Source organism: Acinetobacter sp. YH12076 (assembly GCF_013419525.1).
Classification (GTDB): domain Bacteria; phylum Pseudomonadota; class Gammaproteobacteria; order Pseudomonadales; family Moraxellaceae; genus Acinetobacter; species Acinetobacter amyesii.
The window spans coordinates 173015-223964 of sequence record NZ_VOZY01000007.1 but is presented as its reverse complement, the minus strand read 5'-3'; the positions used below and the strand labels follow the sequence as shown (position 1 = coordinate 223964).

The following is a 50950-nucleotide window of genomic DNA, read 5'->3' as shown; positions in this document are numbered from 1 at the left end:
CAGAAGTGAAACCTCTTAGCGCTGATGGTAGTGTGGGGTTACCCATGTGAGAGTAAGTCATCGCCAGCTCATTATTCGAAACACCCCCTGACTAGTGCAGGGGGTGTTTTTTTATGTGCGGAGAAAAAGGGAAAGTTATCAAAATAGAAAAATAATAAGAGAAGCAAATTCAAAAAATAGGAAAACGAGAGATATTTAAAGAAAATAAAACTAAAATGCTCAATCCATCTATATCATTTTAAAATCTTTTGCTAATGAAAATGTGTAATAAATCAATATAATAAAATCGTTTGTTTCATTAATAATATATAGGGTATTTAAGATGTTTTTAAAAAAATTATTAACTATAGTTTTATTTGCATTTGTTTCTTTCAATACTACAGCCGGTGTGTATCAGGATAAACTAAGTGAATGTTTGGTAAATAAAATTTCAGCAGAAGAGAGTCAGAATTTAACGGCTTGGATTTATTTGGCATTTTCAGCACATCCAGAAATTTCTAAATATAGTAAAGTAACGTCCGCTGAGATGCAAAAGATTGATAAAAATATGGCAAATTTATTTCAAGATTTATTTACTAAACGTTGTAATGCTGAAATCAAAGCTGTTACAGAAAATGAAGGAACAAATGCTTTGGGTAAAGCATTTGAACTATTGGGGAATCGTGCAGCTGAGAACCTGATGAAAAATCCAGTTGTTGAAAAACGTATTGCATCATTTGCACAATATTTTGATGAAGATAAAATGCGTGAATCGATGAAATAAATTGAATTGGACTAGGTGAATGTATTTGACAGTTGATATTCGCTTAGTTCATTACTCACTCTTTTTAAAGAATATAATAATTGCCCTAATAATACATTTTTTGATGTCAAGACAACTAATATCATAGGGTGCTGAGGGTGAGAGATCGCTGTGAGTAATGCTTTACCATTTTCTGCATCTAATGTAATGGTTTGACAACCGACTAAATTAATTTCATTAGTAAAAGCTTGAACCATTGCTAAGATTGAACTGCTTACAGCTGCAAGTTTTCCAGAATTTTCAATATTTTTCTTTTCTATAGATTTTAATTCAAAACCATCAGTTGAACATAACATCATATATTCAACACCGGACACATCAGAAATTAACTCCTTCATGAGTTTATGTGCTTGTTCAATAAGCTGTAGTGGTGCTGAACGTGTTGTACGAATTGCTGTATTCATAATATCTTCATCAGATTGAAAGTTGAACTTCGGCTTTTGCAATAAGTGCTTCTAGAATAAAAAGAATGTCTTTTTTATTTCTAGCATCGATATAAAAAATGGGGTGATGTATCTGTTGTGAATCTTGCCATTCTTTATAAAGTTTGGTGGATTTATACTGAGTACTATCTAAATGTGTAATCGCGATGATGATGTTTTCATTATTTTCAGAAAAATAATTTAAATAATCATTCAGCTGCTGAATTGGATGGTCATGTGTATGATCAATCAAAATAATTGTACCAATCGCGCCGTTACAAATGGTATTCCATATAAAGTTAAATCTTTCTTGGCCCGGTGTACCATATAAACCAAGTTTAGTACCATCGGCGAGAGTAAGTTCACCGTAATCGATTCCAACAGTAGTCAACATTTTTTGATGCGCATTTTGATCAGTATTAAGCGCTTCTGTACTCAGTACAGGAATATCAGAAATACTTTGAATAGCAGTGGTTTTTCCGGCACCCATCGTTCCGGCAAATACGATCTTGTATTGCTGTAAAATCATAATGAAATTTTAGATTCCTAATTTTTTTCGAAGACTACGGAAAAAACTCTGTAGTGGATTTGAAGATTCTTGAGCTGTTTTTTGGCTATGATATACACTCGCCATGGCTGGTATCTCTTCTATGATTTGAGCTATGTGGCATGCAAATAAATAACGATTAATAAAGTTTTGGCTTAAATGTATTTGTTCAGCAATATATTGAGTAGAACTACCTTCCATAAAAAAAGCGGATATTTTCAATAGTGATTGTCGCTCAGCACAATGTATAGGCTGTGGCCAATGCAAAAGTTTATAGTGGCTTGTGTAATTGGGGGGAGTATCATCTACGTAATCCCAAACAAATTGCCATAATCCATGCTGTAAATTTATTGATTCCAACCCATATTTAAAAGTGACAACTGTATTTGTATCTGCTGAAATGAGTGTGATTTCAGAATTTTGTGTGATTTGTATATTTTGTTCTATCCAAAACTCATTGCTTAAGTTATCAATGAGTGCGATTGGTTTTTGATCTAAAAGCAATAGTTGACGTTGATGTTTATTTAAATCTTTAAAAGCCTGTGAGATCTGGAGTGCATTTAATTTAGGTTTTGTGTCTTGAACAACAATAGGATTGGACACATTTACAGGATTAATGTCTCGGAACCTTAACGCAACTGAATGCTCTAACCAATGCTCAAATTGATTGGTATTTGTTAGGGGTAAAAACAGGGTATCGTGTTCGATTTGATTTGCTTTCAATTCATTTTTTTTAAGTTTAAGTATGATTAAAGCTTCGTGCCTTATTTTATTTATATTCGGCAGGTCGATAAAGTCATCATTGATTAATAGGACTTGGAGTTTCGAATCTGCAATGTTTGTCCAATGAATAGTAAAAGTTTCAGATAGCTTATTTGAAATAATAGATTTAATGTCATTGATAACATTTAGATTTAAGCCAAAGATAGAAATATATAATGTGCTATTCACGAAATGGTCCAGAAAAACTGGGTTATTTCTTGTGAAATAACCCAACTTTAAATTAAGAAAAATCTAATTCTTTTTCGAAATGTTTAAGTTCATGGCGAGCCATAGCAAGGTTTGATTTACTACGGTCTAATACGAGGTAAAGAAATAATGCTTCATTTGAGTCGAGTGGGCGGATTAAGTGATATTGTTTACCCAGAGTAATTAGAATGTCTTCAATAGAGTCATTTAAATTCAACGCTTTGGCAACTTTACGCTTTGAGCGGACAACTTCAGTATTACCAGCAGCAGCTAATTCTAAATCGATGTCGTTATTGCCTTGTGTCGCCATAGCAAGGCCACTTTCGCTGTCAACCAAAGCTGCAGCAATAAAACCGTCAATGTCTGTTAAAGCGTTTAAAGATAATTTGGCCATTATTAACCCCAATAAATTATATGTTAATCAGTAATATAGTTTTACTGACCTATATGATATTAGCTAAAAATAATGAATAAACAATGCTAAAAAAATCAGCTGGTTGATTATTGTTAATAATAAATAAAGTAAAAATGATGTTTAAAAGATTCTTGGCGGCTAAAAGTTATAGTATTGTGTAGAATATTTAAACTTTTTATAGAATTGTTGTATATGAAATTCAATTAAGGTTGTTGTTTTATAAGAGTTTTTTTATTAATAGATTTAATGTATTATTTCATTAATTTAATATACAAAAACGATTATATAAGATGAAATAAATATTAAAAATATGTGCTGTTTGTTTGTTTATTGCTCATTAAAATACATCATATAATATTATTCTAGAATCTATATTTGTGATTTAAGTCTATTAAATTCAAGTATTTGTGATATATGTTAAAAGTTCAATCATGGGGTAATAGGATTGAACTTTACTTCTTATAATGCACTTTTTAAATTATTTTGATGTTCTTTAACTTGTTTTGCATAACGTTTGCCTTGTTTTTTCATTTTTCGATTGGTGTTATAAGCAGTAGGTCCGACATTATAGTAGGCTAAAGCTTTTGGCATGCTGCCAGCGGCATTTTTATATTTAGTTAAAATAAATGACCCACAATTAATATTGGTTAATTCGTCATATAAATCCCCAGGGCATGTTGCTTGCCAATAACGTGGCATCACCTGAGTTAAACCGACTGCACCTGCAGGAGAACTGACATAAGGGCGGAAAGTTGATTCTTGGCGAATAACGGCAGCCAGTAGTAAAGGATCTAAGTTGTATTGATCGGCAGTTTGTACAATGTAGGGCGACACTCGGTTTGCAGTTTCAGGATTGACTGAATAGGCCTTTTGGATCCCTGATGAAAGTTTAACTGCACGTTTTTCTACAGAGCCACCACCTAGTGATGAACATCCAGAAATCAGGGTTACAGATATAATAACAGTTGAAAACTTTAAGCTGTGAGCGCTTAGGAGCGACGAAAGACGAGTTGAAAGGCGAGTTTTATTCAGTACATTCTGCATTTATATTCACTTTAAAATAATCATGGCTAAGTGTAATTTCTAAAGCGATATTATGAACTGGAGACTTAGAGGTCAATATTTTCTTAAGATGCTCTGTACAGTGAAATTGTAAGAATTGATGGAAATGTACTCAAATTACATGATTTTTTAAGTGAAGAGAGAAAAAGATCGTGTTAATTGAATCAGTATTTCTCTCTTAACATGGTACTTATTAAGATTATGGGAACATTCAAATCCCGAGAACTTTAGTTATAAAAAACTAGAATATCCATTCATCAAATAACTGTATTTGATAAAGCTGTAAATCTTTCCAGTGAAATTTGTAGAATCTAATTTTATTTAAAGCGTTTTAAGCATCCAAATTTCGCATGCTTGGCTATGACCTGTATTGCCCTTGGGAGCTTGTAAGTGTTGAAATCCTACTTTTTCATAGAGTTTCACCGCTTGCCCAAGTGTATGTGTAGTTTCTAAATAACACGCTTTAAAATTATGATCTTTGGCGAATTGAAAACAAAGTTCTAAAATATCTTTGGCTAAGCCATGACCACGTAATTCAGGCATAAAATACATTTTTTGGATTTCTAAAATGCTTGAGTCTCCAACTAAAGGAGAAAGGCCCCCACCACCTAAAATTGTACCGTGTTGATTTTCAATAACCCAATATTGTGCATTTGCTTGCGTATAGACGTGATATAAATCATCTAAAATTGGATCTGCAACAGCAAATCCTGACTCTGGCGCTAATCCAAATTCTTTGGAAACTGTGCGAATGACATTGGCAATGCTTACATTGTCTTCAAGTTGAAGTGGTCGGATCTGAAACATAATCATCGAAAAACAAAAAGATGGATTGTTTATAGACTGATCCTATAAAAAAATCCATCTCTAAGTTTAAAATTACTCAAGCAAAAAATTACTTTAATTCGCTTGAACTTTTACCCAGTTCACGACGTGCAACGATTAATTGTTGAATTTGCTGTGTGCCTTCAAATATATCGAGGATTTTTGAATCACGTGCCCATTTTTCTAATAATTCATCTTCGCTATAGCCGACAGCCGCTGCGAGTTCTACACACTTTAACGTGATTTCATTACCTACACGGCCTGCTTTTGCTTTAGCGATGGATGCTTCACGTGAGTTTGGTTTTTTGTTGTCGGCCATCCATGCGGCTTTGAGCATGAGGAGACGTGCTGCTTCCCAGTCTGCTTCCATTCGATATATTTGTGCAGCAATATTCGAGCTTTGTAAGATCGGTGTTGAATACTGCTCATCTAATTCATCTTTAAAGATTTCTTTAATTCGCTCTAAAGATGCCTTGGCACAGCCAATAGCCATCGCGGCAACGAGTGGGCGAGTATTATCAAAAGTTTCCATAACCCCAGCAAAACCCTTTGCTACATCAATTTCAGCATTGCCTAATAAGTTTGCAGCAGGGACACGACAATCTACAAAACTAATGGCAGCAGTATCAGAGGCTTTAATACCCAATTTATGTTCTAGGCGTTCTACAGTCATGCCCGGCGTACCTTTTTCAACAACAAAGGATTTAATCGCTGCACGGCCTAATTTTTTATCTAGCGTTGCCCAAACAACTACTGAATCAGCACGTTCGCCTGAGGTGACAAAGATTTTTTCACCATTGAGGATGTATTCATCACCATCTTTCGTCGCTGTTGTCCGAATAGCTGCAGAATCAGAGCCGCAATTTGGTTCTGTAATGGCCATAGCGGCCCAAGTTCCTTTTAAGCGTTCTAGTTGCTCATCATTGGCTACTGCTGCAATAGCCGAGTTTCCAAGCCCTTGGCGAGGCATACTGAGTAACAGGCCTGTATCTCCATAGCACATTTCGATGATACTGAGGGCTGTTGACATATTGACACCGTTTTTATTACCAGTGTCTGTGTCGCCACGTTTATTGACGGCGGCACCTGCATTCATGCCATCACCGCCATCATTCATACCGTCAACGAGGGAAGATAACATGTCTAATTCTTTTGGATAGGCGTGTTCGGCTTTGTCATATTTACGTGAAATAGGGCGTAGAACATTTAAAGCGACTTCATGGGCTTGGTCGATCAGCAATTTAAATTTTTTCGGATTTTGTAAGTTCATGGACATTTCCTTGTTTTTATTTTGCTGAATTATGCATGTAAGCCAGATTGAAGAATCGCTGTGGCACGTAAGTCTCGATACCAACGTTCTACGGGATGTTCTTTGGTAAAGCCGTGACCACCTAATATTTGCACGCCATCGGTCCCAATTTTCATTGACTTTTCAGCACATAGCACGCGGGCTAAATAGGCTTCACGATGAAATGGCTTGCCGGCTTCGGCTAGACTTGCTGCGTTTAGGATGAGCATATGCATGGCATCAATTTCGATTGCCATATCTGCAATCATAAATGCCACACTTTGACGGTGCGAAATTGGCTCTCCAAAAGCTGTACGTTCGTTTGCATATTGAATGCAATATTTTTTGACTGCAGTTGCGGTGCCAACAGCCATGGCACACCACATTAAGTTGCCAAGATCGATAAATGAGGTGTAATTGAAATCTTGATCACCTAAGCGTTGGGCAGGGGTGTGAGTAAATTTTAAAGTTACCGTTTCAGTGGCTTTTAAACCCATAGCTGGTGTTTTTTTAGCGCTAATGCTCTGGTCGCGTTGCACAATAAAAACTTCAGGCTGTCCATTGAGCATGGCACTCACTAACAGCACATCTGCCTGTTCGCCTAGAAGGACTAAGGTTTTCTCCCCACTGATTTTATACTGCTGGCCATCAGCAATCGCGTGAGTTTTAAGTTGATAGGGATTAAATGCCGCCGTGGCCTCTTGTACCGCAAAGCTTGCACGTAGGGCTGAATCATCTGCAAATGCCGCTAAGTAGGTTGCTTGAACAGATTCGGAACCCCATTGGGTAATGGCGTTGATACAGCTAAACGTCGACAGTAAACCTGCTGTTAAACTAAAGTCACCTTCAGCCAATTGTTCAGCAATTAAGATATTGCTAATGATATTTTTTTCTGCCGCGACGCCACCCAAATCTTCAGGTAAGGCATAATAATTTAGACCTAGATCTTGGATATGTTGCCATAACGCTTCAGGAAATCTTTCCTCTTGATCGGCTTGATGAGCAAGGGGATACAAGACTTCTGTGGCAAACTGCTGCATCGCATCAGCAGTCATTTGCTGTTCTTCAGTCAGGTTTAAATCAAATAATGATTTTTGTTGATTTGGCAAACGTTGCTTATGCACATCTTTGTTGGTCTGAAATGCTTTTTGCGTCTGGCTCAGGGTTTTAAAACCAGCTTTTGAGCTCTGATACAAAGATTTTTCAACAAATTTGCGCAGTTTAAACTGATCGAGTACATCACTTCCGGCAATTTTTGTTAAAAGTGAGAGTCCAAATCCTTGTGCCTTGTTTACCATATTGGTCATTGTTGTTTTCCATTTGCGTTGTTCTTATTTAATGCTGACATGCCAAAGATAGAAAAACCATGTCATAAATGACATGCATGATTGTCAAAGATAAACGGCGAGATTAGGTGGGATTCGATAGCTAAATGATTAATTAAGAATAGAAAAGTAAAAAGGCTTAAAAGTATTGTTATTTTAAAATTGACTTGGCTGACATTTGAGTCAGCCAAGTCTTAAGATGTGAATTGAATGTTTATTGATATTTTTGAATCATACGACGAACATTGGTTTTCGCTTCAATGACGGTCATAAAGGTATATGCACCGATAAATTTACGGCTAATAAACATAAACTCTTTAGGTGGAACTGAGAAGTAGCGAGATGCCATCGATTTTGAAGCTTGTTGCATTACACGGCTATGTAATTGGCTTTTTTTCCAGTCATAGCGTTGTTGTTCGTCCATAACACCAGCAGGGATGTCCGGGTTATTTTCAGTGCTACTAAATGCCTCTGTTGCTAACAGAAAGACTTTGGCCATATCGGGTTTAATACTTTGTGGAATACCATCAAAGAACTCATAACCTGTCATCGCTTTGACCATTTGCTCAGAGCTATGGTGATAACCCGCGGTAATCAAATTACGCGCAACGCTTAACAGATGCTCATCGAACTGACGGATCGCACCGAAGTCGAGGAGTACGATTTTATCGGGCACATCCGCACCATTGCCCAAACGGACCAAATAGTTTCCGAAGTTAGGGTCGGTTTGCATTTCACCCCATTCAAAAATTTCACGTACGGCAATCTCAAGTGATGCTTCACCTAAGGCATTACGGCGCTCTTGAGGAAGTGACAGCATCACTGGGCTGTTAATCGGCACACCACGTTCAAAGGTCATACACAGCACTTGAGGTGTTGAATAACCTTCAATGATTTGCGGCACGATATAGCGTGGGTCTTCTTTTAAGCGTGCTGCAAAACGGCGAGTGGTATCTGCTTCGATTTTATAATTTACTTCACGATGCATCATTTCACGAACTTCATCAAACCACTGATCAAATTCACGGGTTTGAGGAACCATTCGTGTCAGTTTGAGCATGTTTTTGAATAGATTCATATCTGAATCGATTGCATCTGCCACACCCGGATACTGGATTTTTAAAACCAGTTCTAAACCATCAGATTTGCGTTTTGCACGGTGAACCTGTGCCAGAGATGCTGTGCCAAGTGGCTCATGATCAATCACGAGATCATCAAGCTTTGAGCCTAGTTGATTTTGTAATTGGACTTTGATGGCTGGCCATGCCAATGCAACTGTTTGATTGTTCAGCGTGTTGAGGGCTTGGGTGATTTCTTCAGGCAGAAAATGTTCACCATACAACGCCATCATTTGCCCAATTTTTACAATCGAACCTTTTAATTTACCAATTTCTGCGACGAGATATTCAGCCTGATCTTTCATGGCTTTTTTACGCTTTTTCTCTTTTTCTTCTTCACTCGAAAAAATAGAAGTAGCGTTTGATGCTGCCCAACGAGTTCCCGCAAGTAGCGATGCCTTTGCGATAGATAAGCGTCGATCCATAGAAGACGTTTTCAAGTGTTTGAGCTTATCGTTCTGATCTGACATGTAAATTAAATCCTTTAATCAGCAATTCGCAGAAAAATACATTGTAGCTAATTTTAACGTTTCTTAACGTATTAAAATAGTTCAACTTACTGAATATGCAGTAAGCATTTGCAAACTTAAGCAAGATGCCGCGTAGACAGGTACATTGGAAAGAAAACTATAAACGATATTTGATTTTTACCGTATCGTTTTGCATCAATGCGGCTTTATGTTCTTCAATATGTTGATGAATAAGATGTTGGACAGATTCGTCTTTAAATCCGGCAGCATAACCTTTGACAATAATAATGCTCGGTAAGCTAAAAAATAGGGTACGTGCGTTTTCTAGACTCGCATCAGGGAAAACTTGATGTTCGATCAGTAGTTGCTGAAAAAATGCCTTTTCAGTTTGCACATTTAAAGACTGAGTGTCTTCCCAATAGCTTTGACGCATAGCCATGAGGTTATTGTGCTTATAGCTCATTGGAGCTCCGCATTTAAAATTTAACTGTTTGTATGGGGATGATTTTAAGAAATTAAAGCTTAGGATCAAGTATAAATTGCTAAACAATTGAGCTTGAATTGGTTTTTATTCGTAATTTTTATCTATTAGGTTTTATAGCATGCTGAAGAAAAGCCTAAAGTACACATTTCATTTCAGCGAATGTATCTGACCTATATATGCAGGTTATGAAATGCTTTCAAGCGGTGAATAATGCCGTATTTTTATTATAAATAGCATCAAAACAAGGTATCATAGGGCGTTTAAAAAATTATGAACTGGAGACGCCTTAAGTGGATCGACCGACTATTAGCCCTGAACATTTACAGGAAGCAGCTGAAAACCTATCTACAATTCGTGATTATATCCGCTTTGGGGTAACAGCTTTACGTCAATATGATGCCCACTTAGGACAAGGTACAGAAGACTATTTTGCTGAAAGTTCAGCATTGGTTTTACAAACGTTATCTCTAGATTGGAATGCAGATGCGGAAATCTTAGATGCGAAATTATTGCCAAGTGAAGTTGCAGAATTTTTAGCATTGTTAGAACGTCGTATTAATGAAAAAGTTCCGACGTCTTATTTACTAAACTTGTCATATTTCTTTGGTAAGCCATTTTATGTCGATGAACGTGTACTGATTCCACGTTCTCCAATTGCAGAGTTAATTGAAAACCGTTTTGCGCCATATTGCTTAGGTGAAAATGGCGAAATGGGTGCTGCGGTTAATAATCTACCTGAAAATGCCAATCCAAAAACTCCTCAGCGCATTTTAGATATGTGTACGGGTTCAGGTTGTATCGCGATTGCTTTAGCTTATGCATTCCCAGATGCTGAAGTTGATGCAACAGATTTATCTAAAGATGCACTTGAAGTGGCGCAAATTAACTGTGAACACCACAATAAACAATATCAAGTGGCTTTACTTGAGTCTGATTTATTCGCCAAAATTCCAGCAGAAAATCAATATGATTTAATCGTGTCGAATCCACCGTATGTGGATGCTGAAGACATGGCAGATTTACCAGAAGAATTCCACCATGAACCTGAAATGGCGCTTGCTGCGGGTCAAGATGGTTTGGATCTTGTACGTAAAATGTTGGCACAAGCTGCAGATTACCTGACTGAAGATGGCTTAATTGTGATCGAAGTGGGTAACTCAGAATGGGCAATGCGTCAAAACTTCAATACCGTTGATTTTTACTGGTTACAGTTCCAAAAAGGCGGTACAGGTATCTTTGCATTGACTGCTGCTCAATGCCGCGAATACCGAGATTTATTCATTCAATCTGTTCAAGCATAAGGAGTCGTTTGACATGGCAGGTAATAGTATAGGGCAACTCTTCCGTGTAACGACTTGTGGTGAATCTCATGGCGTTGGTCTGATGGCCATTGTGGATGGGGTTCCACCGGGTATTAAACTGACTGAAGCCGATTTGCAAAAGGATCTGGATCGTCGTAAGCCGGGCACATCTAAGTTTGCAACTCAGCGTAAAGAACCCGATGAAGTTGAAATTATTTCAGGCGTATTTGAAGGCAAAACGACCGGTACATCAATTGGTCTATTGATCCGTAACACAGATCAAAAATCAAAAGATTATGGCAACATTGCGCAAACCTTCCGTCCGGGTCATGCAGACTATACGTATACACATAAGTATGGTTTCCGTGATTATCGTGGTGGTGGTCGTTCGAGTGCTCGTGAAACTGCGATGCGTGTTGCTGCGGGTGCGATTGCTAAAAAATTCTTGTTTGAGAAATTCGGCATAGAAATTCGTGGTCATGTAACCGAAATTGGTACCGAAAAAGCAGAGAAATTGGACTGGAATGAAGTTCCAAATAACCCATTTTTCTGTGGTGATGCTGATGCCGTCCCACGTTTTGAAGCTCTCGTAACGTCACTTCGTGAACAAGGAACGAGCTGTGGCGCCAAACTGGAAATTATTGCGACGCAAGTACCAGTTGGTTGGGGCGAGCCTGTATTTGATCGTTTAGATGCAGATATTGCACATGCTATGATGTCCATCAATGCCGTAAAAGGTGTGGAAATTGGTGATGGCTTTGGTGTTGCTGAGCAGTTTGGTCATGAAACCCGTGATGAGTTAACTACGGATGGTTTCTTGGCAAACCATGCAGGCGGCATTTTGGGTGGTATTTCGAGTGGTCAAGACATTCGTGTTGCGATCGCCTTGAAACCAACAGCTTCCATTACTACGCCGGGTAAAACCATTACGATTAATCGTGAAGATACAGATGTGTTGACCAAAGGTCGCCATGATCCTTGTGTTGGTGTTCGTGCAACACCAATTGCAGAGGCGATGTTAGCAATTGTGCTCATGGATCACTTCATGCGCAACCGTGCACAAAATGCGGATGTAGTTGCACCATTTGCCCCAATTGAACCCAAGTGAGGAAACAAAGCGCTGCTTTGTTCCGAACGCGGTTTGGTGAGTAGCGTTAGCGAGTCACAGAGGATAAATAACAAAGCGCTGCTTTGTTCCGAACGCGGTTTGGTGAGTAGCGTTAGCGAGTCACAGAGGATAAATAACAAAGCGCCGCTTTGTTCCGAACGCGGTTGGTGAGTAGCGTTAGCAAGTCACAGTGGATAAATAACAAAGCGTTGCTTTGTTCCGAACGCGGTTAGTGAATAGCGTTAGCAAGTCACAGTGGATAAATAACAAAGCGTTGCTTTGTTTCGAACGCGGTTAGTGAATAGCTTTAGCAAGTCACAGTGGATAAATAACAAAGCGCTGCTTTGTTCCGAACGCGATTTGGTGAGTAACGTTAGCGAGTCACAGAGGATAAATAACAAAGCACTGCTTTTTGTTCCGATGCTGTTGGTGAATAGCGTTAGCAAGTCACACTGATGAGCACATTGCTTAAAAAAAACCAGACAATTGTCTGGTTTTTTTATTTCAGTAAAATAGGCCTATGAAAATAAATAGATAAAAAATATGAATATAAGACATGCTTTACTTGATGATATTCAGCAGCTCGAAAGCTTAATGAATACAGCCTATCGAGAGAATCATCCCAAGAGCTGGACCACGGAACATCATATTGTTCGAGGAAATCGAATAAATGTCTCTCAACTCAGTCAACTCTTACAAAAAAAGGATTTTCATCTATATGTGATGGAATCGTAAAATACTCAGATCATGGGGTGTATTGGTATTCAAATGCAGGGTATGAGCTGTGAAATTGGTCATTTTGCAATTCATCCAAATGAGCAACCTTAGGGCTTTGGAAAAAATTATTGCAATTTGCAGAACAACAAGTGATGTTGATGGAACCCAATGTTGAAGAATTTGTGATGTATGTGATTGATCGGCGTTTAGAATTAATAAAATATTATCAACGACGTGGCTATAACATAACAGATGAAAATCAAGCCTATCCTCTTCATCTAGAGGTGGGTCAACCGATATATGAACTGACAATTAAACAATTAATTAAACGAATAAAATAAAGATCATGTGATGTATTTGATCAATTTATAAAGCGAGATGAATAAAAAATCCCAAAAGAAAACATACACTAACTTTTGGTATTTTTATTTTAGACTATTTGAGCTTAAGAATAAGCACGTAAAAATAGTCGATAGGCATCTGAAGATTTTTGGTTTTTTAACATATAGTGTGCGATTTCACCTTGGTTGGTATTCATTATCACAGCAATATTTTTTGCGTCCCGAAATTGTTTAAGCACAGCATCTGGGATCATCACGGTATTAGAAGAATCAATCACATTTGAATTATCTAAGCGACGATAATTTGTTTGAACAATTGCAGGATAAGACAAAACTTTGCCGTCAATCACAAAAGATATTTCACTCATATCAAGCTGCTGTTGATCATAAGAATGCAGTGAAAGTGCATACTCACCTTTGTTTTTTTGCCAATCAATTGCAAGTTCAGGACATTTTTGCCTAGCTTCACATAGTAACTGACCCCGAGTAATGGTTCGTTGGATCACTTTGCTGTTTTCAACGGTATTCACACCTTTTAGCTTCAAGGTTCTTGTTTCAGGTTTATTTTTAGGTACGGTAATACAACCTGTGAGTAGTAGGAGTGTAAATCCTAGAACTAAATAATTTTTCATGTGTTTTTCCATGTTAGCGTTATTTTTATAAGCAATATTTATTTTGGCGCATATTCACACAGAAAAAACAAAAAAGTAAAATACATCACACTTTTCTAGTTTTGTTTGAGCACTGCTTTGATATAAGTGGTCGATATTCAAATAAAAAATATTATTAAGTGATGTAAATCTTATTTCATTGAAATTTAGATAACTTAAGTAAGATCTGTGATTTTGCGCTATCAATCTGCTCGGGATTGGTTTGTCGAGACAATTGGTCACGTGGTTTTTCGCCTAAAAAATATTTGATCCGTTCAGCATTCGCACCCGATGGATGGGGAAGTCCTGCTAAAATCTGCTGATCTTTTAAATAGCCTAAGCTGCTTACATAATTTAAAACCTCATCTACACCTTTGCCTAGCGGTATATAAATTGCGTTCGGAAGCTGTTGAATCATAGGAATAAAATAATCATCAATATGTTGTTTTAATAATTCATTTTTCAACATTGCGGGCGTTGAGCCTGCATAATTTTTTCCATTGACCAAAATACATTGCTGTAAAACCGAACACATTTGCACCATATCTTGATGATTGCTAAATAGCTCTGCAGTGGTCTGTATGCCTAATTGATTCTGTAATCCAATATGATCTAGCAGTTGAGTTAAATTTTTACGAATAGGACCACTAAAAGCACCACTATTCTTGGCAAGTTTAAGTATGTTTTCCTCAGATAATTGCTGCTCTACGCCGTCCTTCGCTGCAATTAATGCATTACGCCATTGTTGTTGGCCTGGGCAGATGCCGACGATGACCACTTTTGCATCATGATTTATGGCCTCGAATGGTGCATAAAAGCTTTGAATAGTTCCCAGAGTTTTAAGACGGAGTAAATCACTTTGAGTTAATTCTTCAATAGAATGTGTTTTGATCACAGATGCAAAGCAAGAGAAAAGGGTAGAATCCGACATAAAACTTCAATCTTTCTAGATATAAATTTCATTCAGTATTTTAAACCTTTATTTTAAAGATGAAGTATTTAGGTATAAAAAAATTGATTTTAAATTTATAACCTAATAACTTAAATCGATATAAAAATATTATTTAACAATATTGACCCAAATAGGACTTGAGATTTGGTACAAATATTGCTCATATCTAACTAAGGCAATACCAAGATGAATGCCGAATAAAAAAACGAATGGATGATTGCAGGAGAGAAGCACAGATCGTGCTCGCCGAAGGAGCAAGTTCCCCCAGGAAACTCTCAGGCAAAAGGACTGTAATCATATAAAAATCTGGAGAGAAGTAGGCTAGACCTACTCACCGAAGGGGAAGGTTCACATTGCTTCGCAAGGAACCAAAGCTCTCAGGTAACAATGACAGATGGGGCGAACATAGGAAATATAATTTCCAAGGAGCCTATATGTGTCATATTGTTGTGATTGGTGCAGGTATTACTGGGGTAACGACAGCTTACGAACTCGGATTACTCGGTTATCGTGTCACTGTGGTCGATAAACATCTTTATCCTGCGATGGAAACGTCGTTTGCCAATGGTGGACAATTATCAGCGTGTAATGCTGAAGTCTGGAACCAAAAAGCAACGGTAGTGAAAGGCATCAAATGGATGTCACAAAAAACCGCGCCATTATTATTAAATCCAAGTTTTAATCTACACAAATATTCATGGCTCTTTGAGTTTATGGGGCATATTAAAGATTACCGTGAAAATACTCACGAGACCGTCCGTCTTGCATTGATGGCACGTCAGCGTTTATTTGAAATTGCTGAGCATGAAAACTTGCAGTTTGATTTAGAAAAACGCGGCATTTTACATTTCTTTCATAATCAACATGATTATGAGGTGGCGACTCAAGTTAATAATATGCTCTGTGAAGGTGGTTTAGAGCGTCATCCTGTGACATTAGCTGAAATCCGTGACATTGAGCCTAGTCTGACAGGTGAATACTATGGAGGCTTTTATTGTCCGGGTGATGCCACTGGAGATATCCATAAATTTACAACGCAGCTTGCCAAAGCAACGGAACGCTTTGATGTGAAATATATGTGGGGTTTTGAGGTGACTGACTTTGAGCATCATACAAAAGGTGTCAATGTTCGATTAAAAGCCAGTGATGAAAATATGGAAAATCCTGATGCAGATAGCATACTTGAGGCAGATGCTGTAGTGGTCTGTGGTGGCGTAGGTAGTTATGAACTTGCACATAAACTCGGTGATCGCGTAAATGTGTATCCAGTCAAAGGATATTCAATCACCATTAATTTAAATGATGAACAAAGTCAGGCCAATGCGCCTTGGGTAAGTCTGTTGGATGAAAGTGCCAAAATTGTGACTTCACGCTTAGGTGCAAATCGACTCCGTGTTGCAGGTACGGCAGAGTTTAATGGCTATAACCGAGATATTCGTGCCGATCGCATTCAGCCTTTAATTGATTGGTCGAATCGTAATTTTAATCTATCAACAGAACATGTGGTGCCGTGGGCGGGTTTACGACCAATGATGCCCAATATGATGCCAGTAGTGCATGCAGGTAAGCGAGATCATATTTTCTATAATACTGGGCATGGTCACCTTGGATGGACCTTATCTGCGGCAACAGCTGCGATGATTAGCCAGCAAGTGCAGCAAACACATCCGATTTAACTGACATATTGTAGACATCAAAAAATTGTAGATATCAAAAAAGCCTCAATGTTGAGGCTTTTTTGTATGTTTCTAAGTCATTTGAAATTGATCTTAATCATATAAGCGATAAATCCCTGCAAAACGTTCACAGCCTTTTTGTTCAGTTTTTACTGAGAGTAAGGCTTTACTGTAATTGAACTGATATTTGCAGTCGTGTTCATTATCTGTGATTTGATTTTTTTGTTCGGGTGTTGTGTAAGCTAAAAATGGAATGGTTTGTGTTTCAACTCGATTGTTCGGATTACGATAGGCAATACCTTCGATTTTGATGCTGTCTTTGCCTAGCTGATGTACCTTTAAATGTACAGGTGATGTCGCAAAATGACCATTTTCAAATTTAAGATAATGCTGTGTTAAACTTTGGTTCATCGAGGTATAAATATTCAAATCTTCATGGCGAAGTTCAAACTGTTGTTTAAAACACTCCAAGTTTTTGCATTGCTGAACTCGGCTGTACCATAATTTTTGCGTATCTATCAGTAAGCGTACAGGGGCATCGGTAATCAACTGCGCTGTTAAAAAAAGCCCATCTAACTTTTCACGCTGTTCTTCAAAACCGTCAGAACAGTAATTTTTTTTTGCCTGAGTATTGGCATGATCACAGTCAATCTTTTCTGCATGCGTAAACGTCGCTAGGCCAGAACCTATTAGCAGAACAAGTCCGAATTTTTTGATGATATTTATTTCAGTTTTCAACAGCATGATCGCTTATACTTTCACTATGTTGCGCTTGCCCACACTATAGCGAAATAGAAAGCGTGAATACAAGATTTCAATCATTATTTTCTCAAGGAACTCAAGCATGATAGCTCAAATTCGTATCGGTCAGGGCATGGATGTGCATGCATTTGAAGAAGGTGACTTTGTAACGCTTGCTGGTGTTCAAATTCCACATACACATGGACTCAAAGCACATTCAGATGGTGATGTGGTACTGCATGCGCTTTGTGATGCATTATTAGGTGCTTTGGCACTTGGAGATATTGGTCAGCATTTTCCAGATACAGATCCAAAATTTAAAGGTGCCGATAGTCGAGTACTTTTAAAACACGTCTACCAAATGATTTTAGATCGTGGATATGTACTTAATAATGCTGATATTACCGTGGCTTGTGAGCGCCCTAAACTAGCAAAACATAATTTAGAAATGCGTCAAAGTATCGCAAATGTTATGGATGTTGAAGTTACACAAATTAGCATCAAAGCGACCACCACCGAAAAATTAGGGTTTACTGGTCGTCAAGAAGGTATTCTTTCTACTGCAACAGTACTGATTTCTCACGCAAAATGATCTGGATGGATCAGCGCATGTTGTAAATCTTGAGTTGCTTTACGGCCTTGAAGTTGTAAGGCAACCGCATGGATTAAACCTGTCCAAGTTTCATTGGGTTCCCAAATTTGATGCATCAAATCTTGAGCCTTTGGCATATCAACATCCATATAGTATTGACGGTATAAATACATCAAACTGCTGACACGGAAGTTTTTCGCACAGTGTAGCCAAACCGTTTGCCCTTGAACCAAATGGTCAATCATATCGAGTACTAAAAGGCATTGATCATCTGAAGGGGTATCCCAAGAGATTGGAACTTGGATATAGTTCAGGCCTAGATCTAGGCAAATGCGGTCTTCATGCTCGATATGATTGGATGCATCAGTCAATGCTAAATTGATAACTGTTGAAACACCATATTCTTTAATCGTTTGAAGCTCAGAAGGAGATGGTTGTCCTGACGTTAATAAGTGTTCATGTATATATTGGAAGTTTTCAATGTGACTTAACGCATTTTCGATTTCATTCATCTGACAAATAATCCTTCAAAGTAAAACGCCATCTCGAAGATGGCGTTTTTCATTCACTTAGCGTGTCGGTAACACGTCTTTAAGTGCTTCATGCATCTCTAACAAGACTTTTTCAGTCGTATCCCAATCGATACAGCCATCAGTCACTGATTTACCATATTCGAGGTCACAGAGGTTGGCAGGAATATCCTGACGACCACCTTTTAAGTGACTTTCTACCATAATACCCACGATTGACTTGTTTCCGTCAAGGATTTGTTCAGTAATATTTTTCAGAACAAGGGGTTGTAGGTACGGGTCTTTGTTTGAGTTTGCATGACTGGTATCAATCATGATTTTGCCACTAACTTTTGCTTTGGCTAATGCCGCCTCTGCATCTGCAACAGAACCTGCGTCGTAGTTTGGTTTACCGTTACCGCCACGGAGTACAACGTGTGCATAAGGGTTACCACTGGTACGAATAACAGAAACTTGACCTTGGTCGCTTAAGCCCAAGAAGCTATGACCATGTTTAACAGATTGCATGGCATTGGTCGCAACGGTTAAACCGCCATCTGTACCATTTTTAAAGCCCACAGGTGAAGAAAGGCCAGAAGACATTTCACGATGTGTTTGGCTTTCAGTGGTACGAGCACCAATCGCTGACCAAGAGATAAGATCTTGGTAGTACTGTGGTGAGTTTGGATCGAGTGCTTCAGTTGCACAAGGCAAACCTTTTTCATTCAATTCAAGTAAAAGTTTACGACCAATACGTAAGCCTTTTTCGATGTTGAAAGAATCGTTCATGTCTGGGTCATTAATCAGACCTTTCCAACCCACCGTGGTACGTGGTTTTTCAAAATACACACGCATCACGACATAAATCGTATCTTGGATTTTGTCACTTAAAACTTTTAAACGGTCAGCATAATCATGTGCAGCGACTGTGTCGTGAATTGAACATGGACCAATGACAACAAAAAGACGTTTGTCATTTCCATCTAAAATATTACGTACAGTTTCACGGCCCTTAAGGACTGTTTGATAGGCAGTTTCAGTCAGAGGTAGCTCTTTTTTTAGTTCTGCAGGAGTAACAAGAGGCTGAATGCTTTTTACATTCACGTCATCAATGTCGTTTTGGGTAATAGAATTTGACTGTAAAGTATTCATTGCCGTCACTGGTTTGATTATACAAAAGGTTGTTTCGTGAGCCGAATATAACATGAATATAGCATTCAAATGTTATAAAAAAGATCAATAAGTCTCTGAAAAAAAAGTGATGAATCGGGCAGTTAATTTAAACCTGCTGACTATTCACCGTCGGTGCGATCAACATTGCAGTTGTTGGTTTTTCGACAGGTTTTGATTTTACTGGATTAATGATGAAATTCATGCCTAAAACAAACAAGGTAATGCCTAAGACTTTACGAATGACTTTTTCAGGTAAACGTGAGCTGATTAAAGTTCCGACCACAATTGCAGGAATAGAACCAACCAATAACCAACCCAATAAATGAAAATCGACATTACCTGAGCTCATATGACCCAAGCCTGCAACCAGTGTAAGAAGCACGGCATGTACGACGTCAGAGCCGATAATACGAATCATCGGTAAGTTCGGGAACATAAGTACCAAAGCCATAATACCGAAGGCACCTGCACCAACAGACGATAGGGTAACGAATACGCCTAAAATAATCCCCATGATGATGATATATGCACGCTTATTTTTAGCTTGGAAATTGATACGTTCAAGATCCGCACTCATATCATCCAACTGATCAGTTTTTCGAAATTTATTAAAGAATTTTTCGATATGACCACGGAAAATAATTGAGATCCCTGTAATCGTCAGCATAAAACCTAAAAACATGGTTAACACGGTTTTGTAATGTGTCGATTGGCTGAGATAGTTTTCCAGTACCCAATGGGTCGCAAAAGACGCAGGGATACTGCCGACTGCAAGCCAAATAACAATGGTCCAAACGATATTCATTTTACGGGCATGGACTAAAGAACCACAAAATTTTGAAATTGCGGCATAAAGCAAGTCCGTACCAATTGCAATGTGAGGCTCAATTTTATATAGGCTAATTAATATTGGGGTCATGAGAGAGCCACCACCAACACCGGTAATACCTACGCAGAAACCTACAATTACACCTGCCAGAATGAACTCTAAAGGACCGACCATCGCTGAATGCCAAATATCAAAAAACGTGCATATCTTATGACTAATTGATATAAGTCGTTGTCTCGATTAGTGATTTGCTTGTGAAAAAAATAGATAAAGAATGATTTTAATTTTGAAATAAATTAATTTTTACTAAGCTAAGTTATTGATTACGGTTTTCTCAAGTAGTTAATAGTTAAAATAGAGATTATGCTGCAGTGAAATCATGTATTAAGAATATAAAGGAGTGACGATCTGAAAATAGATATCCAATGTCTAAAACGCACCGTAGATTTTATATTCCTAATCTTCAATTTGTTATTTATCGATATAGGCGACTGTGAACTTAAAGTCCATTCCTGCAAAATTTAAAAAGATAAGGTTTCGCCATTATTCGAATATGAGTAGAAGGACACTAACTAGACATTTTAAACATGCGTCAGAACTACCTATTGTCACTTGGTCAAATAATTAAAGACTGCGATGTGGGGCTGAATTGCTCGAATTGACAGATTATTCAGTTGATAAACTTGCGGAAAGCACGGGTTTTAAAACCGCAGTACTATTTCGTAAATTGTTTAAGAGTAAATACGGTAAAAATCAGAACCATTGGTATAAAAACTTTTAGTTAGTAGCTAAGTAGCAGTGATGAATATTTCTAAAATGGTGACTTAAAGACGTGCAGCTTTTTTTTGGAAATCTATTAACTTTGCGAAGGACTCGTATAGAATCTATAGCTAAAGAAAATTGAGTTAAAAGGACAGACTTTTGCAAAATCGGAAACTTAAAATTGGCATCGTGGTTGGGGAAGTATCCGGGGATACATTAGGCGCCAAGCTTATCCGTAGTTTTCGAGAGCAAGGGATCGATGCGGAATTTGAAGGCATCGGTGGTCCGCAAATGATTGCAGAAGGCTTTAACAGCTATTATCCGATGGATATTTTATCAGTGATGGGGATCGTTGAAGTCTTAAAAGATATTAAAAAACTCTTTGCTGTACGTGATGGTCTGGTTGAAAAATGGACTGAAAACCCTGTCGATGTTTTTGTAGGGATAGATGCACCGGATTTTAATTTGCGTTTATCTAAGAGCATGAAGCAAAAACTGCTACCAATTAAAACAGTGCAATATGTCAGCCCTTCAGTGTGGGCATGGCGACAAGGCCGTGTGCATGGCATCAAGGCGAGTATCGATTTAGTCCTTTGTTTATTTCCTTTCGAAAAAGCATTTTTTCAAAAATGGCAAGTTCCGGCTGCATTTGTCGGACACCCATTGGCAAGTCAGTTGCCTTTAGATAATCCACTCTTTGCGGCTAAACACGAGTTAGGCTTAGATGAGCATCAAAAACATATTGCATTACTTCCGGGCAGCCGTCGCGGTGAAATTGAGCGTTTGGGGCCTTTGGTACTGTCTGCCGCACAGATTTTGACGGAGCAGCATCCAGACTATGTGTTCCTGATTCCTGCAATTAATGATGCACGTAAACAGCAAATTGAATTGTTGCTCAAGCAGTACCCTGAAGCATTACAAGCCAAAGTTCGCTTGATGGAAAACACCGATACCGAATCTAAAATTGGCCGTCAGGTGATGAACGCATCGAATATTGTCGCTTTGGCTTCGGGTACAGCGACTTTAGAAGCGATGCTTTTACACCGCCCAATGGTGACCTTTTATAAGTTAAATTGGCTGACCTATCATGTGGTGAAATTGCTGATCAAAATTCCGTATTATTCATTGCCAAATATTATTGCGGGCAAAAAGGTGATTCAGGAACTCATCCAACATGATGCAACGCCTGAAAAATTAGCAGCAGAAATTGAAAGCTTGATGGATGTTGAAAAATCGCAAATTCAAGTGATGCAGCACATCACCATGCATAAACAACTGCTTTCAGGTAACAGTGAAAACCCTGTGGAAGCGATTTTAAAGCTTTTAGATTAAACCTTTAAGGTGACTCAGTTTTTGCGAGTTGATGCTGCTGTCGATACTGGCTCGGTGTTAGATCATAAAACTTTTTAAAAGTTTGGCTAAATGCCGTTTCAGATGAGTAACCGATACGATGGGCAATTTGCTGAATAGTCAGTTGCCCCATTTGTAAGTGCTGTGTCGCCAGTCGCAAACGATGTTGCTGCAAATAGGCGAGTGGAGATTCACTGAGCATTTGAGTGAATAAACTGGCAAATTTAGAACGTGACATGCAACATTGTTCTGCCAAGCTTTCGACGGTCCATGCATGCTGTGGTTGTTCGTGAATCGCTGCCAAAGCGTTGGATAATTCAGGATGACTTAAGGCATGCAACCAACTGCTCGAATCTGACAAAGCCGCAATATAATCACGTACACATTCGATAAATAAAATACTCACCAAATGATCCAAAATTTTGTCGCGGCCTGGACGGATCTGATGCGCTTCAACGGCCAGAAAATGTAAGCCAATTTGCAACCATTCAGGTGCGGTACTGCTCATGATATGTGGTGTATGTAACAGCGTGGGGAGTGCATTCACTAAGGGCTTTGCCATAATGCTGTCGACATGCCCACGGATCGCGAGTACAAACAATTCCTCTGCTTCATGAGATTCGGCAGAATTTAATTCAATGGTTTTATTTCGCTGCTCTTGAAATAGTGGCGTGATGTTTATTGATTCGACCAAGACATCAGACTGTATAGATTTGCAGTAGTGGTTTTGCCCGGAAGGAATAAGGCAAAGATCGCCAGTCTCAAGCAAAACCTGCTCTTGATCTATATGCACAACACACTGACCTTGAATCACCACATACGCAACCATGGCATTGTGATCTTGAAAATGAAAAGCCCAAGGATGCTTTGATCTCAAATAAATATATTCAGATCGGTGGAGATGAATATCATCAAAAATTTTACTTAAAGCATCCATATTTCAAATATTTACTCATATTAATTTTCTATTTATAGATGGTCACTATGTGCTTAAAGGTCAACATTTATCCTTAAATGCCAAAGACGATCACATAGTTTTTTTGGACGCTTAAAACTGTTCTGGCTGCCCATATTTTACGAATATAAACACAGAAGAAGTTATTAGGGAAGTCTAGCGCATGAATGCACCAGTAAAACTAAATGAACAGCAGCTCGCTCAGTTAGAAAGCAAAATCGGTAGTGTTTTAGATAAAAAACGTTATGGTTGGCTATTGAGTCCAGGTTTACCAGTCATTGGTATGGGGATCTTGGCGGGTTATCATTTTGGTCCAAAACCGACAAAAAAACTATTTGCCATGGGCGGGCCGCTTCTACTGCATGTCATTATTCCTGCACTGGATGCACTGATCGGTGATGATGCCAATAACCCGACAGATGATGACATCAAAGTTTTAGTGAATGATCCCTATTATGATCGGATCGTCAAATTATTTATTCCACTGCAAATGGCAGCGAACGCTTTTGCAGGCTATGTGGTTACCCGTAAAGATGTTTCATTATTAGATCAAGTTCTACTTGGGATTTCGATGGGTGCCATCAATGGCGTCGGTGTAAATACAGCACATGAACTTTGCCATCGACCACATAAAAAAGACCATTATTGGGCACATGCGACTCTCGCACCATTAGGTTATAGCCATTTCCGCATTGAACATCCTTATGGACACCATAAACGTGCGGCAACGCCTGAAGATCCTGCATCTTCAAAAATGGGCGAAACTTTTTATGAGTTTTGGCCGCGCACTGTATTTGGTGGAATTAAATCGGCGGTGCAGATTGAAAAACAACGCTTAAAACGTAAAGGTTTAAGTTTCTTTTCGAAGGACAATGAACTGTTTCATGGTTGGGTGATGAGTGCAGGTTTTCATGCCTCGATGCTGAAAATGTTTGGTAAAGGTGTGACACCGTATTTAGTTACACAGGCCTTTTATGGAATCAGCCTTTTTGAAATTATTAATTATATTGAACATTATGGCCTGAAGCGTGAGCAAAAACCGGATGGAAGTTATGCGCGAACCATGCCTGAACATAGTTGGAATAACAATAATATTGTGACCAATCTATTTTTGTATCAATTACAGCGACATTCAGACCATCATGCATATCCGACTCGTCCATTTCAGGCTTTAAGACATTTTGATGAAGCGCCAGAGTTGCCTAGCGGCTATGCCACTATGCTAATTCCTGCTTTAGTACCCTCTATTTGGTTTAAGATGATGGATAAACGTGTCTATGATCACTACCAAGGTGATTTAACTAAAGCCAATATTCATCCTAAACGCCGTGCAAGCCTTTTTAAAAAGTTTGCGGTTTCAGACATTTAAATCGAATACCTGATAAGAAGAATCCCAAGCTTGTTTACTTGGGATTTTTTATTGTGCATATTATTAACCGATGCTACGCAGTAACATCAGAAGCGCACGTTGATTCAAATAAAAGAACGATACACGGTAACGTCATCCGAAATTGTTTGAGACAAGACTTATTGTAATCAAAAATGTTTCTGCGATTCTTTGAATAATTTGACGCTAGTGAACGAGTTTTGTTGGTGAGGTGCATTACACCGCAAGATGGTTTCCTTGCGAAGCTTCGCTTCTCATTTTGCCGAATGAGAAACAACGTTTCGTAAGAGTATCTCCAGCCGAAGGCTAATACCTTTATTCAATCTTTAGATGTAAGACACCGTCGCATAGACTTAAAAATCATTTTTAAAATGTGAAATTAATTCTACGTGCGTAACACCATTTAAGATCCCAAATTTTCTGTTTAAAACTTAGTCATTTCTTAAGACCACCAATAGCGCAAAATGTGGAAAAAAATCGGTGCTGAAAAGCAGATGGAATCAATTCGGTCGAGCATGCCACCATGGCCTTGGATAAGTTGTCCCCAATCTTTTACACCACGATCGCGTTTAATGGCTGACATGACAAGACCACCAAAGAAACCGAATATACAAACAATAAAACCAATACATGCAGCCTGTAGATAGCTAAAGGGTGTAAGCCATGACATAGCAACACCTAGTGCAGTGGCTAAAGCAATGCCTCCGATTAAACCCTCAACGGTCTTAGATGGTGAAAGTATCGGTGCGACTTTATGTTTTCCAAATAGCTTGCCACAGACATATTGTAAGACATCGGAGGCTTGTACCACCATGATCAGCCAGATCGCTAGCCAAATTTTTTCACCTTCAAATCCGGGAAGTTTAAGATTTAATAGCGCAGGCACATGCGAAATACAGAATACGCTGATCATCAGCCCCCATTGAATTTTTGAACTGCGCTCTAAAAATCGCGTGGTATCTTCGGCTTTGAGTGTAGCGATAGGGATAAGAAGAAATACATACAGCGGAATAAAAATAGAATATAGCCCGTACCAGTCGATATACACCAAGTAATACTGGTAAGGGATGACAAAATAAAAAGCGATCAGCAACGGAAGATAATCACCGCGACGGGTTGGGAGTAAACTGATAAATTCACGTAAAGCAAAGAGTGAAATCAACGCAAACAGGATCACAAAGGCAATTTTGCCTAATGAAATTGCTACACCAAGTACCAACAACATGACCCACCATGCATTGATCCGCGCATTTAAATTGTCGATGACCGGTGCTGGTGCATAACCCGCTTTAAATTTTAGTATTGAGCCAATGGTTGAGGCAATAATCAAAATAACTGCAAAGATACCAAACAATACATAGGTCATTTGCGCATTGGTGAATTCCATTATTGATACTCCAATGCTTTTAATTTGAGTAATTCTTCCTGAGCGTAGTTTAAAAACTCAGTTTTACTGTGTTCATTATGGGCTTCTAAAGGTTTGCCAAAAATAACGGTAGATAATAGGGGGAGTGGTATAAGCGCGCCTTTAGGCATGACACGTTTTAAATTTGAGATCCATACCGGTACGATTTCAACATCAGGAAATTGATTTTTGAGATGAAATAAGCCGCTTTTAAACTCTAATAATTCAACGTCATCATTTAAATTTCGAGTACCCTCAGGAAAGAAAATAATTGAGTCACCTTGCGCTAAAACGGTTTTGATCGGTTCTAAGGGATCTTGATTTTGCTCTCGATTTCGTTGAATAGTGACGCCAGTAAACGTATCTTGAATGAGAAAACGTCGAAAGCCATCTTTTAGCCAATAATCCGAAGCCGCTACAGGACGCGTCTTCCGTCTGAGATCTGTCGGCAGTGATGACCAAAGCAAAATAAAGTCGATATGGCTATTATGATTTGCATAATAAATACGTTGTTTCATAACCGGTTTGCACCCGACCCATAGACTCCGCGCGCCCGTGAGCAGCCGCGCCCCACGACGAGTGAGAAAGGCAATATAGCGAGCAATTGAACGGCTTAAAAAATTACCTTTCATTGGTGAGGGAGCATTCCCTGAAGTGTCTATTGGATTTGGCATGGCTTCAAATTATTGTAAATTTATCTATACAGTAAAAATATGCAGATGAATGCGATGTATTGCAAGCAAAGGACTACGATTTGCCATTTAAATAAAGCCAGACAACCTAACTCACGTAGTTCCCATGCGCGGCCACATTTATTTGCAGGCATTAACTTTAGGTTAATTAAAATTAAGTCCAGCTCTTTGGTGGTTTGTTCTAGGCTTTGAGTCTTGCTGTATTCAGAGACAGTGGCTAAAAGTGCCGAATCAAATTTGATTCTCAAGCTTAAATAATGCTGTATTCCGAGCAAAACTAGACAAATCAATACATATAGCAAATCGAATAGCATTACATTGCCAAACTGGATGATGAGCCAGAGCGTGAAAATGGCTGCCACATAAGCTGAGATGAGCAATCCAGTGGTGGATTGCAACAACTTTGACAGCACCACAAGTTGTAAATTCATGGTGCAAGTCCTTTAAGTTTTAAACGATAAGTATTTAAATGTTTTATTTGCGGTGCTTTAAGCACGACCCACGGGCGGTTATGGCGAATAATCCGTAAAACATCTTCGACTGAATATTCAGGATGTTGTTTCAATAACAATCCGGCCACTACAGCACTACTTCGTGAATATCCCAAAGCACAGAAGACCAAGATGTTTTGTGCTTCATCACTTTTTTTAGAGTTCAATAATAGTTCTAAAGACTCTACAGCATGATGCAGCTGATTGGCCTGTAAAGGAATCAGGTCTAAACTCAAGTTTTGGGCATATGAGCACTTTGGATAAGTGGGCAATTCTGCGCAACAATCGAGTAAAGCATCATATTGTTGCATGACCTGTTTGGACGGATAGCGACCTAAATAAATATAACTCTGATTGATTTTGATGATTTTAGAATCTTCAGGATGGCGATAAGTCCAGATTCGGCTATTGATCCAAGCAAATATAAAGTAAGGCGCAAACAATATTTTTGCAGCAATGGTCATATCACCATGATTGAGTTTTTGAAAAAAATGGGGTCGATTGAATAAATATGCAAACGAAACTAAAAGCAGACTGCTTGCAGGATAGAGCAGCCGAAGCCACCAACCTTTTGCATGTGCGATTGCGCTACAAAATAAGGCAGCAAACAGATAAAGGATCCCGATTTTAATGTGCTTTAAGCTTAGCCGACTTTGTTTATTTTGAACCCATGGCGCAGAGCCAGCCATCGGGAATAGCCATAAACATAAGGCACCGACTAATAAACCTGTTGGGATATCTATAAAATGGTGCTGCCAAGTGGTTAGAACTGAGAGACCAATCAAAAAAGACCAACCATCTACCAGATATTTTAGCTTACCTGTGCTATGCCGACGGAAAAAATCCCAAAGTATCACCAGTAGCACAATGTGCAGGGAAGGTGCTTGATTAAACGGTTTATCAAAGCCCATCAAGACATCAAACCATAGGCCGAAAAAACCTGTGAGTTCGGGGCGTTCAAAGCTAAAACGTAGCGGGAAAATTAAAAAGCAGCTGATTGAAAGGATTTGTGCCGAAAATAGTCGCAGGACATGTTGTTTTAATTCAAACTTATTCCAACAAAGTAATAAAGACAATCCATAGAACAGATCAATCGACCAATAAGGCACAATACTCCATGGCCAAAGTGGAATATATTTTTCCCATTCAAAGACGATAACAGGTACAGACGCTAAACCCGCAGCGTATTGATTGGCAAAACCATAACTTAAGAAGAAAAAAGGTGCCAGAAATGCCAAACACAGTAGGCCGTATTTCCAAGTTCCTGTTTCCGGATCCAGTTTATGCATAAGATTGACCGTCCAAGCTTAAATTTTTTGTGCAACGGAAACGGTGAAAATACCAAACTCATCAATGACTTGATCGACTTTCTTGAAACCGGCTTGCTCAACCAAGGCATCCATTTCTGCTTGTGAGCGCAAACGCATGACCCATGCATCTCCTTGGCGATGTGAGGTCAGGGCACGGGCGATAAACTCTTGTTGCGGATGCCAAATTTGACCCGTGTAGATGAGATAACCATCTTTCTCAATGGCCTGGCTTAAGCCGGATAAGGACTGTCTAAGTAAATCATTATCACTAAATAATTCGTATAAACCTGAGACCACGGCTAGAGTGGGTTTAGGTTCAACACTGGCTAGTGATGTGGTATCAAATGCATCCGCTTCTACAAATTTGGCAATCTGGCTTAAACCTCTTTGCTCAATCATTGCTTGACCCGCTTGTACATTGATCGAGCTATAGTCTCTAAGCAGGATGGATTCAGGATGCTCAGGCAGTTTTTGTACAGCATCTAAAATATATCGGCCATGGCCTGCAGCAATATCCATAATCCGTACCGCGTGTTGGGCATCATTTAACTTAGAAGCATATTTCGTTAATAGCGCTTCAATATTTTGTTTTCTAACGCGAATACCACGCCAACCAATCGCATTTAAATATTGTCGATCGATGATTTTACCCAGTGCATTTTGGCTTTCTGATTTATCTCTGTAGACAAAATCTAAGGTACTGCCGGAGTCATATCCTGTCTCTTCACCAATTTTTAAACCTTTAGAAAAGAGACTACCAATTTTAAGATTTTGTTTTGTTAAGCTCCAAAATGCATGTTTTAAAGAGTGTTTTGGAAGCGTTGAACTTAATGTTTCTGCAACGGTACAGCTTGGGCCAATTTTATCTGCATCTAAAAGTTTAGGTGCGGAATATGCTTGTTTAAAACATTGTTGAATAAAGCGATGGATTTTATCTGTGGCGATTTTTCGATGTTTTTCACCCAAAGTATCATGATAAAAACCGTCTAACACGTGAAATTCCTTCATTGGATGTGGGAGTTTTTGATAAAACGCCAATTGTGGTTTTTGATGCACCACGAAGTCAGATCCTGAACATAAGACTTGAGTAGGAACAAAAATATTTTGTGCATCTTTAACGATTCGATCTGAGGCTGCATATAGCCCCAGCAGCATACGGACCGATATGGCCCGAGCGATTTTCGGGTCAGTGTCATAACTCTGCGAACGTGCAGTATCGTGCGTCAGCATTTTGGCTTTGACATAACTATTAATAAAAAAGTTGCCAGCGAATTTATTTATGAGTGTTAAGCCGGGTTTTGCAAAAGGCACATAGAGTTTGATGTCAAATGCAGGCGAGGCAAGGCATAAAGCACGGATTTTAGGGGCATAATCATGCACCCATGTCGCGGCTAAAACAGCGCCAACGCTTTGAGCTACAATTGCTATATTTTCTGATCGGATTTGGTAAGTCTGTTCAATATGCTGAACAAAATATTGAATGTCTTGAACGCATGCGGAAAAACTAGGAGCATCACCACGTTCACCTGGGGTATTGCCGTGACCTCGCGCATCCCAAGCGAAAAAATCAAAATCAGGCAAATTCAATTCATTGACCAAATGCGCCATTCGTCCCGAATGTTCATGGCCACGATGAAATAAGATCACCGCTTTTTTCTTACGGTTGCTTTTTAAACTGCTATTTTCCCAATGTTGATAAAACAAGGATGTTCCATCATGGCTCGTAAAGGTATGCTGAGTATTGTTATACATTGTGTTGTTCTCAAAATAATAAATCGACTGACGATCTAAACTGAAATTTATTGTGGGTTGATAATGCTATTTTTAATGCGGTTATAAATCGTGATAAATAATAAAAAGATGATAATAATCAAAATACTATTGCAAATAAGATACAATGTATTTAAACCGAAGTTAAATATAGAAGAAGTCACGATCACGATACAGATGATGCTAAATACAAAAGCACGGTCACTTTTTCCCATTGGACCATCGTAGCGACGTTCTTGACCCACTAATGGCGCCATCACACCTGTATATTCAGCAAGTATGGCGAGAAAACAGGTTAAAATAAGTAATTCAGCTTGAATAAAAGCAAAACAAATTAAACTAAAATAGAGTGCTGAGTCAGAAATCACATCACATAATTCATTATAAAAAGCACCGAGTTTGGATTGTTGGTTGAACTCACGTGCCAGCATGCCATCTATAGCATTGAAACCCATTCGAATAAGCATCCATACGGGGAAAATCAACAGTAAAATGCCAATACCGTTGTGAGAGAAATAGATATAAATAAAAAATGCCACAGCAAGCGAAATGAACATTGCTAGTAGTGTTACTTGATTTGCTGTAATACCAAGATGCTGAAGTGATTTAACCAAAGGTCGAAGTAAGTTTTGAAATGCAGGCTTAAGCTGGTAGATCGAAGGCATATTATTGTTATAGCGGTATGATTTGCATGAATTTTATACGTTTGATGCTTAACTTAACAAGAATTTGAATGTTAAAGATTGTCACAGGCCTCACGATTCGCCTATATAACGCATTAAATTTTCTTGTGTAGTACTTGCGACTAATTTTCCATCTTGCCACATTTGCCCATGAGTAAGCCCACGTGATTGAGAGGTTCGGGTAGTATTCATGTCATAGAATACCCAATTATCTACCCTAAAGGCATGATGAAAATACATCGAATGATCAAGACTAGTTGCGAAGAGTTCAGGAGACAGATAATTTAAACCATGTGTTTTGAGCGCCGCAGAATATAAATTATAGTCTGAATAGTATGCTGCAATGGCCTGATGTATATGAAGTTGGTCAAATTGTGCATCCAAGGCATCATGGAGTTTTAAATATTCTGTATATTGATTTTGATTTAAGACAGAAGCTTGATTGGACGGTGGAAAATCTGTCAGCACGTATTCAATTGGTTTAGATATAAGCTGAAAAGGCTGTAAAAATGTGGCCAGATATTCAGGTGAAATAGATGATTGGATTTGCGATTTATAGAATTGCTCCTCTTTGAGCATACTTGGTGGAAACTGTGGGATCAGATCTGGTTCAGGAATTTGGTACTCCATGCCTGCTTCGTTTTTCATATAGGACAACATCACCATATATATTGGTTTGCCATGCTGTATGGCGGTCACTTGTCGTGTAGAAAAACTATGGCTATCACGTAAATTTTCGACTTTAAATAATACGGGATGATTTGCATGACCCGCAGAAGTAAAGTTGGCATGTAAAGAGTGGAGTGGGAGTGTACAGGTATAGGATGCACTGACTATGCTCTGAGCAAGTAATTGTCCACCAAAAATATGGTCACCAAACAGTGGTTTACTTTGTGCTAAAAAGTAGCCCTGCTCTTTGGGCACTACAGATAATAATTGGATGAGGTCTTGAGTCAGTGTTGTCATCTTTTTTTGAAATTTTTGCTTTGTTTAAATGTATTCAACTCGAACTTATTGCACAAGCCATGTTCATGAAAAATATAAAAGTCTTCGCCAGTCTTTCTAGAATAGGCTTATAATCGAGTTTTCCTAGTTGTCCGAATGGAATGACGAAAAAGCAATGACACCTGCATGTAAACTCTTAAAATCTAATAAAATCGACTTTACCATTCATGAATATGATCATGACCCAGAAGCAAAAAGTTTTGGTTTAGAAGCTGCGGAAAAACTAGGCTTAACGGTCGATGAAGTATTTAAAACATTGATGGTTACGGACGATAAAAATTACTTTGTTGCCGTATTGCCAGTGGAATATCAGCTGAATTTGAAAAAAGTAGCCACAGCTTTTGGCTGTAAAAAACTCAAAATGGCTGACCCAAAGGATGCAGAGCGTTTAACCGGTTATTTGGTTGGTGGTATTAGTCCAGTTGGACAGAAAAAACGTTTAAAAACAGTGATCGATGCTTCTGCGCAGCACTTAGCTAAAATCTATGTGAGTGGTGGTAAGCGTGGTTTGGATATTGGTTTAAAACCCGAAGATTTAGCAAAAGTTTTGGGTGCAAACTTTGCTGATGTGATAGATGTCTAAACGGAGTTTATGATTCCCTAAAATCAATTGAATTTAGTGGTGTTACTCACAATATTATCCACTATTCCCAAACCACTAAAATAACAAAAGCCGCATTGAGCGGCTTTGTGGTTCGATAAAGCATCAAGTGTCACGGATTTATTGGACATGGAGCAGCTTTTTATATTGGATATATAGGGTACTGAGTATAGGATTGTAGGTTAAATACGATTATTAGTAGGTATATTTATGTTGCTTCTTGAGTTGATATGAGAAATACCGAGCGCGCTGAAATTGATCCCAAATTTGATGTGAAATGAGGGTTGGCAGCTTTGTATGTATATATATTGATAATGTTGTAAACCAACCATGGGCTGGTTTTTTTTGCATTACATTTTGGATTTGTAATTATCTAAGATAGATTTTCTACCATCAGGAATAGTTTCTATTTCATAGAGCGACTGATATATTTCTTTGTCTTCTGGAGATTTTTTTGAGTCCACAAGCTGCTTTAATTTAGATTTATATTCTGTTTTACCTGCATGGAATAAGCTTGCATAGTAAGCCCATTCTGTTTGGTCGTAATAGAGATCATTTTTGGGCATATTATCTAACTGTTTTTTATATAAATTAGCGTTGTATAAATAACAGTCTTCAATATCCTTTTTTGGTTTGTTTAAAACTTCAATGAGTAAACATTGAAAATTTTTCATATTGGTTGTTTCTTTTTTTTCTAAAATTGTATTTGTAATGGCAAAGGCTTTTTCATAATTGCCAAGACGCATATTGATGTTTAGTAAAAGGTTATTTCGTTCATTCTCTGAGTTAATTTTAGAAATTTTAGGTAGAATTTTTTTGAGCTTTTGATTGGTTTTTTGAGGGTCCAACTCACTTTGAGATTGAATTAGTATCTGATTATATTCATTGATGATTTCTTTACTTTCTGGAGAAAGCTCAGCATCAACTCTAGTTGCTGAACTTTGTGCAAGGGGGGCTGTTTCACTTGAATTACCACAAGCTGAAAGTGGAAGGATTGATAGTAATAATGGAAATATTATTTGTTTCATTAGTTTACACGCTTAGCTGCTGAATTTAGTTTAAAAGTATATTTCTTATATGGAGGAATAGGGGTTACGTATCCCACACTATCTGCTGGTTTCACTGTGTATCCTAATGTTAATTCAACCTCAACGAGTTGTAAGTTTGGCTCTGGTAAAGTGATATTGCAACTTCCAAGTGGTGCTTTCTTTTTATCTGTATCCCAAATTCCTTTTCCAACTGTTAATTTAGTTGTGGTCAACAGCTTTCCTTCACGGCTTACTTTTACACTACCATAAGGTAGAACCTTTCCATTTTCAGATAGTGGAAAAGCATTTATTGAGACACTGATAAATAAATTTTTGTCATTTAAAACGTAATTTAAAAAATAACTCACAGCGCCTGATAGAACTTGGACACCTTCATCAAAGGGTTGAATAACGGCTTTATGACTAATAAAGATATCTGTAGAATTTTGAGGAATATAATAATTTATATATTTTTCTCTTTCAGTGCTAAAGCTGTTAGTTAAATTATTGGAATTTTGAGATGTTGATGCAAATGAGTTTGAACTCTTTGATCCTGACATGCCACCAGATGTTTTCCCAACTAAATTTTGACTAGGTAGAAATGTAGCACCACAGGTAGTTTTATCTCCTGCAACTATCATGGCCTTGCCATTAATAACAACAAGGTTATTGCTTGCAATTGCTGTAACTATTGTTTTGCATTTAGGACAGAAGTGTTTCATGCCCTGAAGATGTGAGGCTTTTCCTTGGATAACAAAAGTATTATCTACTTCGGTTACAATTCCGCCATGAGTAGTTTTATCGCCAATTGTTATTACGGCTTGCATTATGTATGACTCGTTTTTATATCGAAATTAAAAAATAGAAAGTGAATGTTATCTGTTAGATTTAGTTTATTCTTTTTGGTTTTTGTAAAATTTCGATAAGAGTTGATCTTATGCATGGTATTTCCAATAGGGTACTAAGTGATACTCATTCATTAAGTTCAAAAAGCTTGCCAAAAAACTGAGCTATTTTGGTACAAAATTGTGGTATCATTAATTCAAGTTGGCAACTCACTATGCGGGTCAGTTTAGCAAGGAAACTTGTGACACTCCCGCCGTTTGCAGCAGTTGTAAGCTCACTTGGAAACAGGTGGGCTTTTTTGTTATTTCCGTTTTAGCTTTGAATAACGAGAATGTATGTAGTCGCAGAAGCAGAATTTAGTAAAACTTCATGTTTGGAGGTTGATTCATTAATAGCACTTAAAGGTGTTTAATTATAAAAATACTTATAAAAAATAGGTATTTAAAATCCAAGCAAAACAGTTGTATTTTAATTTAAAAGCTGTAATTTGAAAGAGCGATCTAATAAAGAGACAACAAAATGCCTTATTCAAATTCGAAAGCGATTATTGAGCAAATCTATAATTTTGTATTAGAAAAACACAGTTTAGCATCTAAAAGTCGATTTATGCAGTTATCGATCTTCTTTAGAGAATTGCATGAAGGGGAAGAGTCAAAATTTACCGCAGATAGGTCTTTTTATTACAAAGGAATCTTTAACAACAGAGAAAAAAGTATATTTGCGAATGCTGCGCCAGACTTTTTTGATAAGCACAAGTTTTTGGATTGGGTTGTTAAATCAATTGATTGATTTCAACCAAATCGTTGGAGTACATAATTCATGCTGTATAACCAGTCTGAATAGAAGATATTGATCAGAAATCAGTAGGTGTTTTTTATGAAATACATGCTAATTGGCAATAAGGATGTATGGCCAGTATGGTGTTAGTTAAAGTCTTCAATGATTAAAATTTAACTGCACATTTCGTTCCTTGATTTAAATAAAAGCTTGGTTAAAAGCAGAATATAAAAACCCATGTAAAAGACATGGGTTTTTAGTTTAAGTTGCACAATGTGACAAAATGTCCGATAAATAAACAAGGTGATTCATTTTTTCTATGCTAAATGAGAAAATTATCATTTAGTTCCATTTCAGAAAATTGTATAAATAAAAACAGAAAAGTTCATATTAAAAAAATTAATTTTTAAATACAGAGAGATAAGACCAAATTTGCAATCCTGTAGCAAATCTTCACAATAATGCAATTATTAATAATAATGATTATCATTAACATAGTTTCACGCTGGCCAGTGTACTAAGCATTACTTGCACAGTTAAAGAAACATAATTACATGACAAAGCTTGGAAAAGCTTAAAAATAGAGGATATGGTCAGATGAAAGAGCTTGCAAATCGCTTGGCGATGCAGCATCTTGTCAATGCATACTCACAAGAAACCGGTAAAGCTATTTTACTGGAAAAGTATCAACAGAATTCATCACAATTGACGTTTAGCCAAGGCTTGACGTTGTTATGCATCCCTTTAGATTGCATTCAATCACAGTTATTTGTACCCCTATCTTATGTCAGCCTTGTTGGTAGACATCGTCTTGCAGATCTCCCACACGTCTTTAACAAGGGACAGAAACAGTCATTTAGTATCACCGCGATCGCGAGCTTATTACTTGAACAGCTCGTACAAGAGTCAGGTCATACACTGGATGCTTCATCATTATTGGAGCGTTGGATCGAAAGTCGTGAAGCGCTTACTCAATTTTTGACACTGCGCGAACATGATTTTGAGGCTTTGGTCCAAGCGGAACAAAGTTTCATTGAATCGGAACAAGCTTTAATTTTAGGGCACAGCATGCATCCTGCACCGAAAAGTCGGGTCGGTTTTGTGCATGAAGATTGGGAAAGGTATTCGCCAGAAGCCAAAGGTCTCAGCCAACTGCATTATTGGTTGGTGGCTCCAGAATATATTCAAGAAGGTTCAGCTTTAGATCAATCAGTATCAGCGCAATTGAAAAGCGAATTGCAATGGCATTTATCAGAAACAGATCAAGCACTACTGAATGCTTATTCGCATTATAAGTTATTGCCTTTGCATCCTTGGCAAGCACGTTATTTACAGTCAAAAGCATGGTTTAAAAGTTTAAAAACCAAATTAAAAATTATCGATTTTTGCGAGAAAGGTTGGGCATTTTCACCAACAACTTCGGTACGGACTATGACAAGTTTTGCAGCGCCGTGGATGTTAAAACCATCACTATCTGTAATGATCACCAATTCAATCCGAGTCAACCTTGCCAAAGAATGCCACCGTGGTGAAATGACCCATCGACTTTGGCATTCAAGTCTCGGTGAACGTATTTTACAACAATGCTCAACGCTCAAAGCGGTGAATGATCCTGCGTGGATGGCATTGAGCATAGATGATGAAATCGTCGAAGAAACTATTTGCATCTTCCGTGATCAGCCTTTCAGTGAAAAGCAGCAGGTGAGTTGTATTGCGTCATTGTGCCAAGAGCATCCTGCACAGCCGAAAAGCCGTTTTAATGCCTTATTTGAACAAATCGAAAAACAACAACCTGAACTTGATCAAAGCGCCATTGCGATCAATTGGTTTAAACAATTCTTAGCTATCAGTCTAAAACCATTAATGTATTTGTACCATCAATACGGAATGGCCTTTGAATCACATCAGCAAAATGTCTTACTTGAGCTTGAAAATGCAATGCCTAAATATCTATGGCTGCGTGACAATCAAGGCTTTTACTATATCGAAGAACTTGCAGGTGAGGTCTTAAGTGCATTTCCAGAGTTGCAAGAAAAAGCGCAAGCCGTGGGTTCCAAAGCCTTTGTCGATGAGCGCTTTAGCTATTATTTCTTTGGTAATACTTTATTCGGCATCATCAATGCAATTGGTGCAACTGGATATGTCACAGAGCAAGTGTTGATATCAATATTGCAAAATGGACTGTTGGACTTACATCGGGCATATCCAGAAAGTTCATTGATTCATTCATTACTTTATCAGCCGACCTTGCCGTATAAGGGCAATCTGTTGACACGCTTGTATGAGCTGGATGAATTGATTGCCCCAGTCGATCAGCAATCGGTTTATGTACAGTTGCCAAATCCTTTATGTGTGGAACAGAAGGATATGCAATATGCTTGATTTTATTGGGATAGGCTTAGGGCCATTTAACCTTAGTTTGGCGAGTTTGCTACATAAGCAAAATCATTTGCAGTATCAATTTTTTGAAAAGAAACCACAGTTCGACTGGCATGCGGGTATGCAATTGCCCAATACAGTACTGCAAGTGCCGTTTATGGCCGATCTGGTTTCCATGGTCGATCCAACCAGTCCTTTTAGTTTTTTAAATTACTTAAAGGCGCAGCAGCGTTTATACAAATTCTATTTTTTAGAACAAGCTCAGATTCCTAGACGTGAATATAACCATTATTGTCAATGGGTTGCAGACCAACTAGAGCATATTCAATATCAATCAACCGTAAAAGCCATTTATGCCCAAGAGCAAGGCTTTGAAGTCATGGTTGAGCAAGATGGACGTTTTAGACGTTATCAATGCCGAAATTTGGTCATTGGTTCGGGTAATGTTCCGCATTTACCACAGTGTCTAAAAGACATACAACAGCAATATCCGGAGCGCTGCTTACATTCTGCAAATTATTGCAATGCAGCGTTAAATCACTTGAAAGGGAATGTGGTTGTACTGGGATCAGGCCAGTCTTCGGCCGAAGTCTTTATGGATCTGTTTGATCGTCAATATTTGCAGGATCAAACCACAACAGCGCAGTTTAAATTGCATTGGCTGACACGCTCAAATGGGTTTTTCCCAATGGAATATGCACCACTTGGATTGGAGCATTTTAGTCCAGATTATACCGCGCACTTTTATCAACTGAGCCCTGAAAATAAAGCCGAACTATTGAAGCAACAAAGTTTGTTATATAAGGGCATCAGTGCAAAAACCATCCGTGATATTTACCAAAAACTATATCACCGGAGTATTGGTCAAAATATTCAACAGACGCATTTACATGCTCAGGTGGGTTTGGTCGATGCCGAGCCTCATGGTGCGGGTATCCGTTTGCAGTTTCAGCATAAAGTCACGGCAGAACAATTCTATCTAGATGCGGACTTTATCGTGGCTTCAACGGGATATCACAGTCCAGAGTGGCAATATCTCAAATATCTAAAACCACTGATTCAATGTGATGAATTCGGTCGCTGGAAAATTAGTCAGGACTACCGCGTACAGCATGACGCTGTCGGTGAAATTTTTGTTCAAAATCAGGAAATGCACAGCCACGGCGTAGGAACACCAGATTTAGGGCTGGGTGCTCACCGTGCAGCGGTCATTGCTAATCAATTATTGGGTTTTGACTTATACGATTTAGGCGATCAAGCACAAAGTTTCCAACATTTTTCACCCAGTGAAAATACTGAAATGCACAGTATGGGTATTGTGAAAAAATCAGCGCCAACCAATATCCAAAGACCAATATCCGTAAAAAAAACCATTGCCAACTATGCAATGAACCGCAATACGACCATGCCGAATAAGCAAGAACAGAATACGGTTAAACTCGAGAAATTATAATGACATTTGCAAAATTACAGATAAATCAAACGCAGTGGCGCCGTGCAGGGCAAAGACTGATTGAAATGGCAATTGCTGAGTTTTTATATGAAGAAATTATTCAGATTCAGCAAGTGGAAAATAACACTTGGCAACTCAAACTGGATGATAAAACGTATCAATTTGAAGCGACTCAGTTTCTGCTTGGGCATTGGCGTATTGTTGAAGGGAGCGTTCGAGAGTTAAGTGAATCGACAACAGAGCCCGCATGGAATCTGCATGAATTTATTCGTGCTTTTTCAAATCAAGCTGAGGTGAAGCCATTTACTAAGGCCTATTTGATTAAAGAGATGAACAATACATGGTTGGCTGAAGCACATGTTTTTGATGAACAGCGATTGCTAAGTCAGGCTGTGCTGTCAGCACCACACTATCAAATTGAAGGCATGTTACGTGGACACCCCTGGCTCATTATGAGTAAAGGCCGTATGGGTTTTGGCTATGATGATTATTTAAGCTCCGCACCAGAGATTTCTCCAACGGTCAAAGTTCTGTGGTTAGCTGTTCATCGTGATTTAGCTGAGTTTCGTTCGACCGAGGCTTGGGATGCGAAAAGCTTATATCGCCATGAATTGAATTCTGCGCAATTACACGATTTTCAACAGCAATTGGCGGACAAAGCCTTAGATGCTGCTGAGTATTTCTTTATTCCTGTACATGCATGGCAATGGCATCAGTGGTTAATCCCGACCTATGCCAATGAAATCGTCGATCAGCGCATTGTAGAGCTGGACATTGGACAAGACGACTATGTGCCAATGCAATCAATTCGTACTTTATGCAATACCAGTCATCCTGAACGTCATTATGTGAAGTTACCTGTCAGTATCTTTAATACGGCGGTCTATCGAGGTTTGCCTTCAAAACGAAATTTGGCTGCACCTGCGGTGACCGCTTGGCTGAAGGACATTCAACATCATGATGCAGACCTGCAAAAAACACAGGTGGCATTTTTGGGCGAAATTGCGAGTCTCACTTTACAACAGCCGTGTTTTGATCAGATAGACGGTGCGCCTTACCAATTTAAAGAATTGTTTGGTTGTTTATGGCGTGAAAGTGTCGAGCCATGTATTGGTGAACACCAGTTAGCACTTTCCCAAGCAGCATTGTTGCATCGAGACATAAATGGTCGGTCTATTTTATCCGTGTTGATTGAGGCTTCAGGTTTGACGCCTTTGCAATGGCTGAAGCGTTTTGCTGAAGTCTGCGTAACACCACTACTGATTTGCTTATACAAATATGGTTTAGCTTTTTCTCCGCACGGTGAAAACACCATGTTAATCCATGAAAATGGTTTACCGAAAAAAATGGTGCTGAAGGACTTTATTGATGATGTCAATTTAGTTGATGAAGATTTTCCTGAACTCGAAAATTTACCACCTGAAGGGCAAATTTTACTGCGCCATCCTGCTGAAGAACTTAGTCACTTTATCTTTACAGGTTTATTCATGGTGCATTACCGCTATATCTGTAATGTCTTCCTTGAAGATTATCCAGAGCATACAGAACTTGAATTTTGGCAGACCATCTCCAGCGTGATCGATGAATTTCATCAGGCGCATCCTGATTTGGCAGATCGTATTGAAAAATTCAGTATGTTCCGTCCACGTTTCGAGAACATTTGTCTGAACCGAGTACGACTGTTTACCACCAGTTATAACGACGAAGCAGAACGACCAGTACCTGTATTTTTAGATCCAATTGCAAACCCTGTAAGTCCAAACACTTTAAATCAGTGGGCGAAACAACTGCATATTGCTAAGCAGAAAATGACAACCAACCGTATTGCGTCATAAGCAGATTTTTGAGCTAAGAACAGAAAAGATTAAACAAACTTAAAGGACGAGATCATGACAACGTTATCACGACAACTACCTGATTTTTATGAATACTATGAGAATGAGACGCAATACTACTTACGACAAATGCAATATCCAGAAGATATGGCTTTGGTTCATAAATGGATGCATGAACCGCATGTGATTCCACAGTGGCAACTCAATAAGTCAGAAACTGAACTAAAAGTGTATTACGAAAAAATGCTGGCAGATGATCATCACCGAATTTTGATCGTAGGGGTAAACGGTAAAGATGTGGGCTACACAGAGATTTACGAGGGAAAACGGGATCGATTAGGTTTGTACTACGACGGTGACGAGCTAGATCTAGGTTGGCATTTGTTATTTGGTGAAAAGTCCGTTTTTGGTAAAGGCTATTTACGTCCCGTCATGCGTTTATTGAGTTTTTATATCTTTGAAAATGCCGCATCAGCCAAGATTGTGGGAGAGCCTGATCATAGTGTGAAGCCTTATGCCGTCGTAGTTGAAGACATGTGCTATGAAGCGCAGCGCCTAATCCCAATGCCTGAAAAGACTGCCATGTTGTATTACTGCTTTAGAGAAACTTTTTATGCAAAATTCGGTCATTACTTAAAAGACTCCAAGGCATTTCAGCATCAGCAACTAGCTAAGGCGGTGTCATGAGTTATCGCTGCACCCACATGCACATACTGGACATGCGCTTTTCAGCGCATGTTTCAGTGGAAGAGTTTGAACAATGGTTGACTCAAGTTGAGCGCTTTTTTCTGAAAAGTCAGCCCTTTGTTTTGGTTATGCAAACGGCTGAGGGAACAACTTTTCCTGAAGAATATCGGCAAATACAGGCCGTTTGGTACAAGAAGTTTAAACATCTCTTTTTTCAATATTGTTTGGGTCTGGTGCGTATTGCGCAAGATCCAGATGACTTCAAACGTTTAAACACACCCGCACTGCATGCAGCGTGGCGTGTGCCTTATTACGTTTCATTAGAACAGTCTGATGCGCTGCAATGGGCAGTGCAGAGGTGGATATGCAACAACACTCAAGAAAATTAAATCATGCAATTTCACCATCTCAAATTTCAGTCCTGAGTTTGAGCGTCGTGATCATTTTGTACTTAGCACATGCATTGCCTCTGTATTTTTACAATGTGGCTTTGCCTGCCATTTTACGACATCAAGGGGTAGATTTACGCTGGATCGGCATGTTATCGCTGCTTTATATTCCATGGGCATTCAAGTTTTTTTGGGCGCCTTGGATCGATCAGCTTTATGTCAAAAAACTCGGTAAACGTAAAACATGGTTGTTGTTTACGCAAATCGCATTGGTACTGGGGGTACTGGTTTTAGCCTTTACGCAGTTTTCTTATGGGCTGACTTTATTTGTCATTGTTGGTTTATGGATTTCAACGTTTGCGGCAACGCAAGATATTGCGATTGATGGTTATACGGTAGAGAAATTTACCGAAGGCAATTACCGTCTGGGCAGTATGGCACAAAGTATTGGGGTGGCCGTCGGTAGTATGCTCGGTGGCGCTGCGACTTTATGGATTTACCAATATTGGGGTTGGCAGTCAGCGCTCACAACTTTAGCGCTGCTGACATTTTTAACCATGTTTGCTGTGTTTTTTATTCAAGAAGAACCAGAAACTCAACTTGCCAAAGCCAAACCAAGCCTACGACAAGCGTTTAAACGACCTGAGATTCGTTGGGCCTTGCTGCTCATTGTTTGTTATCGCGTGGTGGAAGCACCCGCTATGGCAATGCTGAATCCCATGTTGATCGATCAAAAATGGTCACTGTCTCAGATCGGGGTGTTGATGTCTGTGGTCGGTGCCGGTGTCGGCCTGATTGCAGCTGTTAGTGCAGCTGTATTGCTGAAAAAAATCAAAGCGACGCAATTGTTGGTCTGGGCAGGATGGTTACGTACATTGCTATATGCCGTCATTGGGGCAGCCGTTGTATTGGGGTGGTTGAATCAATGGCATCTGCTTTTAGGTCTATTTGTCGTGCTGATGCTAGCCATTCGTTATATCGCCATGACATCACTTTATGCCTATTTCATGCAGACCAGTTCTAAAGAACAGGCGGGTACCGATTTCACCATATTAGTTTGCTTTGAATTGCTCGTTTACTTCATTGGCGGTGCATTTTCAGGCTTTCTCGCAAAATCATTAGGCTATGGACATTTTTACTTGGTATTGGCAATCGGCTCAGTAATCAGTGTCTTAGTTAGTCAGCGCATTGTTTTAAAAACACAAAATTTAAAAACTCAAACTCTTCCGACTCAATCGGAACTCTAAGAAATGGAAAAGAATATGAAACGTTTAGCTCTACCGATGCAACTGACTTGTCTCAGCTTAGCAATTTGCACTCAGCTTTATGCGCAAGACGTCACGACAGACACTGCACAAAATACAGCAGTTGAAACACAAACTACAGAAGCCACTAAAATGGCACCGATTGTTGTGACGGCAACCCGTTCTGCGAAAAGCATTGCCGATATTGCGGGTACGGTGTACAGCATTCCTAAAGAAGAAATTGAAAAACAAGCCAATGCAGGTAAAAGCACAGCTGATATTGTCGGTTTATTGGTGCCATCACTGACTCCATCAAGTGGTACAACGTCTAACTATGGGATGACCATGCGTGGACGTGTGGTGCAATACATGATCGATGGTGTGCCACAAACGGGATATCGTGATGGATCTCGACAACTGGCGAGTATTAGCCCGTCGATGATTGAACGAATTGAAGTGGTCTCTGGTGCAAGTAGTATTTATGGTTCAGGTGCGACAGGCGGTATTATCAATATCATCACTAAACGAGGTGGATCAGAGCCGCTGAGTTTTGAAACAAAAGTAGGAGTCACTTCTGGTAATAACTTTAAGTCCGATGCGCTGGCTTATGAAGCTGCGCAAACCATGAATTTTAATCAAGGCAATTTACGCGGAACTTTAGGTGCAAGCTATACCAAACGTGGCGAAATACAAGATAGCCATGGCAACCGTATTGGACCTGAAATTGCGCAAACAGACCGTCAAGATACCGACACTTTAGATCTAAATGGTCGTGTCAGTTGGAAAATTGCCGATGGTCAAACGCTGAGTTTTGGCGCGCAATATTATAATGATGAGCAAGATAGTGATTATGGACCTGACTATGGTCCAAATTTAAATGCGCTGCGCTCACAGCCCGTGGGTGGCAAGCTGCCGTTGTCATTAAATGCAGTAAAGGGCTTACTACTTGCTGAACAACCACAAACTGAACGTTATAGCGTCAACGCACAATATGAAAATCAAGATATTTTAGGCCACCGTCTAAACGCTGAAACCTATTATCGAAATGAAAAAGCACGGTGGTTCCCATCTGCACGTCAAATGGCACCTGAACTCTTCTTGGTGTATCAGTCAGAAACCGATATCGATGTTTTAGGCGCGCGTGTTGCTCTACAAAAAGATCTTAACTTAAATGGTCGTGAACTGGGTTTAACCTATGGTGTGGACTATGAAAATGAAAAAGATCAACAAAATATCCAAATGTATGACAGCGCAACGTTTATTCAAAGTAATGGTTTGAGTTATCAGCCGTTTAACTACTATGCCTTTGGCCCAGATGTTGAAACAGAAAAACTTGGGGTATTTGCCCAAGCGCAATATGAATTAACCGACCAACTTGGCTTACAAGCAGGCATTCGCCATGAACGTGTAGAAAGCGATGTCGATTCATCTGTGCCTTATATGGAAGCCATTACTGCAGATTTAACCCCAGGTTATGTGGCGAAAACACTGAATGGCGGCAAAGTAAAACATGATGCAACGCTGTTTAATGTTGGCGCGGTGTATCACTTAACAGATGCACAGCAAGTGTTTGCCAATTTCTCACAAGGTTCAAACTTGCCCGATGTGCAACGTATGCTGCGTGATGTGCCTGCAAATTCTGTGATTAATAGCCAAACCATTGACCCGATTAAAGTCAATAACTATGAACTCGGTTGGCGTGTACAAAATGCCGGTGGTTTAAATGCAGGAGTGACAGCTTTTTATAATGACTCAGATAAAAGCCTGAAATTTGGTGCGCCGAATTACACCATTGATGTTATTGATACCGATGAACGTATCTATGGTGTCGAAGCCAATGCCAGTTATGAAGTTCAACCAAATTGGACAGTTGGGGGCACAGTTGCATATACCACGGGCCAATTTAAAAATACCCAAGGTGACTGGCAAGAATTGGATGCTATTCGTGTAGCACCTTTAAAAGGTACAGCATTTTCAGAATGGCAGTTTGATAATGACATGAGCCTACGTGTACAAGCTTTAGCGATTGGCGGTACAGACAAAGCCCAAAAAGACGCTGTGAAATTTGGATCTGCTCCAGCAGCGGCAATTAAAGGCTTTGCAACGATGGACGTGATTGCCAATGCAAAAGTAGGACCGGGTAATGTGGGCTTTGGTGTCTACAACGTATGGAATACGGATTATAAGTCGGTATACAGCCAGTCGGTTGAAACTGTCTATGGCCCAATTTCTAGCCTAGCAGCTCAAGGTCGTACCTACGGTTTAAGTTATACGGTGAAATACTAATTTAAATCCTGAATCAGGGTTAAAGCACGGTATCGTGACTTACAAAATAGAGGTGGCTTAAGTCACCTCTATTGTTTATAACGTAGCCATTAAAAATGGATAACAAAAATAATGGATCGAAATAACAAACTGTTTATTGCTGCCAGTCTTGCCAATGGTGCAAGTTTCTCGATGATATTGCCGCTGTTGGCGCCATTGGTTCGAGAGTTAAAGCTTTCTGAACTGCAAGGCGGAGCAATGGTTTCCGTCGGTGCGCTGCTGATGGCCATCGGTGCGATTTACATTTCAAAAAATCAATCCAAGTTTTCGATTTATCAACTGTTGAGTATCGGTTTTGTGGGCATGGCTGTGACATGGGGGCTATTTACTGCAGTGTTGATGTATGGCCTTTCTGTTCAGATAGGGATGTTGTTGCTGTTTAGTTTACTAATGCTTTCACGTGCAGCCACTGGGGTATTTATGGCGATGCCACAGATTGCCTTGCAAACTTATGTGATGACCCGTTTTAGCAATGAGCAGCAGCGTTCACAAGCGATGTCAAAATTCGGTGCATTAAATAGTGCAGGCGTGATCATTGGGCCATTTCTAACAACTTTGCTGTTGGGCTTCGGTGGAATCATGACGCCGCTTTGGGCTGCAATCATTATTTTAGCGTTGATTTCTGCGGTCTTGGTGTTCAGCTTTGACCGACATACCGAACAGCATATCGTTGAAAAGCCAGTGACAGCTAAGGATGAGATACAATCTACGGATTTGAGCATTCAGCAATGCTATCCATGGTTAATGTTGGGATTCAGTCTCTATCTTGCCATCGTGACCGTAAATTTAACGGCCGGGTTTTATATACAAGACCGCTTTAATATGACTGCTGCAGAAGGCGCAGTGCATTTTGCAGAGTGTTCTCTCGTCGTGGGTATCGCTTTGGTAGTGATGCAAACGCTGATTTCTAAATATTTAAATTGGAGTGTATATCGCTTACTTTGGGGTGGGCTGTTTAGCATGGCAGCAGCCTTGCTGATTTCGGTTTTCACCATTGAATTACGGATATTTCAAGCCACGTACCTGTTATATGGTATATCGGTTGCATGTTTAATCCCTGCATTTACAACGGGTGCAGCGCAAACGGCGCCCAGTGCGTTACAGACTAAGGTGGCAAGTTGGTGTACAGCCACTCAGGCCTTGAGCTTTGTTGTCGGGCCACTGATTAGCACGGGTTTATACCAGTGGCACAAAGAATTTCCGTATTATTTTTTATTTTTAGTGATGCTTGGTTTAATCGTATTCTTTTTATTTCAAACCAAAACTCAAACCGTGAAGCGAGTGACTGAATGAAATAAGCAGAGAGTTCTATACATACTTCGATAGGCTAGTGTGACGACAAGACAATCCTGACAACAGTGGGTTTTAATTACATGATGTTACTTGATTGGTGATTGATCTTACAAAATAGATGTTTAAAGCAAGCACTTTGATTAAAAAATAATCACAATTGTTTCATTAATTCTCAAAGTACTGAATCAATAGTTTTCTCCGTTATTCTTTTCACATAAAAAATAACGGAGGTTAAATGCTTAAATTTAATAATGATTTGGTTTTGGGCGCCATTTTTGATATGGATGGAACAATGTTTGATACTGAACGTTTACGGTTTCAAACATTGAAACAGGCATCTCTTGAATTGACCGGTGTTGAGTTTTCCGAATCTTATCTGATGAATTGTTTGGGGCTAAGTGCACAAAGCGCGCATCGATTGGCCCAAGCCGAATATGATGAAAACATTCCATACGCAGATATTCGCAAACGCGCAGATGAATTAGAGCTGGAGCATGTTCGTCAGTTTGGTGTACCGATCAAAAAAGGCTTGGTTCAAGTATTAGAACGCTTACGCAAGTCAGGACTGAGGATGGCCGTGGCAACATCGAGTCGCCGTGCAATCGCAGAAGAATATCTCATCAATGCCAATGTGTATAAGTTCTTTGATGTCTTAGTCTGTGGCGATGAAGTTGAAAATGGTAAGCCACATCCTGAAATATTTATGCGTGCTGCCGCAAAGCTGAATTTAAATCCTGCTGATTGTTTGATGTTTGAAGACTCGGAAAATGGTGTGACTTCGGCCTTTGACGCTGGCGGTATTACCGTACTGTTTAAAGATATTAAATCGCCCAATCAAAACATGCTGTCCAAAGCCAAATATTATTATGAATGTATGTATGACTGTTTGACGGAACTTGACCCGTTCACTGCGCATTTAGAGATGCCGCATGTGCAAGAGGCTTTTCCACAAACCCTTAATCAGCTCACTGTTGGTATTCATGGTTTTGGGGCGATTGGTGGTGGTTATTTAGCACAAATTTTGTCGCATTGGGATGGTTATACTCGCCCGAAAAAAATCTATGCTTCGACACGTAACCCTTTATATCGCTCTGCGGTCAATGCATTTGGTACCTATTGTATTCGCTATGGTCAATTGTCTTATGACGAACGCATTGAAAACATGGCAGTCATTGATGCTGAAAATATTCAGCAGATGCAAGAGATGTACACAGAGTCAAGTTTGGTTGCCATCTGTTTGCCTGAAAAAGCGATTGCGGAAGAAGCCAATACCATTGCACAAGGCCTGTATGCACGACATATTGCACATGATGAGAAAGCCATCGAACCCCTAACGATGCTCATTATTTTGAACAAAGTCGGGGCAAAACATTTATTAATGACACATTTAAAACAGGCTTTAACTGAGCTTGCAGGGGCGGTCGTTGCTGAGAAAATCATACAACAACACTATTTTTGCGACACCGTGGTCAACCGCATGGTATCAAAGTTAAGTGACCAAAACTTATATCGTCAGCTCCGTATAAAATATAATATTTTCAAACAATTTCAATTAGATGAAGTTGAAGTGGATGCTCAATTAGACTTAGAAGATGCGACGAAATTAAATCCTGATCAGGAACGTCAAGCCACTTTATATGTTGAGGATATGCGCCGAAATTTCCACCCAAGTCATATATTGCAAAGCATGGATTTAATTTTATTTAACGCAGAATCTGACATGCCGATCTATGTAGAAAATAACAGTCCTTTGTTAGAAAAAATGCGTCAAATGATTTTGGTCGATCATATTGAAGATATTCAGCTAATCAAAAATCGCTTATGGAATGGCGTACATGCCATGTTGGCTTGGCAATCTGCACTGTTCAATCATCAAACCATAGGTGTGGCACTTGCAGATCATCGTGTTGATCAATTTATGCATGAACTCATTGACGAGGTGCAGGCTGGTTTAGCACGATGCTTACCTAATCGTGCTTTTGATTTAACACGACTGGCAGAAAGCTTTATAAACTCTTGTGAACATGCGTATAAAGATCCGTGTGCGCGTGTGGCACGAGATCCTTTACGTAAACTTGCAATTAATGAACGAGTGTTGGGCTCGTTGGCGACCAATGTGAAATATGGACTTGAGACAACACATCTACAACAAGGGATTGTCTATGGTTTGATGTATGCCGTGAGTGTAAATCAATGTACGATGGATCAGGCTATCAACTTTATCCAGTTGCAATTTTCAGAACTGAAAAAGACCAACGAGCTTGAACAACTGGAACGTATTGAACAGATTGAGGCCAATGTAATGATACAGTTGCAGCATTTTTCTGATCAGTCCACAGAGCAGTTTACATCTTGGAAAAACCATGCTGTAACGCAAGATCAGAAAGATACTGCGAAATTTGCCTAAAATATAATGCTTATCTGTGCGCAATATATATTGAATCAAAATGCTGAGTATGACTCGGCATTTTTTTCTTACAAAGATGCTTTAGATGAATGAATTTCAGCTTTAAATGAATATTACTAAATCAAAATTGGGCAAAGTCTGTTTTGATTCATGCTTTAATAAAGCAGATTGAATTTAAAGTGATTTATCTGTGTTTTTAAAACCCTCAATGCAAGTCGTACCGACGCTCAATCAGGATTATCCCGATTGGCATCAAGGTCGTCAGCACTATGCTTTGTGGTATATAGAAATACAGGATCCTGAATTATTGGCGTATCTCACAGCACTTCGAGCGCAGTTTTCAGATCTTTTATACACACCGAATACGCGCCAATTTCATATCACTGTGTTTATTTGTGGCTTTTTTGAAGAGTTAAATAAAACCCAATTAATCGATCATGTTGAACAACGATGGAATGATAATTTCTCAGCAGATGAATTGGCACTGCACCAACAACAACTTCGACAGTTATCACTATCTAATATTCGGTTACGTACAGGTCAGATCAATAGCTTTCAAAGCGCGTTGTTTATTGAAATTGTGGATGTAGAGCGTAAGTTAGAGCATTTACGTCAAGCTTTGAATTTAAGTTCGAATGAAATTGCACCAATCGAATATTGTCCGCATATCACATTGGGCTTGTATAAACAGGCATGGTATAGCGATGATATTTTTGAAAGAATCCAACAAATTGAACAGCACAGCTTTGATTTTGAAAGTGAGCAGCTGACTTTTGGTCATTATCAGGCTCAAGTACAACAAGGGGCATTAAGTCCTTATTATCAACATCAGTTCAGACAAAATATAGAGATGACACAGTCATGATTCATTTTATTTTGGGTGGGGCACGTTCAGGTAAGAGCCGACTTGCAGAACAAAAAGCCAAAGAAAGTGCTCAAGCCGTCATCTATGTGGCTACAGCACAAGCATATGATGGGGAAATGCAGGAGCGAATTCAGCATCATCAAGCCGACCGTCCTGAGCATTGGGGCCTGATTGAAGAACCTTTGTATTTAGCCGACCGCTTATTTGAAATAGACCAAGCGCATCAAACCATTCTTATCGATTGTTTAACGCTGTGGATGAGTAATTTATTGCTGCATGAACAAGCAGACTTTCAACAGCATCAATGCCAAAAATTACTTACGGTGCTGCCAACATTAAAGTCAGACATTATTTTAGTCAGTAACGAAACTGGACTAGGCGTTGTTCCCATGGGACAAATCAGTCGAAAATTCGTCGATGAATCTGGGCGCTTACATCAACAAATTGGTCAAATCGCTGACCATGTGGTGTTTTGTGTTGCAGGTTTTCCAATGATCTTAAAAGGAGATAAAGCATGAACTGGTGGCAAGAACCCTGTCAAAATCCGAGTATCGAAGCTAAGCAACGGGCGGTAAATCACCAGTTACAGTTAACTAAACCTACGGGCTCACTTTCAGAACTTGAAAATGTTGCGGTGCAACTTGCATCATTACAAAACACAGATCAACCCAATATCGATTTCCCATGGATTACCA

General features: G+C 39.1%; 49 protein-coding genes and 1 riboswitch (1 of these 50 only partly in view). Of the genes, 23 read left to right on the top strand and 26 right to left on the bottom strand.

All coding sequences use genetic code 11. The features are described 5' to 3' along the window. The first annotated feature begins 322 nt into the window (after nt 1-322). On the top strand, nt 323-763 hold the full coding sequence (locus FTU22_RS09235; protein ID WP_180094101.1) for a hypothetical protein: 441 nt from the start codon (nt 323-325) through the stop codon (nt 761-763). A gap of 11 nt (nt 764-774) precedes the next feature. Here the strand turns inward: FTU22_RS09235 and FTU22_RS09230 are convergent, their stop codons facing one another. From FTU22_RS09230 to FTU22_RS09185, 10 genes are all read right to left on the bottom strand, one after another. Further along, the gene (locus FTU22_RS09230) at nt 775-1206 is read right to left on the bottom strand and encodes a roadblock/LC7 domain-containing protein (RefSeq protein WP_180035694.1); all 432 of its coding nucleotides are present in this window, start codon (nt 1204-1206) and stop codon (nt 775-777) included. 10 nt (nt 1207-1216) lie between these two features. Continuing rightward, nucleotides 1217-1753, bottom strand: coding sequence for an ATP/GTP-binding protein (locus FTU22_RS09225; protein WP_078193879.1), 537 nt, complete (start codon nt 1751-1753; stop codon nt 1217-1219). A gap of 9 nt (nt 1754-1762) precedes the next feature. After that, a complete protein-coding gene (locus FTU22_RS09220; protein ID WP_180035695.1) occupies nt 1763-2722 on the bottom strand; it encodes a hypothetical protein in 960 nt (319 codons plus the stop codon). A 52-nt stretch (nt 2723-2774) separates the two neighbouring features. Then, on the bottom strand, nt 2775-3134 hold the full coding sequence (locus tag FTU22_RS09215; RefSeq protein WP_078193877.1) for a hypothetical protein: 360 nt from the start codon (nt 3132-3134) through the stop codon (nt 2775-2777). Between the two features lie 480 nt (nt 3135-3614). Then, the gene (locus tag FTU22_RS09210) at nt 3615-4199 is read right to left on the bottom strand and encodes a lytic transglycosylase domain-containing protein (RefSeq protein WP_180094100.1); all 585 of its coding nucleotides are present in this window, start codon (nt 4197-4199) and stop codon (nt 3615-3617) included. A gap of 339 nt (nt 4200-4538) precedes the next feature. After that, the gene (locus FTU22_RS09205) at nt 4539-5024 is read right to left on the bottom strand and encodes a GNAT family N-acetyltransferase (RefSeq protein WP_180009505.1); all 486 of its coding nucleotides are present in this window, start codon (nt 5022-5024) and stop codon (nt 4539-4541) included. Between the two features lie 88 nt (nt 5025-5112). Beyond that, nucleotides 5113-6312 (bottom strand): acyl-CoA dehydrogenase family protein, encoded by a 1200-nt coding sequence (locus tag FTU22_RS09200; RefSeq protein WP_180022786.1) that lies wholly within the window; start codon nt 6310-6312, stop codon nt 5113-5115. A 29-nt stretch (nt 6313-6341) separates the two neighbouring features. After that, nucleotides 6342-7628, bottom strand: a complete 1287-nt coding sequence (locus FTU22_RS09195; RefSeq protein ID WP_180094110.1) for an acyl-CoA dehydrogenase family protein — start codon at nt 7626-7628, stop codon at nt 6342-6344. A gap of 241 nt (nt 7629-7869) precedes the next feature. Then, nucleotides 7870-9243 carry an AarF/ABC1/UbiB kinase family protein gene (locus FTU22_RS09190; RefSeq protein WP_180094099.1) on the bottom strand — a complete coding sequence of 458 codons (1374 nt, stop codon included), beginning with the start codon at nt 9241-9243 and terminating at the stop codon, nt 7870-7872. A gap of 157 nt (nt 9244-9400) precedes the next feature. Next, entirely contained in the window at nt 9401-9706 is a 306-nt protein-coding gene (locus FTU22_RS09185; RefSeq protein WP_078191029.1) for a hypothetical protein, read from the bottom strand. 311 nt (nt 9707-10017) lie between these two features. Here FTU22_RS09185 and prmB point away from each other — a divergent pair, with 311 nt between their 5' ends. The 4 genes from prmB (at nt 10018) to FTU22_RS09165 (ending at nt 13194) form a co-directional block, all read left to right on the top strand. Beyond that, complete coding sequence (gene prmB / locus FTU22_RS09180) at nt 10018-11028, top strand: 50S ribosomal protein L3 N(5)-glutamine methyltransferase (RefSeq protein WP_078193871.1); 1011 nt, start codon at nt 10018-10020, stop codon at nt 11026-11028. Between the two features lie 13 nt (nt 11029-11041). Then, on the top strand, nt 11042-12136 hold the full coding sequence (gene aroC / locus FTU22_RS09175) for a chorismate synthase (RefSeq protein WP_180094098.1): 1095 nt from the start codon (nt 11042-11044) through the stop codon (nt 12134-12136). A 543-nt stretch (nt 12137-12679) separates the two neighbouring features. After that, complete coding sequence (locus FTU22_RS09170; protein ID WP_180023577.1) at nt 12680-12871, top strand: hypothetical protein; 192 nt, start codon at nt 12680-12682, stop codon at nt 12869-12871. Nucleotides 12872-12981: 110 nt separating this feature from the next. Further along, nucleotides 12982-13194: a hypothetical protein gene (locus FTU22_RS09165; protein ID WP_180094097.1), complete on the top strand. Its 213-nt coding sequence runs from the start codon at nt 12982-12984 to the stop codon at nt 13192-13194. Between the two features lie 104 nt (nt 13195-13298). Here FTU22_RS09165 and FTU22_RS09160 read toward each other — a convergent pair whose 3' ends face one another. Both FTU22_RS09160 and FTU22_RS09155 read right to left on the bottom strand, forming a co-directional pair. Continuing rightward, nucleotides 13299-13826 (bottom strand): hypothetical protein, encoded by a 528-nt coding sequence (locus tag FTU22_RS09160; protein WP_180094096.1) that lies wholly within the window; start codon nt 13824-13826, stop codon nt 13299-13301. 175 nt (nt 13827-14001) lie between these two features. Continuing rightward, nucleotides 14002-14775, bottom strand: coding sequence for a hypothetical protein (locus tag FTU22_RS09155; protein ID WP_180005657.1), 774 nt, complete (start codon nt 14773-14775; stop codon nt 14002-14004). A gap of 231 nt (nt 14776-15006) precedes the next feature. Continuing rightward, a riboswitch (glycine riboswitch) is annotated at nt 15007-15097 on the top strand. A gap of 133 nt (nt 15098-15230) precedes the next feature. On the opposite strand from FTU22_RS09155, the gene FTU22_RS09150 reads away from it, so the two are divergent. Beyond that, on the top strand, nt 15231-16472 hold the full coding sequence (locus tag FTU22_RS09150; RefSeq protein WP_180003788.1) for a D-amino acid dehydrogenase: 1242 nt from the start codon (nt 15231-15233) through the stop codon (nt 16470-16472). Between the two features lie 93 nt (nt 16473-16565). Here FTU22_RS09150 and FTU22_RS09145 read toward each other — a convergent pair whose 3' ends face one another. Next, nucleotides 16566-17216: a hypothetical protein gene (locus FTU22_RS09145; protein ID WP_180054900.1), complete on the bottom strand. Its 651-nt coding sequence runs from the start codon at nt 17214-17216 to the stop codon at nt 16566-16568. Nucleotides 17217-17316: 100 nt separating this feature from the next. Here FTU22_RS09145 and ispF point away from each other — a divergent pair, with 100 nt between their 5' ends. Beyond that, nucleotides 17317-17805, top strand: a complete 489-nt coding sequence (gene ispF / locus FTU22_RS09140) for a 2-C-methyl-D-erythritol 2,4-cyclodiphosphate synthase (RefSeq protein ID WP_078193864.1) — start codon at nt 17317-17319, stop codon at nt 17803-17805. Here ispF and FTU22_RS09135 read toward each other — a convergent pair. The 3 genes from FTU22_RS09135 to FTU22_RS09125 form a co-directional block, all read right to left on the bottom strand. Then, nucleotides 17793-18317, bottom strand: a complete 525-nt coding sequence (locus FTU22_RS09135; RefSeq protein ID WP_078191020.1) for a protein tyrosine phosphatase family protein — start codon at nt 18315-18317, stop codon at nt 17793-17795. The genes ispF and FTU22_RS09135 overlap by 13 nt on opposite strands. Before the next feature lie 57 nt (nt 18318-18374). Then, a complete protein-coding gene (locus FTU22_RS09130) occupies nt 18375-19466 on the bottom strand; it encodes a 3-deoxy-7-phosphoheptulonate synthase (protein WP_143221612.1) in 1092 nt (363 codons plus the stop codon). A 127-nt stretch (nt 19467-19593) separates the two neighbouring features. Further along, the gene (locus FTU22_RS09125; protein WP_078193863.1) at nt 19594-20490 is read right to left on the bottom strand and encodes a sulfite exporter TauE/SafE family protein; all 897 of its coding nucleotides are present in this window, start codon (nt 20488-20490) and stop codon (nt 19594-19596) included. Nucleotides 20491-21237: 747 nt separating this feature from the next. On the opposite strand from FTU22_RS09125, the gene lpxB reads away from it, so the two are divergent. Beyond that, on the top strand, nt 21238-22410 hold the full coding sequence (gene lpxB, locus FTU22_RS09120; protein WP_180023584.1) for a lipid-A-disaccharide synthase: 1173 nt from the start codon (nt 21238-21240) through the stop codon (nt 22408-22410). 4 nt (nt 22411-22414) lie between these two features. Here lpxB and FTU22_RS09115 read toward each other — a convergent pair whose 3' ends face one another. Beyond that, entirely contained in the window at nt 22415-23365 is a 951-nt protein-coding gene (locus tag FTU22_RS09115) for an AraC family transcriptional regulator (RefSeq protein ID WP_180094094.1), read from the bottom strand. Between the two features lie 181 nt (nt 23366-23546). Between FTU22_RS09115 and FTU22_RS09110 the strand changes: the two genes are divergently transcribed. Beyond that, complete coding sequence (locus FTU22_RS09110; protein ID WP_180094092.1) at nt 23547-24752, top strand: alkane 1-monooxygenase; 1206 nt, start codon at nt 23547-23549, stop codon at nt 24750-24752. 460 nt (nt 24753-25212) lie between these two features. Here the strand turns inward: FTU22_RS09110 and FTU22_RS09105 are convergent, their stop codons facing one another. The 7 genes from FTU22_RS09105 to FTU22_RS09075 form a co-directional block, all read right to left on the bottom strand. Next, nucleotides 25213-26157, bottom strand: a complete 945-nt coding sequence (locus FTU22_RS09105) for a phosphatidate cytidylyltransferase (RefSeq protein ID WP_078191012.1) — start codon at nt 26155-26157, stop codon at nt 25213-25215. Continuing rightward, nucleotides 26157-26807, bottom strand: a complete 651-nt coding sequence (locus FTU22_RS09100) for a 1-acyl-sn-glycerol-3-phosphate acyltransferase (RefSeq protein WP_180060120.1) — start codon at nt 26805-26807, stop codon at nt 26157-26159. The genes FTU22_RS09105 and FTU22_RS09100 overlap by 1 nt, the downstream gene beginning before the upstream one ends. Before the next feature lie 62 nt (nt 26808-26869). Further along, nucleotides 26870-27298, bottom strand: coding sequence for a hypothetical protein (locus FTU22_RS09095; RefSeq protein ID WP_180094089.1), 429 nt, complete (start codon nt 27296-27298; stop codon nt 26870-26872). Then, complete coding sequence (locus FTU22_RS09090) at nt 27295-28647, bottom strand: phosphatase PAP2/dual specificity phosphatase family protein (protein ID WP_180094088.1); 1353 nt, start codon at nt 28645-28647, stop codon at nt 27295-27297. Before FTU22_RS09090 ends, FTU22_RS09095 begins: the two co-directional genes overlap by 4 nt. Nucleotides 28648-28665: 18 nt before the next feature. Beyond that, complete coding sequence (locus FTU22_RS09085) at nt 28666-30420, bottom strand: bifunctional alpha/beta hydrolase/class I SAM-dependent methyltransferase (RefSeq protein ID WP_180094086.1); 1755 nt, start codon at nt 30418-30420, stop codon at nt 28666-28668. A 47-nt stretch (nt 30421-30467) separates the two neighbouring features. Further along, entirely contained in the window at nt 30468-31103 is a 636-nt protein-coding gene (locus FTU22_RS09080) for a CDP-alcohol phosphatidyltransferase family protein (protein WP_180094084.1), read from the bottom strand. A 90-nt stretch (nt 31104-31193) separates the two neighbouring features. Beyond that, nucleotides 31194-32087, bottom strand: coding sequence for an acyl-CoA thioesterase II (locus tag FTU22_RS09075; RefSeq protein WP_180094082.1), 894 nt, complete (start codon nt 32085-32087; stop codon nt 31194-31196). Between the two features lie 154 nt (nt 32088-32241). On the opposite strand from FTU22_RS09075, the gene ybaK reads away from it, so the two are divergent. Then, nucleotides 32242-32709, top strand: a complete 468-nt coding sequence (gene ybaK / locus FTU22_RS09070) for a Cys-tRNA(Pro) deacylase (protein ID WP_180094108.1) — start codon at nt 32242-32244, stop codon at nt 32707-32709. Between the two features lie 368 nt (nt 32710-33077). Here the strand turns inward: ybaK and FTU22_RS09065 are convergent, their stop codons facing one another. Beyond that, nucleotides 33078-33755, bottom strand: a complete 678-nt coding sequence (locus FTU22_RS09065; RefSeq protein WP_180094080.1) for a hypothetical protein — start codon at nt 33753-33755, stop codon at nt 33078-33080. Then, on the bottom strand, nt 33755-34582 hold the full coding sequence (locus FTU22_RS09060) for a PAAR domain-containing protein (protein WP_180094078.1): 828 nt from the start codon (nt 34580-34582) through the stop codon (nt 33755-33757). The genes FTU22_RS09065 and FTU22_RS09060 overlap by 1 nt, the downstream gene beginning before the upstream one ends. A 538-nt stretch (nt 34583-35120) precedes the next feature. On the opposite strand from FTU22_RS09060, the gene FTU22_RS09055 reads away from it, so the two are divergent. The 13 genes from FTU22_RS09055 to cobT all read left to right on the top strand — a co-directional run. Next, nucleotides 35121-35390 carry a hypothetical protein gene (locus FTU22_RS09055; protein ID WP_180094076.1) on the top strand — a complete coding sequence of 90 codons (270 nt, stop codon included), beginning with the start codon at nt 35121-35123 and terminating at the stop codon, nt 35388-35390. Between the two features lie 585 nt (nt 35391-35975). Beyond that, on the top strand, nt 35976-37760 hold the full coding sequence (locus FTU22_RS09050; RefSeq protein WP_180094074.1) for an IucA/IucC family siderophore biosynthesis protein: 1785 nt from the start codon (nt 35976-35978) through the stop codon (nt 37758-37760). Next, nucleotides 37753-39210 carry a lysine N(6)-hydroxylase/L-ornithine N(5)-oxygenase family protein gene (locus tag FTU22_RS09045; RefSeq protein WP_180094072.1) on the top strand — a complete coding sequence of 486 codons (1458 nt, stop codon included), beginning with the start codon at nt 37753-37755 and terminating at the stop codon, nt 39208-39210. The genes FTU22_RS09050 and FTU22_RS09045 overlap by 8 nt, the downstream gene beginning before the upstream one ends. Then, nucleotides 39210-41045: an IucA/IucC family siderophore biosynthesis protein gene (locus FTU22_RS09040; protein WP_180094070.1), complete on the top strand. Its 1836-nt coding sequence runs from the start codon at nt 39210-39212 to the stop codon at nt 41043-41045. Before FTU22_RS09045 ends, FTU22_RS09040 begins: the two co-directional genes overlap by 1 nt. A 54-nt stretch (nt 41046-41099) precedes the next feature. After that, nucleotides 41100-41732 (top strand): GNAT family N-acetyltransferase, encoded by a 633-nt coding sequence (locus FTU22_RS09035; protein ID WP_180023596.1) that lies wholly within the window; start codon nt 41100-41102, stop codon nt 41730-41732. Further along, the gene (locus FTU22_RS09030; protein WP_078190999.1) at nt 41729-42121 is read left to right on the top strand and encodes a hypothetical protein; all 393 of its coding nucleotides are present in this window, start codon (nt 41729-41731) and stop codon (nt 42119-42121) included. Before FTU22_RS09035 ends, FTU22_RS09030 begins: the two co-directional genes overlap by 4 nt. After that, on the top strand, nt 42097-43368 hold the full coding sequence (locus FTU22_RS09025) for an MFS transporter (protein ID WP_257225908.1): 1272 nt from the start codon (nt 42097-42099) through the stop codon (nt 43366-43368). Before FTU22_RS09030 ends, FTU22_RS09025 begins: the two co-directional genes overlap by 25 nt. 15 nt (nt 43369-43383) lie before the next feature. Continuing rightward, nucleotides 43384-45651: a TonB-dependent receptor gene (locus FTU22_RS09020; RefSeq protein ID WP_180094066.1), complete on the top strand. Its 2268-nt coding sequence runs from the start codon at nt 43384-43386 to the stop codon at nt 45649-45651. 111 nt (nt 45652-45762) lie between these two features. Beyond that, nucleotides 45763-46983 carry an MFS transporter gene (locus FTU22_RS09015; protein WP_180094064.1) on the top strand — a complete coding sequence of 407 codons (1221 nt, stop codon included), beginning with the start codon at nt 45763-45765 and terminating at the stop codon, nt 46981-46983. 235 nt (nt 46984-47218) lie between these two features. Next, nucleotides 47219-49390 (top strand): bifunctional mannitol-1-phosphate dehydrogenase/phosphatase, encoded by a 2172-nt coding sequence (mtlD, locus tag FTU22_RS09010; protein WP_180094062.1) that lies wholly within the window; start codon nt 47219-47221, stop codon nt 49388-49390. Between the two features lie 190 nt (nt 49391-49580). After that, nucleotides 49581-50255, top strand: a complete 675-nt coding sequence (locus FTU22_RS09005) for a 2'-5' RNA ligase family protein (RefSeq protein WP_180094060.1) — start codon at nt 49581-49583, stop codon at nt 50253-50255. After that, entirely contained in the window at nt 50252-50773 is a 522-nt protein-coding gene (cobU, locus tag FTU22_RS09000; protein WP_180094058.1) for a bifunctional adenosylcobinamide kinase/adenosylcobinamide-phosphate guanylyltransferase, read from the top strand. The genes FTU22_RS09005 and cobU overlap by 4 nt, the downstream gene beginning before the upstream one ends. Next, nucleotides 50770-50950: the 5' portion of a nicotinate-nucleotide--dimethylbenzimidazole phosphoribosyltransferase gene (gene cobT / locus FTU22_RS08995; protein ID WP_180094056.1), read on the top strand. It continues 872 nt past the right edge of the window; the window shows 181 of its 1053 coding nt (coding positions 1-181); its start codon is at nt 50770-50772; the stop codon falls past the right edge of the window. The genes cobU and cobT overlap by 4 nt, the downstream gene beginning before the upstream one ends.

Coding starts and splice junctions, on each gene's coding strand:
- FTU22_RS09090 (WP_180094088.1), bottom strand. CDS start 28,647: ATGCATAAACTGGATCCGGAAACAGGAACTTGGAAATACGGCCTACTG.
- FTU22_RS09225 (WP_078193879.1), bottom strand. CDS start 1,753: ATGATTTTACAGCAATACAAGATCGTATTTGCCGGAACGATGGGTGCC.
- FTU22_RS09145 (WP_180054900.1), bottom strand. CDS start 17,216: ATGCTGTTGAAAACTGAAATAAATATCATCAAAAAATTCGGACTTGTT.
- FTU22_RS09075 (WP_180094082.1), bottom strand. CDS start 32,087: ATGACAACACTGACTCAAGACCTCATCCAATTATTATCTGTAGTGCCC.
- FTU22_RS09040 (WP_180094070.1), top strand. CDS start 39,210: ATGACATTTGCAAAATTACAGATAAATCAAACGCAGTGGCGCCGTGCA.
- FTU22_RS09025 (WP_257225908.1), top strand. CDS start 42,097: ATGCAACAACACTCAAGAAAATTAAATCATGCAATTTCACCATCTCAA.
- FTU22_RS09185 (WP_078191029.1), bottom strand. CDS start 9,706: ATGAGCTATAAGCACAATAACCTCATGGCTATGCGTCAAAGCTATTGG.
- FTU22_RS09045 (WP_180094072.1), top strand. CDS start 37,753: ATGCTTGATTTTATTGGGATAGGCTTAGGGCCATTTAACCTTAGTTTG.
- ispF (WP_078193864.1), top strand. CDS start 17,317: ATGATAGCTCAAATTCGTATCGGTCAGGGCATGGATGTGCATGCATTT.
- FTU22_RS09230 (WP_180035694.1), bottom strand. CDS start 1,206: ATGAATACAGCAATTCGTACAACACGTTCAGCACCACTACAGCTTATT.
- FTU22_RS09195 (WP_180094110.1), bottom strand. CDS start 7,628: ATGGTAAACAAGGCACAAGGATTTGGACTCTCACTTTTAACAAAAATT.
- FTU22_RS09160 (WP_180094096.1), bottom strand. CDS start 13,826: ATGAAAAATTATTTAGTTCTAGGATTTACACTCCTACTACTCACAGGT.
- mtlD (WP_180094062.1), top strand. CDS start 47,219: ATGCTTAAATTTAATAATGATTTGGTTTTGGGCGCCATTTTTGATATG.
- FTU22_RS09125 (WP_078193863.1), bottom strand. CDS start 20,490: ATGGTCGGTCCTTTAGAGTTCATTCTGGCAGGTGTAATTGTAGGTTTC.
- FTU22_RS09190 (WP_180094099.1), bottom strand. CDS start 9,243: ATGTCAGATCAGAACGATAAGCTCAAACACTTGAAAACGTCTTCTATG.
- aroC (WP_180094098.1), top strand. CDS start 11,042: ATGGCAGGTAATAGTATAGGGCAACTCTTCCGTGTAACGACTTGTGGT.
- FTU22_RS09105 (WP_078191012.1), bottom strand. CDS start 26,157: ATGGAATTCACCAATGCGCAAATGACCTATGTATTGTTTGGTATCTTT.
- FTU22_RS09020 (WP_180094066.1), top strand. CDS start 43,384: ATGAAACGTTTAGCTCTACCGATGCAACTGACTTGTCTCAGCTTAGCA.
- FTU22_RS09100 (WP_180060120.1), bottom strand. CDS start 26,807: ATGAAAGGTAATTTTTTAAGCCGTTCAATTGCTCGCTATATTGCCTTT.
- FTU22_RS09035 (WP_180023596.1), top strand. CDS start 41,100: ATGACAACGTTATCACGACAACTACCTGATTTTTATGAATACTATGAG.
- FTU22_RS09205 (WP_180009505.1), bottom strand. CDS start 5,024: ATGTTTCAGATCCGACCACTTCAACTTGAAGACAATGTAAGCATTGCC.
- FTU22_RS09080 (WP_180094084.1), bottom strand. CDS start 31,103: ATGCCTTCGATCTACCAGCTTAAGCCTGCATTTCAAAACTTACTTCGA.
- FTU22_RS09215 (WP_078193877.1), bottom strand. CDS start 3,134: ATGGCCAAATTATCTTTAAACGCTTTAACAGACATTGACGGTTTTATT.
- FTU22_RS09170 (WP_180023577.1), top strand. CDS start 12,680: ATGAATATAAGACATGCTTTACTTGATGATATTCAGCAGCTCGAAAGC.
- FTU22_RS09095 (WP_180094089.1), bottom strand. CDS start 27,298: ATGAATTTACAACTTGTGGTGCTGTCAAAGTTGTTGCAATCCACCACT.
- FTU22_RS09015 (WP_180094064.1), top strand. CDS start 45,763: ATGGATCGAAATAACAAACTGTTTATTGCTGCCAGTCTTGCCAATGGT.
- FTU22_RS09115 (WP_180094094.1), bottom strand. CDS start 23,365: ATGGATGCTTTAAGTAAAATTTTTGATGATATTCATCTCCACCGATCT.
- FTU22_RS09050 (WP_180094074.1), top strand. CDS start 35,976: ATGAAAGAGCTTGCAAATCGCTTGGCGATGCAGCATCTTGTCAATGCA.
- FTU22_RS09065 (WP_180094080.1), bottom strand. CDS start 33,755: ATGAAACAAATAATATTTCCATTATTACTATCAATCCTTCCACTTTCA.
- FTU22_RS09200 (WP_180022786.1), bottom strand. CDS start 6,312: ATGAACTTACAAAATCCGAAAAAATTTAAATTGCTGATCGACCAAGCC.
- FTU22_RS09055 (WP_180094076.1), top strand. CDS start 35,121: ATGCCTTATTCAAATTCGAAAGCGATTATTGAGCAAATCTATAATTTT.
- FTU22_RS09135 (WP_078191020.1), bottom strand. CDS start 18,317: ATGAATGAAATCGAAAATGCGTTAAGTCACATTGAAAACTTCCAATAT.
- ybaK (WP_180094108.1), top strand. CDS start 32,242: ATGACACCTGCATGTAAACTCTTAAAATCTAATAAAATCGACTTTACC.
- FTU22_RS09130 (WP_143221612.1), bottom strand. CDS start 19,466: ATGAATACTTTACAGTCAAATTCTATTACCCAAAACGACATTGATGAC.
- cobU (WP_180094058.1), top strand. CDS start 50,252: ATGATTCATTTTATTTTGGGTGGGGCACGTTCAGGTAAGAGCCGACTT.
- FTU22_RS09155 (WP_180005657.1), bottom strand. CDS start 14,775: ATGTCGGATTCTACCCTTTTCTCTTGCTTTGCATCTGTGATCAAAACA.
- FTU22_RS09085 (WP_180094086.1), bottom strand. CDS start 30,420: ATGTATAACAATACTCAGCATACCTTTACGAGCCATGATGGAACATCC.
- FTU22_RS09060 (WP_180094078.1), bottom strand. CDS start 34,582: ATGCAAGCCGTAATAACAATTGGCGATAAAACTACTCATGGCGGAATT.
- FTU22_RS09210 (WP_180094100.1), bottom strand. CDS start 4,199: ATGCAGAATGTACTGAATAAAACTCGCCTTTCAACTCGTCTTTCGTCG.
- FTU22_RS09030 (WP_078190999.1), top strand. CDS start 41,729: ATGAGTTATCGCTGCACCCACATGCACATACTGGACATGCGCTTTTCA.
- FTU22_RS09235 (WP_180094101.1), top strand. CDS start 323: ATGTTTTTAAAAAAATTATTAACTATAGTTTTATTTGCATTTGTTTCT.
- FTU22_RS09150 (WP_180003788.1), top strand. CDS start 15,231: ATGTGTCATATTGTTGTGATTGGTGCAGGTATTACTGGGGTAACGACA.
- FTU22_RS09110 (WP_180094092.1), top strand. CDS start 23,547: ATGAATGCACCAGTAAAACTAAATGAACAGCAGCTCGCTCAGTTAGAA.